The 56840-nt window shown below is 73.2% G+C and carries 50 protein-coding genes, 6 pseudogenes and 1 riboswitch (2 of these 57 only partly in view); of the genes and pseudogenes, 20 read left to right on the forward strand and 36 right to left on the reverse strand.

Features of this window, described 5'->3' with window-relative positions; genetic code table 11:
- The 3 genes in view from VT52_RS06635 to VT52_RS06645 are tightly spaced (each overlapping or abutting the next) and all read right to left on the reverse strand, a layout consistent with a single transcriptional unit that may run on beyond the window.
- Positions 1-316, reverse strand: partial view of a V-type ATPase 116kDa subunit family protein gene (locus VT52_RS06635; RefSeq protein ID WP_240509659.1) — the 5' portion only. Its footprint begins 1121 nt before the window's first position; 316 of the gene's 1437 nt are visible here — the first part of the coding sequence; the start codon lies at positions 314-316; its stop codon lies off the left edge, out of view.
- Entirely contained in the window at positions 303-1235 is a 933-nt protein-coding gene (locus VT52_RS06640; RefSeq protein ID WP_046420307.1) for a hypothetical protein, read from the reverse strand. The genes VT52_RS06635 and VT52_RS06640 overlap by 14 nt, the downstream gene beginning before the upstream one ends.
- Positions 1232-1669, reverse strand: a complete 438-nt coding sequence (locus VT52_RS06645; protein WP_240509660.1) for a hypothetical protein — start codon at positions 1667-1669, stop codon at positions 1232-1234. The genes VT52_RS06640 and VT52_RS06645 overlap by 4 nt, the downstream gene beginning before the upstream one ends.
- 166 nt (positions 1670-1835) lie before the next feature.
- On the opposite strand from VT52_RS06645, the gene VT52_RS06650 reads away from it, so the two are divergent.
- Positions 1836-2702: a CBS domain-containing protein gene (locus VT52_RS06650; RefSeq protein ID WP_046420304.1), complete on the forward strand. Its 867-nt coding sequence runs from the start codon at positions 1836-1838 to the stop codon at positions 2700-2702.
- Positions 2703-2761: 59 nt separating this feature from the next.
- Positions 2762-3658: a universal stress protein gene (locus VT52_RS06655; RefSeq protein ID WP_046420303.1), complete on the forward strand. Its 897-nt coding sequence runs from the start codon at positions 2762-2764 to the stop codon at positions 3656-3658.
- Between the two features lie 34 nt (positions 3659-3692).
- Here the strand turns inward: VT52_RS06655 and VT52_RS06660 are convergent, their stop codons facing one another.
- Positions 3693-4247, reverse strand: coding sequence for an Rv1733c family protein (locus tag VT52_RS06660; protein ID WP_046420301.1), 555 nt, complete (start codon positions 4245-4247; stop codon positions 3693-3695).
- A 343-nt stretch (positions 4248-4590) separates the two neighbouring features.
- On the reverse strand, positions 4591-5496 hold the full coding sequence (locus tag VT52_RS06665) for a GNAT family N-acetyltransferase (protein WP_046420298.1): 906 nt from the start codon (positions 5494-5496) through the stop codon (positions 4591-4593).
- 117 nt (positions 5497-5613) lie between these two features.
- Here VT52_RS06665 and VT52_RS06670 point away from each other — a divergent pair, with 117 nt between their 5' ends.
- Complete coding sequence (locus VT52_RS06670; protein WP_046420297.1) at positions 5614-6333, forward strand: adenosylcobinamide amidohydrolase; 720 nt, start codon at positions 5614-5616, stop codon at positions 6331-6333.
- A 120-nt stretch (positions 6334-6453) separates the two neighbouring features.
- On the forward strand, positions 6454-6930 hold the full coding sequence (locus VT52_RS06675) for a DUF4232 domain-containing protein (protein WP_046420295.1): 477 nt from the start codon (positions 6454-6456) through the stop codon (positions 6928-6930).
- 59 nt (positions 6931-6989) lie between these two features.
- Here the strand turns inward: VT52_RS06675 and VT52_RS37825 are convergent.
- The 3 genes and pseudogenes from VT52_RS37825 to VT52_RS06685 all read right to left on the reverse strand — a co-directional run bounded on the left by VT52_RS37825 (position 6990) and on the right by VT52_RS06685 (position 9682).
- A pseudogene (locus tag VT52_RS37825) lies at positions 6990-7087 on the reverse strand.
- Between the two features lie 195 nt (positions 7088-7282).
- Positions 7283-8788, reverse strand: a complete 1506-nt coding sequence (locus tag VT52_RS06680) for an aldehyde dehydrogenase (NADP(+)) (protein WP_046420292.1) — start codon at positions 8786-8788, stop codon at positions 7283-7285.
- Between the two features lie 72 nt (positions 8789-8860).
- Complete coding sequence (locus VT52_RS06685; RefSeq protein ID WP_046420291.1) at positions 8861-9682, reverse strand: NAD-dependent epimerase/dehydratase family protein; 822 nt, start codon at positions 9680-9682, stop codon at positions 8861-8863.
- A gap of 162 nt (positions 9683-9844) precedes the next feature.
- On the opposite strand from VT52_RS06685, the gene VT52_RS06690 reads away from it, so the two are divergent.
- Together VT52_RS06690 and VT52_RS06695 are read left to right on the forward strand one after the other, a co-directional pair.
- Entirely contained in the window at positions 9845-10765 is a 921-nt protein-coding gene (locus VT52_RS06690; protein WP_046420289.1) for a 5-dehydro-4-deoxyglucarate dehydratase, read from the forward strand.
- Complete coding sequence (locus VT52_RS06695) at positions 10762-12030, forward strand: glucarate dehydratase family protein (protein ID WP_046420286.1); 1269 nt, start codon at positions 10762-10764, stop codon at positions 12028-12030. Before VT52_RS06690 ends, VT52_RS06695 begins: the two co-directional genes overlap by 4 nt.
- Positions 12031-12062: 32 nt before the next feature.
- On the opposite strand, the gene VT52_RS06700 is transcribed toward VT52_RS06695, so the two are convergent.
- Complete coding sequence (locus VT52_RS06700; protein ID WP_079174878.1) at positions 12063-12854, reverse strand: IclR family transcriptional regulator; 792 nt, start codon at positions 12852-12854, stop codon at positions 12063-12065.
- 198 nt (positions 12855-13052) lie between these two features.
- On the opposite strand from VT52_RS06700, the gene VT52_RS37485 reads away from it, so the two are divergent.
- Together VT52_RS37485 and VT52_RS06705 are read left to right on the forward strand one after the other, a co-directional pair.
- Positions 13053-13367: a hypothetical protein gene (locus VT52_RS37485; RefSeq protein WP_143070843.1), complete on the forward strand. Its 315-nt coding sequence runs from the start codon at positions 13053-13055 to the stop codon at positions 13365-13367.
- Positions 13340-13942 carry a chloramphenicol phosphotransferase CPT family protein gene (locus VT52_RS06705; RefSeq protein ID WP_206306448.1) on the forward strand — a complete coding sequence of 201 codons (603 nt, stop codon included), beginning with the start codon at positions 13340-13342 and terminating at the stop codon, positions 13940-13942. Before VT52_RS37485 ends, VT52_RS06705 begins: the two co-directional genes overlap by 28 nt.
- A gap of 98 nt (positions 13943-14040) precedes the next feature.
- Here VT52_RS06705 and VT52_RS06710 read toward each other — a convergent pair whose 3' ends face one another.
- The 11 genes and pseudogenes from VT52_RS06710 to VT52_RS39655 form a co-directional block, all read right to left on the reverse strand.
- Positions 14041-14226, reverse strand: coding sequence for a hypothetical protein (locus tag VT52_RS06710; protein WP_046420281.1), 186 nt, complete (start codon positions 14224-14226; stop codon positions 14041-14043).
- A gap of 93 nt (positions 14227-14319) precedes the next feature.
- Positions 14320-14853 carry a chloramphenicol phosphotransferase CPT gene (gene cpt, locus VT52_RS06715; protein WP_046420279.1) on the reverse strand — a complete coding sequence of 178 codons (534 nt, stop codon included), beginning with the start codon at positions 14851-14853 and terminating at the stop codon, positions 14320-14322.
- Positions 14854-14935: 82 nt separating this feature from the next.
- Positions 14936-15032 (reverse strand): annotated as a pseudogene (locus VT52_RS37830).
- Between the two features lie 249 nt (positions 15033-15281).
- Positions 15282-16700: an NAD(P)/FAD-dependent oxidoreductase gene (locus tag VT52_RS06720; RefSeq protein ID WP_046420277.1), complete on the reverse strand. Its 1419-nt coding sequence runs from the start codon at positions 16698-16700 to the stop codon at positions 15282-15284.
- Entirely contained in the window at positions 16697-17884 is a 1188-nt protein-coding gene (locus tag VT52_RS06725) for an MAB_1171c family putative transporter (protein ID WP_046420275.1), read from the reverse strand. Before VT52_RS06725 ends, VT52_RS06720 begins: the two co-directional genes overlap by 4 nt.
- A 21-nt stretch (positions 17885-17905) precedes the next feature.
- Positions 17906-18505: a hypothetical protein gene (locus VT52_RS06730; protein ID WP_053055486.1), complete on the reverse strand. Its 600-nt coding sequence runs from the start codon at positions 18503-18505 to the stop codon at positions 17906-17908.
- Positions 18502-19116 carry a hypothetical protein gene (locus VT52_RS06735; RefSeq protein WP_046420272.1) on the reverse strand — a complete coding sequence of 205 codons (615 nt, stop codon included), beginning with the start codon at positions 19114-19116 and terminating at the stop codon, positions 18502-18504. The genes VT52_RS06730 and VT52_RS06735 overlap by 4 nt, the downstream gene beginning before the upstream one ends.
- Before the next feature lie 286 nt (positions 19117-19402).
- Positions 19403-19500, reverse strand: a pseudogene (locus tag VT52_RS37835).
- A gap of 99 nt (positions 19501-19599) precedes the next feature.
- A complete protein-coding gene (locus tag VT52_RS06740; protein WP_420856262.1) occupies positions 19600-21066 on the reverse strand; it encodes an oxygenase MpaB family protein in 1467 nt (488 codons plus the stop codon).
- A complete protein-coding gene (gene uppS / locus VT52_RS06745) occupies positions 21063-21746 on the reverse strand; it encodes a polyprenyl diphosphate synthase (RefSeq protein WP_046420270.1) in 684 nt (227 codons plus the stop codon). The genes VT52_RS06740 and uppS overlap by 4 nt, the downstream gene beginning before the upstream one ends.
- Positions 21747-22182: 436 nt before the next feature.
- Positions 22183-22698: an arabinofuranosidase catalytic domain-containing protein gene (locus tag VT52_RS39655; protein ID WP_420856263.1), complete on the reverse strand. Its 516-nt coding sequence runs from the start codon at positions 22696-22698 to the stop codon at positions 22183-22185.
- An 87-nt stretch (positions 22699-22785) separates the two neighbouring features.
- Between VT52_RS39655 and VT52_RS06755 the strand changes: the two genes are divergently transcribed.
- From VT52_RS06755 to VT52_RS06775, 5 genes are all read left to right on the forward strand, one after another.
- Positions 22786-27042: a HAMP domain-containing protein gene (locus VT52_RS06755; protein ID WP_046420265.1), complete on the forward strand. Its 4257-nt coding sequence runs from the start codon at positions 22786-22788 to the stop codon at positions 27040-27042.
- Between the two features lie 56 nt (positions 27043-27098).
- Positions 27099-29543 carry a SpoIIE family protein phosphatase gene (locus tag VT52_RS06760; RefSeq protein ID WP_420856264.1) on the forward strand — a complete coding sequence of 815 codons (2445 nt, stop codon included), beginning with the start codon at positions 27099-27101 and terminating at the stop codon, positions 29541-29543.
- Positions 29544-29644: 101 nt separating this feature from the next.
- Positions 29645-30601 (forward strand): GlxA family transcriptional regulator, encoded by a 957-nt coding sequence (locus tag VT52_RS06765; protein WP_046420262.1) that lies wholly within the window; start codon positions 29645-29647, stop codon positions 30599-30601.
- A 108-nt stretch (positions 30602-30709) separates the two neighbouring features.
- Entirely contained in the window at positions 30710-31708 is a 999-nt protein-coding gene (gene gap / locus VT52_RS06770; protein WP_046420261.1) for a type I glyceraldehyde-3-phosphate dehydrogenase, read from the forward strand.
- A 941-nt stretch (positions 31709-32649) separates the two neighbouring features.
- Complete coding sequence (locus tag VT52_RS06775) at positions 32650-33237, forward strand: hypothetical protein (RefSeq protein ID WP_046420259.1); 588 nt, start codon at positions 32650-32652, stop codon at positions 33235-33237.
- 50 nt (positions 33238-33287) lie between these two features.
- Here VT52_RS06775 and VT52_RS06780 read toward each other — a convergent pair whose 3' ends face one another.
- Positions 33288-33491: a cold-shock protein gene (locus VT52_RS06780; protein WP_037661210.1), complete on the reverse strand. Its 204-nt coding sequence runs from the start codon at positions 33489-33491 to the stop codon at positions 33288-33290.
- Between the two features lie 272 nt (positions 33492-33763).
- Between VT52_RS06780 and VT52_RS06785 the strand changes: the two genes are divergently transcribed.
- Positions 33764-33991 (forward strand): DUF5133 domain-containing protein, encoded by a 228-nt coding sequence (locus tag VT52_RS06785; protein ID WP_046420256.1) that lies wholly within the window; start codon positions 33764-33766, stop codon positions 33989-33991.
- A 65-nt stretch (positions 33992-34056) separates the two neighbouring features.
- Here VT52_RS06785 and VT52_RS06790 read toward each other — a convergent pair whose 3' ends face one another.
- The 4 genes from VT52_RS06790 to VT52_RS06805 all read right to left on the reverse strand — a co-directional run bounded on the left by VT52_RS06790 (position 34057) and on the right by VT52_RS06805 (position 36621).
- Complete coding sequence (locus tag VT52_RS06790; RefSeq protein ID WP_046420254.1) at positions 34057-34944, reverse strand: NAD-dependent protein deacetylase; 888 nt, start codon at positions 34942-34944, stop codon at positions 34057-34059.
- Complete coding sequence (locus VT52_RS06795) at positions 34836-35555, reverse strand: PhzF family phenazine biosynthesis protein (RefSeq protein ID WP_053055485.1); 720 nt, start codon at positions 35553-35555, stop codon at positions 34836-34838. Before VT52_RS06795 ends, VT52_RS06790 begins: the two co-directional genes overlap by 109 nt.
- A 115-nt stretch (positions 35556-35670) precedes the next feature.
- Positions 35671-36141, reverse strand: coding sequence for a flavodoxin family protein (locus VT52_RS06800; RefSeq protein WP_046420252.1), 471 nt, complete (start codon positions 36139-36141; stop codon positions 35671-35673).
- A 138-nt stretch (positions 36142-36279) separates the two neighbouring features.
- Positions 36280-36621: an ArsR/SmtB family transcription factor gene (locus tag VT52_RS06805; RefSeq protein WP_046420250.1), complete on the reverse strand. Its 342-nt coding sequence runs from the start codon at positions 36619-36621 to the stop codon at positions 36280-36282.
- A gap of 100 nt (positions 36622-36721) precedes the next feature.
- Here VT52_RS06805 and VT52_RS06810 point away from each other — a divergent pair, with 100 nt between their 5' ends.
- Entirely contained in the window at positions 36722-37705 is a 984-nt protein-coding gene (locus VT52_RS06810) for a quinone oxidoreductase family protein (RefSeq protein WP_046420248.1), read from the forward strand.
- Here VT52_RS06810 and VT52_RS38420 read toward each other — a convergent pair.
- The 5 genes and pseudogenes from VT52_RS38420 to VT52_RS06830 form a co-directional block, all read right to left on the reverse strand.
- Positions 37656-38414 carry a thioesterase domain-containing protein gene (locus tag VT52_RS38420; RefSeq protein WP_240509662.1) on the reverse strand — a complete coding sequence of 253 codons (759 nt, stop codon included), beginning with the start codon at positions 38412-38414 and terminating at the stop codon, positions 37656-37658. The two genes, VT52_RS06810 and VT52_RS38420, sit on opposite strands and share 50 nt — an antisense overlap.
- A pseudogene (locus VT52_RS35335) lies at positions 38348-40947 on the reverse strand (type I polyketide synthase); the annotation flags it as partial. The pseudogene VT52_RS35335 and the gene VT52_RS38420, both read right to left, overlap by 67 nt.
- A 3-nt stretch (positions 40948-40950) precedes the next feature.
- A pseudogene (locus VT52_RS39660) lies at positions 40951-41631 on the reverse strand (AMP-binding protein); the annotation flags it as partial.
- On the reverse strand, positions 41594-41947 hold the full coding sequence (locus VT52_RS06825) for a hypothetical protein (RefSeq protein ID WP_206306449.1): 354 nt from the start codon (positions 41945-41947) through the stop codon (positions 41594-41596). The pseudogene VT52_RS39660 and the gene VT52_RS06825, both read right to left, overlap by 38 nt.
- 246 nt (positions 41948-42193) lie before the next feature.
- Positions 42194-42653, reverse strand: a pseudogene (locus tag VT52_RS06830) (pyridoxamine 5'-phosphate oxidase family protein).
- A 138-nt stretch (positions 42654-42791) separates the two neighbouring features.
- Here VT52_RS06830 and VT52_RS06835 point away from each other — a divergent pair.
- Positions 42792-43379 carry a GNAT family N-acetyltransferase gene (locus VT52_RS06835; protein WP_046420246.1) on the forward strand — a complete coding sequence of 196 codons (588 nt, stop codon included), beginning with the start codon at positions 42792-42794 and terminating at the stop codon, positions 43377-43379.
- Positions 43380-43608: 229 nt separating this feature from the next.
- On the opposite strand, the gene VT52_RS06840 is transcribed toward VT52_RS06835, so the two are convergent.
- From VT52_RS06840 to VT52_RS06865, 5 genes are all read right to left on the reverse strand, one after another.
- Positions 43609-45087, reverse strand: a complete 1479-nt coding sequence (locus VT52_RS06840; RefSeq protein WP_046420243.1) for an NUDIX domain-containing protein — start codon at positions 45085-45087, stop codon at positions 43609-43611.
- A gap of 102 nt (positions 45088-45189) precedes the next feature.
- A complete protein-coding gene (locus VT52_RS06845) occupies positions 45190-47052 on the reverse strand; it encodes an ABC transporter ATP-binding protein (RefSeq protein ID WP_046420328.1) in 1863 nt (620 codons plus the stop codon).
- 871 nt (positions 47053-47923) lie between these two features.
- Positions 47924-48280, reverse strand: a complete 357-nt coding sequence (locus tag VT52_RS39535; RefSeq protein ID WP_053055483.1) for a TetR/AcrR family transcriptional regulator — start codon at positions 48278-48280, stop codon at positions 47924-47926.
- 19 nt (positions 48281-48299) lie between these two features.
- Positions 48300-49553, reverse strand: a complete 1254-nt coding sequence (locus VT52_RS06860) for a PP2C family protein-serine/threonine phosphatase (RefSeq protein ID WP_046420239.1) — start codon at positions 49551-49553, stop codon at positions 48300-48302.
- A gap of 158 nt (positions 49554-49711) precedes the next feature.
- On the reverse strand, positions 49712-50386 hold the full coding sequence (locus tag VT52_RS06865; protein ID WP_206306454.1) for a TetR/AcrR family transcriptional regulator: 675 nt from the start codon (positions 50384-50386) through the stop codon (positions 49712-49714).
- 137 nt (positions 50387-50523) lie between these two features.
- Here VT52_RS06865 and VT52_RS06870 point away from each other — a divergent pair, with 137 nt between their 5' ends.
- The 3 genes from VT52_RS06870 to VT52_RS06880 all read left to right on the forward strand — a co-directional run bounded on the left by VT52_RS06870 (position 50524) and on the right by VT52_RS06880 (position 54340).
- The gene (locus VT52_RS06870) at positions 50524-51789 is read left to right on the forward strand and encodes an FAD-dependent oxidoreductase (RefSeq protein ID WP_046420238.1); all 1266 of its coding nucleotides are present in this window, start codon (positions 50524-50526) and stop codon (positions 51787-51789) included.
- A gap of 293 nt (positions 51790-52082) precedes the next feature.
- The gene (locus tag VT52_RS06875) at positions 52083-53213 is read left to right on the forward strand and encodes an SPFH domain-containing protein (RefSeq protein WP_240509663.1); all 1131 of its coding nucleotides are present in this window, start codon (positions 52083-52085) and stop codon (positions 53211-53213) included.
- A gap of 47 nt (positions 53214-53260) precedes the next feature.
- Positions 53261-54340 carry a TFIIB-type zinc ribbon-containing protein gene (locus VT52_RS06880; RefSeq protein ID WP_046420233.1) on the forward strand — a complete coding sequence of 360 codons (1080 nt, stop codon included), beginning with the start codon at positions 53261-53263 and terminating at the stop codon, positions 54338-54340.
- Between the two features lie 121 nt (positions 54341-54461).
- On the opposite strand, the gene VT52_RS06885 is transcribed toward VT52_RS06880, so the two are convergent.
- Positions 54462-55604, reverse strand: a complete 1143-nt coding sequence (locus VT52_RS06885; RefSeq protein ID WP_240509664.1) for a ferritin-like domain-containing protein — start codon at positions 55602-55604, stop codon at positions 54462-54464.
- A 288-nt stretch (positions 55605-55892) separates the two neighbouring features.
- Positions 55893-56095, forward strand: a riboswitch (cobalamin riboswitch).
- A gap of 28 nt (positions 56096-56123) precedes the next feature.
- Here VT52_RS06885 and nicT point away from each other — a divergent pair.
- Positions 56124-56840 carry the 5' portion of a Nickel transporter NicT gene (nicT, locus tag VT52_RS06890; protein WP_046420231.1) on the forward strand. 375 nt of this gene lie beyond the right edge of the window, so 717 of the gene's 1092 nt are visible here — the first part of the coding sequence; its start codon is at positions 56124-56126; the stop codon falls past the right edge of the window.

Raw genomic sequence — 56840 nt, forward strand, 5'->3', positions numbered from 1 at the left:
GCACGGCGGCCGCCGCCCGCTCCTCCAACTGGGCCTCGCCCGCCAGCAGACCCACGCGGCCCTGCCGTTCGAGCAGATCGAGGTCGGGCACGGCATCCGCCAGGACGGCCGGGGCGGCGCTCTGCGGGCCCGTCCCGCGCCCCCGCACGTGCTGGAGCCGCGCCGCCGCCGCTCCCGGAACGGACTCCTCGGCACGGTCCAGTTCCACACAGCCCTCCTCGGCGATCCGCACCAGCGCGGCGCGCAGCGCGGCCCGTGGCACGACCACCGCCACGCGGCGCATCCGGACCGGTGTCATCGCCTCAGACCAGGGCATCGAACGCCTCCCGCGCCCTGTCGCCGCGCGCCGCCGACTCCAGCGCGGCCCGCACCCGCCAGGCGTCCGCGGACAGCACGGCCACCGCTCCGACGACCACCCCGGGCCCCGCACGGCCCTCCCGCAGCAGCGCCGCACCCTCCGTCCCCACCATGTGCCACCAGCGGACCTCGGCGCGCCACAGCTCCTCCGGTTCCCCGGCCTCCGCCAGCACCCATCGGAGCGACGAGGGCAGCCGGTCACGGAACTCCTCGTAGGAGGCGGCGGCCGGCGCCCGGGATCCCAGCAGCCGTGCCGCGTCGCGCCCCGCCGGCTCGGGCAGCGAGCGGCCGTGCACGAACCGCTCCCGCGCCAGCAGCAGCGCCGCGCGCGCCCGCGCCCAGCGCCGCGCGTCCGGTACGGCGGCGTCCGTGCGCCGGGCGGCGGCCATCCGCATGCCCGTGACCACGGCCCACGGCGTGTCACCGCCCGGGTCGCCCCAGGGCGAGGCGGTGAGCGCGGCCCGCAGCCCCGCGGGCGTCCCCGTGTGCCGCTCCAGGCTCCGCCAGGCGGTCTCCAGCGCCCCCAGCCGGTACGGCTCCGGGGCCGGCGAGACGAGGCCGTCCCGGGCGAGCAGCCGGGAGACCACGTTGGCGATCTCGAACCCGGCGGCCAGCGGCACCAGCAACCGGGCACCGCCCGGCGGCAGCCAGCCGGCCAGCACCCGCAGCTGCCACAGCACCGTGGCGGCCACCGCCCGCTGCGCCCCGGGCAGGTCCACCGCGGTCCGCGTGTACCGCGCGTACGGCGTCGACGCCAGGCTCCGCAGGGCGTCGTCCAGGGTCGGGCCGCGCGCGATCTCCCGGCTCCCGGCCGGTCCCGGACACCGGCCGACGAGTGCCTTGGCCCGCACCCCGGCGGCGACCCAGCCCGCGCTCACGGAGCTTCCCGGGAACCGCCCGCCGGGCGCAGCGCGTCGGCCACCGCGAGGTCCACCAGGGACGGCATGCGCTCCCCGGCCCGCACACGGATCGCCGAGGCGTCGCGCTCCCCGGCGGCACGCAGCGCCTCGGCCTCCCGCCGGGCCTCCCGCAGGACCGGCTCGGCCGCCGCCGCGCGCACCGCGGGCGCCCGCTCCCGGGCGGCGGCCACCACGCGCTCGGCCGCACGGGCGGCGTCCCGGCGCAGGGCCTCGGCGGCCTCCCGTGCGGCGTCCCGGATCCGCGCCGCCTCCTCCTGGACGTCCGTCAGCCGGGCGAGCGCGGGCCCCAGTTCCGCCGCGCGCTCCGCCGTACGGTCGGCGGGCACGCCCGCGGCGGACGCGCCCGGCGTACCCGTCGGACGGAACCGCTCCAGGAAGTCCCGCAGGCTCATGGGCGGCCTCCTGCCGGTCGGCTGTCCCTCCAGTCTCACCGGTCTCGCCGCGCCCCGCACCGGATAGGACCGCGGGGCCGCCCCACCAGGGCCGTTCGGCTCTTGGCAGGGACGGGACGCGCGCGAGACTGGGACGGTAGGCAGCCGACGGACCGAGGAGGCCGCCGTGGACGCGCACGAGAACCTCTCCGCACTGACCGAGGCCCGCCGGGAGGCGGCCGGCCGCCGCTGGAGCCCCGGTGAAACGGCCCGACAGGAGGTGCTGCTGCGCTACCTGGGCGCCGTCGCCGCGGCCGCGGCCCGTCACGGCGCCGGCGCGGAGCGGCCCTCCACCGCGGCACGACCGGCACCCCCGCCCCCGTCCTCGTCCCCGCCCCCGTCATCCGAATCCGGACAGCTCGTGGTGCGCGAGGTGATGGACGTGCCGGCCGCGCACATCCGCGCCGACCTGATGTACCGCGACATCGCCCGGGTGCTGGCGCGCGAGCGGGCGGGTGCCCTGCCGGTGGTCGACGACGAGGACCATGTGGTGGGCGTCGTCTCGGAGTCCGATCTGCTGGCCAAGGTCGCCTTCGAGGCGTCCGGTCATCGGCCCGGCCCCGTCGGCAGGCTGCGCGAGCGCCGGCTGCACGGCAAGGCCCGCGGCGAGACCGCCGCCGACCTGATGACCAGCCCCGCGATCACCGTGCTGCCGGGAGCGACCGTCGCCGAGGCCGCGTGGCTCGCCGCGCTGTCCCGGCTCAAGCGGATGCCCGTCACCGACCGGGAGGGCCGGCTGGTCGGCGTCGTCCGCAGGGACGCCCTGCTCCAGGCGCTGATCAGGGACGACGCCGGTATCCGGGCCGAGGTCGAGGCCACCGTCGCGGCGACCTGCCCGCCGGCCGACCGGGACGCCGTGCAGGTGGCCGTGCACGACGGCATCGTGGAACTGACCGGACGGATGTCCGCGGCGACCGCACGGCGGCTGCTCGCGGAGATCGAGCGGATCGCCGACGTGGTCGAGGTGAAGAACCTCCTCACCCCCGGCACCTGACCCCGGTCGCCCCGCGGCATCACGCCGGTGCCCGAAGACCCGTCCCGGAGGCGCGGACCATGTCCCGAACCGTCACCGCAGGCATCGACGACTCGCCCGAGAGCCGGGCCGCGGCCGAGTGGGCGGCCCGCGAGGCACGACTGCGCGGCCTGCCCCTGAAGATCGTGTACGTCCAGGAGCCCACGCCCAGGATGGCGGCCCGGACGCCGCTGTTCGACCTCGACAGCTACCGGCGCTGGGCCGAGCGGATGGCCGAGGAGGCCGCCGCCGGCCTCCGGACCCGCCATCCGGACCTCGACGTGAGCACCGCGCAGCTCACGGGGACCGTGGCCGACGTGCTGTGCGAGGCCGCGGGCGACGCCGAACTGCTCGTGCTGGGCTCGCGGGGCCTCGGCCGGCTCGGCGGGTTCCTGGTCGGCTCGGTGAGCCTCGCCGTCGTGGCCCGCGCGGAGCGCCCGGTGGTGCTGGTGCGGGCGGGGGAGGAGACCGGCGACGAACGGCGGACGGACCCGGCGGGCGCACCGCACGGCGCGGGAGCCGTCGTCCTCGGCCTCGACGTCGACGAACCGGCCGACCCCCTGCTGGAATTCGCCTTCGACGCCGCCGCCCTGCACGGGGCCCCGCTGCGCGCCGTCCACGTCTGGCCCGAGCCGCCGACCTCCTTCTACCGCTTCTACGGCGACGCCGAACTCTACGACGACCTACAGCGCGGGCAGGCCGTCCTGCTGACCAAGGTGCTGCGCCCCTGGCGGCAGAAGTACCCGGACGTCGAGGTGATCGAGGCGAGCCGCTGCGGCAGCGCCGCACAGGTCCTCGTCGACCACTCCCACGGCGCCCGCCTCGTGGCCGTCGGCCGCCGCATCCGCACCCACTCCTTCGGCCTCCACCTCGGCCACGTCCTGCACTCCGCCCTGCATCACATCGCCGCCCCGGTCGCGGTCGTCCCGCACAGCTGACGGCCGGCCCCGCACCGGGGTGATCGAACGCCGCTCACCGGGGCCCCACCAGATCCCACTCCCGGTCCCACAGGGCCAGCCGGCGCCGGTCCAGCCGGGCCCGCGCGAAGGCGCCCGCGCCCAGCACCGGCGCCGCGGCGGCCACCGCGGCGCCCGCGGCGAGGAGACCCGCCTCGACGTGCCCCTCGGCGCGGTCCGTGGGCGCCGTCGTGACGAGCCGTCCCCGGTCGTCCTGCCACAGGTGCACGGTCGTGCCCCGGGGCAGGCCCGGGTCCACCAGCGTGTCCCCGGTACGGGACGTACCGTCCGGAGCCACCCAGCGCACCGTGTCCCGCACCCGGCCGTCCGGCGACCACCGCGCGGTGACGCCCTGTGGCGCGTCGGTTGTCAGGACCGCCCGTACGGGATGCCGCACAGCGCGCTGCTGCGCGAACCGGTGTTCGGCGGCATGGAATGCCAGCGGTGCGACGACCGCGCCGACGAGCACCACGACCGCCCAGACGGCCAGCATCATCCACGCCTCCAGGACGTCCTCGCGCCGTCGCAGCGGATTGCTCCGCCACCGCCACAGATGCCGTTTGCCGCTCATCACGGAGACCTCCGCCTCGTGCCGGATCCGTCGCCTTCGACGGTGCCTCGGCGGGGGACCGCGCCACAGGGGCCGAGGGACCTCCGGGGCGGGCCGCCCGGGTCCGGATCCGGCGGCGGGTGGGGCCATGAGTCCCTTCCGGTGGGGTCCTGGGGTCCTGGGGTCCTGGGGTCCTGGGATCTCGGGGTCGTGGGTCACATGGGCACGACGTACGACCTCCGGCGTGCCACGCACCGTGGACGCGCAGCCCTGGACGACGGTGACGGCGCCGCGAGGGGACCTGGGACCGTCCGCCCCCGAAGGCCCCGACCGCGTGCGGGCGGCCCGACGCGATGAGGAACCGTCAGGGCAGCCGGATCGAACGTTCCTCGTCCACGATCCGGTAACCCGCGCTGGTGTAGAGGTTCATGGCCACCTCGTTGCCGCCCCACACCGAGAACATCAGGACCGATCCGCCGGCCGCGAAGGCGGCCCGTTCGCCGACCGCCATCGCGGCCCGACCGTACCCGTGGCCCCGGTGTTCCTCGTGGATGTGCAGCGAGTACCCGTAGGTGACCCCCGGCAGGTATCCGTGCCTCAGCCAGGCGGTGCCGATCGGCTCGCCCGCCGCCTCCAGCACCAGGAGCGCCGTGTCGGGCGTCGCCGGACCCTCGGGAAGGAGCGCGGCGAAGTCCTCGTCCGACTTGCGTTCGGCCTCCTCGCGGCCCAGGGCCCCCGACCGGACGATGTCGCCGACGTAGGAGGCCTTTTCGAGGGGGAGCCAGTCGGAATACTGAGCCGGTGTCATCGGCCGCGCGGTGACACCGGCCACCGGCTCCGGCGGGGCGTCCACGTGCCGCGCCCTGACCTGCCCGTCGACGCGGTACCCGGCGAACACCTCGCCCATGGCGGGCTCGGTGGACCGCACGTTCACCCGGCGAGCGCCCCGCTCCGCGCACCACCCCTGTGCCCACTCCCGGGCGGCCTCCTCGTGTCCCCGGCCGGTGTACCCCGCGTCCACGTACAGATCCCCGACGCGCCCCGCGAGCCCCCCGCTCCGCTCGGCCACACTCACGGCCACCCAGCCCACCCGGACCCCGGCGTCCATGATCCCGACGACCGTCCAGTCCCCGGCCGTGGCACGCCCCTTCGTCACGTACTCCGCCGCCGCCTCCGTGCCGAGCCCGGCCGCGCGGTACGCGGCGACGAGCCGTCGCTCGAAGTCCTGCCGCCACACCGTGCCGTCGTCGAGAACGCTGAATTCTGTCACCCGGTCACACTAGTCAGATTGCCGGGAACCCGGACGGGCGATTTCAGGCATGGAGGAAGAACTGGAGAACGCCCTCGGTAAGATCATCAGGTTCGCCACGCCGAGGAGTCCCGCTCAGTGACCGTCGCCCCACCGTCCCGCGCCGCCGGCGGTGTTCTTCCGTTGCGGACGCTGACCCGCGTCGAGTGCGACGAGCAGCTGTCGGCCCTGCTGTGGCGGGCGGGGGCCGGCTGGCGGATGATCAGCAGCGCCGTTCTCGGCGGGGGCATCGGTGAACGCTCCTGGGTCCTCAACGCCCAGGTCTCGCACGGCTACAGCCGCACCGACCCCGCCGCCCACCTCGCGGACCTCGCCCGTGACGCCGGGACGCGGGGTCCGGGCGTCGGCCTGATGACGGCCGCCGACGTCCTGCGGCACGGTCGCGCGCACGAAGACGGAGTCGAAGCGGTGGTGACCGCGGGCCTCGGCGTCCACGGCTGGGCCGCCACCCCCGCCCCGGGAACGGCCCTGCCGCCCGCCCCCGGCACCATCAACATCATCGTCGCCGTCCCCGTCGCCCTGACCGACGCCGCCCTGGTCAACGCCGCCACCACCGCCACCGAGGCCAAGGTCCAGGCACTTCTGGACTCCGGCTACGACTGCTCCGGCACCCCCACGGACGCGGTGTGCGTCGCCGCCCGAGTCCCCCGCCCCGGCGAACAACCGGAGTCCTTCGCCGGCCCCCGGTCCCTGTGGGGTGCCCGGCTGGCCCGCGCGGTGCATTCCGCGGTGTGTGCCGCCGTGGAGCCGGTTCGGGGTGGGTCCCCCGAGCCGGGGCGGCAGTCGCACCGCGGCTGAGGGAGGAACTCCGGCCCGTCGGGCAGGACGCCGTGCGAACCCTGGGCGGAGACCGCCGCCCTCTGGATCGCACACCCGCGGGCGGTCGCCGGAGCCGATCCGGACAACGCATTCGCCGCCGTGGCCGCACTGGCGCTGGCGGTCACCGCGGGCGGGGGAATCGCGGCGGCCGCACCCGCGAAGGCCGAGAGCTTCGCCCCCTCGGCCTGCCGTCCGGCCAACCACATGGCGAGGATCACCGCGGCGCCCGCCAGTTCGGGGCACAGCCACTACCGCGTGACGCTGACCGCCCCGCGCGGGTACGAGTCCTGCGTGCTGGCCGGTTCGCCCACCGGCGTGCGGTTCTTCGAGCACGGCAGGCGGACCGGTGCCGCCGCCGGGCACTACGGTGACCAGAGGACGAAGGTGACCTTCGGTCCGGGCCACCCGGTGCACTTCGACATCCAGGTCCCGGACATGCGCTGCGGCACGCCTTCGAACGAGGCGTCGTTCACGCTCCGGGCCCCGGGCGGTGAGATCCCCGGCACGTCCTTCGCCGAGGGCAGGTTCTCCGTCGCCTCCGGCACCCTGATCGGCCCGGTCCAGCGCGGCGCCTGACCGGTACCGACGGACAGCCGGAGTGTCCCGCGGCAGCACGGCCGCGGGACACTCCGGTGTGGCGGAGAGGGCAGGATTTGAACCTGCGTGGACCCTTGCGGATCCGACCTCGAGACACGCTCGTCGGTCCCCGATCAGCCACTCCGGGCACCTCTCCTCGCTCCCGGCTCCCGGTCTCCCGGGCCCCGTTCACGGGAAGAAGAGTGGCAGACCCGGCTGACGAGGGACCGACGCGGAACTGACACGCACGGCGCGCGGGCGGGCCCTCTCCGCTCGCCCGCCCGCGTGCGCGGGGAGATTCTCCGAGCCGTTCCCGGCGCCGCGGCAGTCGGCCGTCCGCCGGCCGGGCGGATCAGCCCGTCCGGCGGGGGATGCCCAGTGGGTTGGCGTCCTGGAGCTCCGGCGGGAGGAGACCGTCGGGCCAGTCCTGGTAGGCGATCGGGACCAGCCAGCGGTCGATGGCGGCGGCGCCGACCGAGGTGTGCAGCGGGGCCGTTGTGGAGGGCCAGGGACCGCCGTGGTGCATGGCCCGGCAGACGGCGACACCGGTCGGCCAGCCGTTGTGCACGAGACGGCCCACGCGGTGCCGCAGGGCCGCCGCCACCCGTGCGGCCGCCGCGGCGTCGCCGGCCGTGGCGTGCACCGAGCCGGTCAGGCTGCCCGGCAATGACACCAGGACCTCGGTCAGCGATTCCAGGTCCGGGTACGTCACCACGAGTCCGGCGGGGCCGAAGCACTCCTCGGCCAGGGTCTCCAGCCGGTCCGCGAAGGACTTCAGGGACAGCCGCCATACCCGCGGCGCCACCGCGAACGAGTCGCCGCCCGCGCCTCCGGCGGCCAGCGGGACGAGATCCGTGCTCTCGTCGAGTTCCGCGACCCTGGCCCGGTACCCGTCCCGGATACGAGACGTCAGCATCGCACCGGCCGTGGCCGCGCCGACCGTGGCCGCGAGGGCGTCCACCAGCGCGTCGTCCTCGGGGACGAACAGCAGACCCGGGTTGGTGCAGAACTGGCCGGTGCCCAGGGTGAGCGACCGCGCGTACCCCTCCGCGATCTCCCGGGCGCGTTCGGCCGCGGCGCCCGGCAGAACCACCACCGGGTTGACGCTGCCGAGTTCGCCGTAGAAAGGGATCGGCTCGGGACGGGCGGCGGCCAGGTCGTACAGGGCCCGGCCGCCGGACTGCGAGCCGGTGAAGCCGGCGGCCTTGACGGCCGGGTGCCTCACCAGCGCCGCGCCGGCCTCGAAACCGGTGACGAGGCCGAGGACACCCTCGGGCGCGCCCGCCGCGCGCAGCGCCCCGGCGACGATGCGCGCGACCGCGGCCGAGGTCGCCGGGTGGCCCTCGTGCGCCTTGACGACCACCGGGCAGCCGGCCGCGAGCGCCGAGGCCGTGTCGCCGCCCGCCACGGAGAAGGCGAAGGGGAAGTTGGAGGCGCTGAACACCGCCACCGGGCCGATCGCCTGCCGCATCCGGCGGATGTCGGGACGCCCGGCGGCCGGGTCGGCCGGGGTGAGCACGGCCCGCACGTGAGTGCCGTCGCGCAGCACCTCGGCGAAGAGGCGGAGCTGGCCGCCGGTGCGGCCCACCTCACCGGTCAGCCGGGCCCCGCCGAGCGCGGTCTCCGCGTCGGCGACGGCGACCAGTTCGTCGCGGGCCGCGTCCAGCGCGTCGGCGGCGGCGTCCAGGGCCGCGGCCCGGCCGGCGGCGGGCACCGCGGACCAGACGGGGAACGCGCGGGCGGCGGCGCGCGCCGCGGCGTCCACGTCCCGCGCGGTGGACACGGCGACCGGATCGCCGACGGGCTCACCGGTACGCGGGCTGATGCCCCGCAGCGGGGCGGACGTGGTGTCGGTCATCGATGCGGACCTCCGGGTCGAACGGGGCGGGCGGGCGAACTCGTGCGGAAGGACATGGTGTTGTGGCCGGCCTCAGCCGTCCGCGCCGGTGCCGTCCGCGCCGTCGTCCGCGTCCAGCGAAGGCGAGCAGAAGGCTCCGCCCAGGTAGATCTCGTCCAACGGGTCGTGCCGGCCTTCGAGTTCCCCGGCGAAGCGCTCGGCATCGTCCTGGGGCTCGTATCCCAGCGCGCGGGCCTCGGCCAGCGAGAACCAGCGGCGGGTGTTGTCCGAGACGCCCCACACCACACGGAATCCGGGCGAGGGCGCGGCGATCACCGCCTCCATCAGGCGGGCACAGTCGCCGGGGGAGAGCCAGGTGGCCAACTGGCGTGTGGCGATGGGGCGTTCGAAGCAGCCGCCGATGCGGACGCAGACCACGTCCAGGCCGTAACGGTCGTGGTAGAGACTGCCCAGGGCCTCCGCGGCCACCTTGCTCACGCCGTAGTAGGTGTCGGGGCGGGGGAAGAGGTAGTCGGGCGCCTCGTCCTCGCCGCGGGGGTGGAACCCCACCGCGTGGCTGCTGCTGGCGATGATCACCCGCGGCACTCCGGCCCGGCGGGCCGCTTCGAGGACCGCGCGGGTGCCGTTGATGTTGATGTCGAGGATCTCGTCCCACGGCCCCTCGACGCTGAGCCCGCCGAGATGGATCACGGCGTCGACACCGGTGAGGGCCTCGCGCATGGCCGGCAGGTCCGTCACCGACAGCCGTACGGTCTCCACGTCCTCGCCCTCGGCCGCCCCGGGCACCGGTGCCACGTCGAGCAGCCGCAGAGTCCGGCCCGCGCGGGCCAGCCGGGGCCGGAGCAGGCTGCCGACCCCTCCGGCGGCTCCGGTGATCGCGATGCGCTGGCTCACTCGCCTCATCTCCTTCGTGACGGCTCCGGGCCGGCCCCATGGCGGCCCGGAGCGTCCATGGGCGTCTTGACCGTACTCCGGAGCGAGTCTTACAGTTCGAAGGCAAGTTCGCAAATGTGGAGCCTGTCTGTATATGTAGACGACGAGGAGTGTGGCGTGCCCATGTTCGACGGCGTGCTGTTCTTTCCGGTGACGCCCTTCGCGGCGTCCGGACGGGTCGACCGGGAGGTGCTCGCCGAGCATCTGCGCCGCGGCCTGGCCGCCGGCCCCGGCGGGGTCTTCGTCGCCTGCGGTACGGGCGAGTTCCACGCGCTGAGCCTTGACGAGTACGGCGAGGCGGTGCGCACCGCGGTCGAGACCGTCGCCGGGCGCGTCCCGGTGTACGCCGGTACCGGCGGCCCGCTGCCACTGGCCCGCCAGTACGCGCGCGTCGCCCAGGACGCGGGCGCCGACGGCCTGCTCCTGCTGCCGCCCTACCTGGTCCAGGCCCCGCCGGCCGGACTCGCCGCGTACGCGCGCGAGGTCGCGGACTCCAGCGACCTGCCGCTCGTCGTCTACAACCGCTCCAACGCCCGCTTCGACGCCGCCACCGTCGCCGAACTGGCCCGCCACGACAAGGTGGTCGGCTTCAAGGACGGCGTCGGCGACCTCGACCTGCTCTCCCGGGTCGTGACCGCCGTACGGCACGAACTCGCGGGCACCGGGAAGGAGTTCCAGTTCTTCAACGGCATGCCCACCGCCGAGGTGACCGTCCCGGCCTACCGCGGTATCGGCGTCACCCTGTACTCGTCCGCCGTCTTCTGTTTCGCCCCCGAGATCTCCAACGCGTTCCACCGGGCGGCCGCCACGGGTGACACGGCCCGAGCGGAGATGCTGCGGAGGGAGTTCTTCCATCCGCTCGTGGCACTGCGCGATCTGGTCCCGGGCTACGCCGTCTCGCTGGTCAAGGCCGGCGTGCGGCAACAGGGCCTGGACGTGGGCGGAGTGCGACCCCCGCTGGTCGACCCGGCCCCCGAACACCTCGACGCGCTGCGCCGGATCACCGACGCGGGCCTGGCCCTGGTGGAGGACTCCGCCCGATGAGCGACGCGATCCACATCACCCACGTCACCGTCACCCCCGTCGCCTTCCGCGACCCGGCCCTGCTCAACGCGGTCGGTGTGCACGAGCCGTACGCGCTGCGTGCCGTCCTGGAGGTGTGCACCGACCAGGGGATCACCGGCCTCGGTGAGACCTACGCCGACGCGGGCCATCTGCGCCGGCTGCGCCAGGCCGCCGACGCCCTGGTGGGCCTGGACGTCCACCACCTGGGCCGGATGCACGCGGCGGTCGCGGCCGCGCTCGGCGGGGACACCGGCAGCGACGGCCACGGCCTCACCGGCATGATCACCAGCAACAGCACGGTGGACCGGGTCTTCTCGCCGTTCGAGGTCGCCTGCCTGGACATCCAGGGCAAGGCGGCGGGGCGGCCGGTCTCCGACCTGCTCGGCGGCGCCGTCCGGGACCGAGTGCCCTTCAGCGCCTACCTGTTCTACAAATGGGCGGCGCATCCCGGCGACGAACCCGACTCCTGGGGCGAGGCGCTCGGCCCCGAGGGCATCGTCGCGCAGGCCCGACGCATGATCGACGACTACGGATTCACGGCCGTCAAGCTCAAGGGCGGCGTCTTCCGGCCCGAGGAGGAGATCGAGGCGGTCCGCGCCCTGCGTGAGGCGTTCCCCGGCCGGCCGCTGCGGCTCGACCCGAACGCCGCCTGGACGGTGGAGACTTCGCTGATGGTCGCCCGCGAGCTCGACGGCGTCCTCGAATACCTGGAGGACCCCACGCCGGGGCAGGAGGGGATGGCCCGGGTCGCCCGCGAGGCGTCCATGCCGCTCGCCACGAACATGTGCGTGGTCGCGTTCGACGAACTCAAGCCCGCCGTGTCCCTGGACGCGGTCCAGGTCGTACTGTCCGACCACCACTACTGGGGCGGCCTGCGGCGCTCGAAGCTGCTCGCCGGGATCTGCGACACGTTCGAGCTGGGCCTGTCCATGCACTCCAACTCGCATCTCGGCATCAGCCTCGCCGCGATGACCCATCTGGCGGCGGCCACACCGAACCTGACGTACGCCTGCGACACCCACTGGCCGTGGAAGACCGAGGAGGTCGTCGCACCGGGCGCCCTGGAGTTCCGCGAAGGCTCCGTCGCCGTACCCACCGCCCCCGGCCTCGGCGTCGAACTCGACCGCGACGCCCTGGCCCGCCTGCACGAGCAGTACGTCTCCTGCGGCCTGCGGGACCGCGACGACACCGGCTACATGCGGCGGATCGATCCGTCGTACGAGAGGAAGGTCCCGCGCTGGTGAGGCCCGCCGGCCGGTAGCCGACGGGACGGACCTCAGCGGATGCCGTCGCGGCGGAGGGTCCCCGCCAGTGCCGATGCGTGCCGGGTCACCGCCTCCGCAACCCGTTCGACCTCCTGGTCCGTGGCGTGGTCCAGCGGGATGGAGCAGCTGATCGCGTCGGTCGCCGGGATGCGGTACGGCACCGCCGCGGCGACGCAGCACAGTCCGGGCGTGTTCTGCTCGCTCTCCAGCGCCCAGCCTCGGGCACGGGTCTGCTCCAGTTCCTCGCGCAGCGCCGGGCGCCGGGTGACCGTGTGCGGGGTGAGCGCCTCCAGGGGCTGCTCGGGCAGCAGCGCGTCCACCTCCTGAGCGGTCAGCTCGGCGAGCAGCGCCTTGCCCAGGGCCGTCGCGTGCGCCGGGAGCTGCCGGCCCACGCGCGAGGTCAGCCGGCGGGAGTCCGTGGCCTCGCGGGTGGCGAGGTAGATGACGTTCGAGCCGTCCAGCCGCGCGTAGTGGGTGGTGTAGCCGACGTCCGCGCGCAACTGCTCGATCCGGCGCACCGCGTGCGGCAGCGCCGGGTCCCGGTCCAGGTACGCCGTGCCGCACAGCAGGGCCCGCGGGCCGATGCCGAAGCCCGCCGCATCCCCGCCCTCCTCGGCCTCGATCCACTTCAGCGCCACCAGGGTGCGCAGCAGTGCGTACAGGCTGGAGCGCGGGTAGCCGGTGAGCTCCTGGAGCCGGCTCAAGGTGAGCCGCTCCGGCGAGGCCGACAGCACCTCCATGATCTGGACGGTGCGCTCCGCCGACTTCACCGGCCCGCGGCCGGCCTCACCCGTTCCGGTCATACTTGCCACCCCGTTCGCGGGTCTCGCCCGGTGTTCTCTCCCCGTCGCGACACGAAAACCTCCGAGACATCGACCGCCCCTGTACGCAGGCTGACGCGCACGCTGAAAAGTATGGATGAGAACTGAGTCTACATGTGTAGACAACTTGGTCAAATCACGATTACCTCCGCCGGTCGGCCCTCGTCCCCGCACGGCGGTGTGCGGAACCCGGCCCGGCGCTACATGGTCATGGTCTCCTCGGACGCCAACCCCAACCCCAACCCCAACCCCAGCGCCGACGCCATCGCCATCGCCTCGGTGGTCGTCCGGGACATCATTCCGGCCGTCGCCCGCCGCGGCCGGGCGCTCGGCGCCAGGTGCGGCTCCCCGGCCGCGCAGGGCCCCACCCCGCCTCTGATCCCCGCGACCGACCGACCGGCGCCGAGGTCCGTCGGCCCCGCGTGCGAAGATGACCGGACCGCATTGGTCACGACGAGGGAGCCCGCGTGGTCGGAACCGCTCGGCCTGGACTGATCATCTTCCTGAACGGGACGTCGAGTTCAGGCAAGTCCAGCATCGCCGGAGAACTGCTGGAAGTTCTGGACGAGCCGTGCTTCCACCTGCCGGTGGACGCCTTCCACGCGATGCGTACGCGCCGGGAGATCGATCCGGACGAGCTGCCCGCCGTTCTCAGGCGCACCTGGGCGGGATTCCACCGCGCGGTCGCCGGCATGGCCGCGGCCGGCAACAACGTCGTGGTCGATCATGTGCTCAGCGAGGAATGGCGCCTGCTGGACTGCCTGGAACTCTTCACCGCCAAGGACGTCGTCCTCGTCGGCGTGCACTGCGCTCTGGACGAACTCCACCGGCGTGAGCGGGCGCGCGGCGACCGCCCGGAGGGTCTGGCGGCGCGCCAGTTCGAACTCGTCCACGCACACGGCCTGTACGACATCGAATGCGACACCACCACGACCGGCCCCCGGGACTGCGCCCGGCAGATCAGCGCCTTCCTGCCCCGACGCCCGACCCCGACGGCGTTCGAACAACTCCGTGCGAAACTGCGCCCCGACCTGACGACCCCCGCTCCGGAGGCCGCTGGGCCCTCCTGACACGGCCTGGCTTTCCGTGGCGGCGGGCGCACGCCCTGTCCCGTGGCGGCGGGCGCACGCCCTGTCTCACGCATCCCACCGCTCCCCGCGACAGCGCACTACATGTTGCCGGGGCCGCTCGTGGGGATCTGCGGTGCCGTCGGGATGTAGTGCTGGGCCAGGTTGGCGTCACGGTTGTGCGCGCCGCGGTGTTCGGCCTCGCGGGCCTCGTACTCCTTGACGTCCCGGCGGCCGGAGACGGTGTCCTGAATACGGGTCATGGCACGGGCGAGCAGGCTCTTCATCGGTGTTCCCCCAGGTGAACGTGGTCTTGGCAGGCATTCTGCACCGTTTCCCCGCCGCACGCGCGCGTTCTGAGCCGAACTTGAGCCGGCGAGTCACCCGACCCGTGCCGCGATGGTTCGGGCGCACTCCATCGCCTCCGTGTGCGTGGTGTCGACCTCCAGGTCGTACGTCACGCCCCGGTGGACCACGTCCGCCTGGGAGGCCGCCATCCCCACGGCCCGGTCGCCCCGCGCGAGTTCACGGTCCGCGGCGACCGCGGCCTCGCACCGGACGCCGACCCACAGCACCCGCAGCCCGGCAAGGGCCCGGTGCCAGCGCTGCTGCGAGTACGGCCCGCCGAGGAAGACCTCATCGACGACGATCCGCGCCCCCGCGCGCGCCATCGCGGCGATCCCCTCGATCCAGGCCGCCTCCAGCGCCCGGAAGTCGGGCCCGACGCCGACCTGTCCGTCCGCGGCGAACTCGATGCCGCCGTCCGACGCCCACATGGACGCGGGCAGCGCCCGCACCATCGTGTCGGCCCCGAGCGCCAGCCACGGGTCCGGCAGGATCGCCTGGAGGCACCGGATGATGCCGGACTTCCCCGAGCTGGAACCGCCGTTGACCACGATCACCTGAGTCGTCACCGCGCCAGGGTAGAGGTGTCCGGGCGATGCGGGAAACGTCTTTCCGCCGGGCCCGGGGCGTGCCTCGCCCGCTTGCCGGACTTGGCGGAGAGGGCAGGATTTGAACCTGCGTGGGCCCGAAGGCCCGACCATGAGGCGTGGCTCGGTGGTCCCCGATAAGCCGCTCCGGGCACCTCTCCTCGTTCCCGGCTCCGGGTGGCGCCCCGAACCGTTCACATGAGAGAGAGTGACACGTCCCCCTGACGCGCGGCTGACGCGGCGCCGACCGACACGGCTCCGGCCGCGTCGACCGCCCGGCGGCGTGGGAGCCCGCGCCGCGCTCGGGGACACGGGGCGCGTACACCCGGGACGAGGCCGACCTGGCACACCCGCCGAGCCTGGCGCCGCCGCCCGGGACACACCTGTTTCCTCGCGCCGCCCCCGATCCGCTACCGCTCGCGCGCGCCGTCGAGGAGCCTCAGCTCCTCCGGCGTGAACTGGGGTCCCGCCAACTGCGGCCGAAGCGGTCCCACCAGAGCGGAGAGCAGCACACCGGGCCGGACCAGGGACGCGGGCGGAGCCTGCAGGGTCAGCACGTCGGTCAGGGCCGTGGCCGTGCGGAAGGAACCGGTCGCCGTGCGGGAGAGACGGCTGACGTACCGATGGAGCAGCCGGTCGGCGAAGTGCGGGTTCCTGCCGGTGGTCGTGGAGAAGTGGATGTCCTGCCCGACGGTCAGCGCCCACGCGGCGTCGACCGGCCGCGCGATGGCCCGCTGGGCACGCCGTGAGAGACCCGGGACCAGCCCGCCGCGGGCGAGATCGCGCAGCGCCAGGGCGCCCCGCGCGACCACCGAAAGGCCCTGACCGTACACGGGGTTGAAGGCGGCCACGGAGTCGCCCAGCGCCACCAGCCCCTCGGGCCAGGACCCGAGCCGCTCGTAGCGGTAGCGCCGGTTGGCCGTGCTGTGCGTGACGCTGACATCGGTGAGCGGCTCGGCGAGCCGGAGGAGATCGGCGATGACCGGGTGCCGTAGCGTGCGCGCGAAGGGCTCGAATGCCGCCGGGTCCCGGGTGGGCTGTCCGCCGGGGGCGCCCATCAGGCTGACGTGCCAGCGGTCCCCCTCGATCGGCAGGATGCCACCGGCGCTCGCGGGTCCGGGCAGGCGCGGGTCGGCGTTCACGCTGATCACCGGCCAGCCGCGGGTGGGGACGGGAGCGCGGTACATCCGGCTCGCGTAGACCAGACCGGAGTCGACGCGGTCCTCGGCGACCCCGCGGATCCCCAGCTCGGCGAGCCAGCGGGGCATCCGGGAGGCCCGGCCGGACGCGTCGATCACCAGGTCGGCACGGAGTTCGGTCTCGCGTTCGCCCGCACCGTCGGCCGAGGTCCGGACGCGCACTCCGGTGACCCGCCGTCCGTCGCCGAGCAGCCCGACCACCCTGGCGCGCGTACGGACGTTGACATGGGGCTCCTCGAGCACCCGTCGGCGGATCACGTGGTCCGTCAGGTCCCGGCTCGCGGTCATCAGCCGGTGCGTGGCGCGATGCCAGCGCCGGTACCAGCCCTCCGGCGAGTAGATGACCATGTTGGTGGTCACCGGTATGCGGTGGGCTCCCGCGGCCGCCAGCTGGTCGATCACGCCGGGCAGCAACTCCTCCAGCGCGTCCACGCCACCGGACTGGAGGAGGTGGATGTGCACGGCCTGGGGGACGCCGGCGCGCGGCTCGGGCCCCTCGGGGAGATCGCGGGACTCGATGATCTCCACCGATCCGGCCTGGTCCTTGACGGCGGCCGCGGCGAGCATGCCGGCGATGCTGCCCCCGATGACGACGGCGCGGGCGGGGCGGTGCCGGACGGCTTCACTCATGGTCGGCTGCTTTCTGCGGGGAAACGGTGGTGTGCGCGGAAGTCCTGGACGACGGGGGAGGCGAGCGCGAGGGACAGCGGGACCAGATCCTTGGCACGCCAGGCCGCCGCGCCGGGCGCGTCCGGCATGCGGTCGGGGTGGGCGTGCTGCCGCTCCAGGGCGACCACGATCATGGCCGCGTCGGCGCTCGCGGCGGCCGCCGCCTCGTCCGGGCAGCGGCTCAGCGCCGTCCGGTGGGCCGCGTCGCGGACGGCCGGATCACAGTAGGGGGCGAGCGCGAGGATGGCGTCGTACAGCGCCGTCTTCCGGCTCATCAGCAGCATGGCCGGGGGAGTGCGCCACCAGGGCAGTGAGGAACGGATCGCGCCGGGGGTCGGCACGTCACGCAGCAGCCGCCACATCGGCGCCAGCCGGCGCAGCTGCCGTACCACCCGCACGGTCCCTGCCACGCGGGGCCCGACCAGTGGCAACGCGTATCCCACGGCGCCGATGACCGCGGACAGGGCGGCGCACCGCGGGGACACCTGGGAGATGAGGAAGTCCAGGTCGTGGCCGGTCCAGCGGGCGCCCACCGCCACGAGGCGGGTGACGTCGTAGCCCACGTGGAGCAGGTAGGCGGCCACCAGCAGGCGCAGGCCGGCCCGCAGCGAACCGTGCACCTCTTTGGACCAGCGCCGGCACATGACGACGTTGGCGATGGCCGCCACGCCGTGGGCCAGGAGATACGTGACGATCATCTCCCGGATCCAGGGCGTGCGGGCGTAGTATGAGTCGAAGAGCGTGACCTGCTCCACCGGGGCGTCGCCGGCCAGGAAGAGGACCACGACGGTGAGTACGGCCAGGCTGTAGGCCGCGACGCACCAGCGCGCGGCGCGCCGGGTCCGCTCCGGCGGCGCGGGGCGCCAGTGGATGATCAGCAGGAGGCTCGCGCCGGAGTACGCGGTGAGCGCCGCGTAGACGACCAGGGCCGCGCAGTTCGTGACGCCGGTGGCCCGGTTGAGCTCGACGATGGACCGCGGAGCGGCGAGGAGCATGACGCACCCGCCGGCGAACAACTGCGTGAACGCCGACCACAGCAGGGGGTCGCGCCGTCGGCGGGCCAGCGGGGGCAGCTTCAGGGCACAGACGAGGAACAGCGCGGCGCCACCGACGTAGTAGACGGGATTGCCGGGTCCTGATGCCACTGTCCTGCTTCTCTCGTGGGGTCAGACCTGCCGGAACCGGTGGGCCATCGACGCCCCGATCCGTCCGCTGACATGGTGGGGATCGACGGGGGAGCCTGTCAGCCGCAGGGCCGCCTGGAGACCGGTGGCGAGCCGCAGACCGAAGTGTTCGGCCTCGATCTCCTCGTCCGCCTCGCGGCTGTCCGAGCGCGCGGCGTAGTGCAGGGCCGCGTCCGTACGGTCGGTGAGCGGGGCGTCCGGCTCGTCGGCCGCGGAGACGACGGCCACGAACGCGGCGAGGCCGGCCGCCCCCTCGTTCCCCGACGCGCGGGCGGCGTGTTCGTGCGCGTCGCCGCGGTGCCCGTGGAACATGTGCCATGCCTCGTGGCCGATGATCACCAGCTGGTGCTCGGGATCGGTGTTCTCCTCGTAGACGATCAGATCGTGGCTCGTCCGGTCCACCCACAGACCGCTGGCGGTCACCGGCGGGAAGGCCGCCTCGCGCAGCCGCACCGTGCGCCCTCGTACCGTGGTCAGGGCCCGGCCGAGGAGTGGGATCACGTCCGCTTCGCCGGCCGGCGTCGGCAGACTCCCGATGAGCCGGGCGCTGAGCCGCCGCATCGCCCTCGCGGCCGCGCTCACCGGTCCCCCTCCTGGTCGTCGAGTTCCAGCAGGGCCTTCAGGGTCGCGTTGAGCACGTTCCAGCGCTCCTCCGGCAGGTCCCGTGCCTGCCGCAGCGCGAAGCCGCGCACATCGTCCCGGCCCGCCGAGGCCGACGCCACGACCGCCCGTCCCTCGGGCGCGGACCGCGCGGCGAGCAGGGACCGCAGCTCCCGGTTGAGGGCTTCGTCGGCGGGCGCGGTGAAGAACGCCTCACCCCACTCGACCCCGAAGAAGTCGACCAGGCCGTGCAGCAGCTCCACACTGGGCACCTTGTCGCCCGCGCAGACCTGTCGTGCCCAGAACGCGGAGACCCCCAACCGCGCGGAAATGGCGCCCGCGAGGTCCGACATCCGCTGACCCGTGCGGGCCCGTCGGCCGTCCGCGAGTGCCTTGATCCGCGACCGGACCCGCTCGTTGACCGTCTCGGCGGGCGGCTGCCCGCCCCGCAGCAGTGCGCCCACGACGTCCTCGGGCAACGCGGTCCTGACCGCCAGCCTCCTGGCGTCGAGGAACTCCGACCGTTCGAGGCCCTCCTGCCGGATCAGCGCGTCAAGACGCCGAAGGGTCTCGGGCAGCGGCGTCGACTCCACCGATGTGCTCCCAGCTCGCGGGACTGCTGCAATCCTCCTGGCACCCTATGCGCAACCGGCATGGGTTCAATGATCGTTTATTGGCCAAAGAACGATCGCTGACGGAGTAGGCGCGAGATCGGTGCCCGACGGCGCCGCGTCGGTGGCGGGGGCCGTCATTACCTGTGAGGTAATCGCGCGGCCGGACCGGGTGCGGCAAGGTGGAGTCATCGGGTTCCGGGCCGGCGCACTCCGGTCCGGAAGCCGATCCGACGTGTACGGGGCGGTCACCGAGCGGTGGGGCAGGTGGCGGAGAGGGCAGGATTTGAACCTGCGTGGGCCCCGGGAGGCCCGACCTCGAGACTTGCTCGTCGGTCCCCGATAAACCACTCCGGGCACCTCTCCTCGTTCCCGGCGGCGGGTGTTCCTCCCTTCGCCGTTCACATGGAAGAGAGTGGCGGAGGGCGCTGACACGGGGCTGACACCCGCTGCCGGGGCGGCGGTTCAGGCGTCGGCGAGGAGGGGGTCGTAGGGGGTGGAGAGCCGGCGGCCGGACATGAAGGACAGGAAGTCCCGCACGAACGCGCCGCGGGTGTAGACGGTGTCGGTGCGGGTCTCGGGGTCGCCGGCGGTGTCGCGGTGGAACGCCGTGCGGAACAGGGCGCGGTACTCGGCCTCGTCGATGCGTCCGTTGCCGTCCTCGTCGGCTGCGTCGAAGAGGACCTCGGCGGTCCTGATCAACGCGGGACCGGCCAGGGCGGGTGCCGCCGCGGCGTACTCCTGGGCGCTGACACGGCCGTCTCCGTCGGTGTCGAGAGCCGTCTGGAGCTCGCGCCACCAGTCGGCGAAGGCGTCGTAGAGCCGGGTCTCCGCGGGTTCGTCCAGATCGAGACGGCCGCACAACTCGCGTGCCATGGCGGCGAGGTCGGGCCAGGTGAGGTACCCGTCGCCGGTCTGGTCGAGCACGTCGCGGAAGAACTCCTCCGCGCTGCGCCGCCCCGACGGCGGGGGCGCGGGGGCGGCTGGGAAGGACGTGGGGGCGACGAGGCGGAGCAGGGCCCCGGCCCGTCGCATCCGCTCCTGCAGGGCCGTGACGGTCCTTGCCCGGGGATCGTCGCTGCCGGGGGAGAGGGCCAGCAGGTCGGCGACGTTCTGGGCCCGGAGCCAGCCCTCGGGCAGGAAGCGGGCCAGGTCGGCGGTCAGGTAGGCGCCCTGCATCAGGGCTCCCGCACCGAGCAGTTCCGGCAGCCCGGCCCGGCGCCGGAAGGATTCGGGGAGGGAGGCCACCGTGATCGCCCCGATGGCCGGACCGACGACGGCTCGGCCGAGCGCCCACAGGGTGGGAAAGCCGTGGAGCAGCGGGGGAGCGGGCAGGTGGTCGAAGAGCTTGTAGAGGATGATGCGCATGGCCTCGGTGTTCTCCAGCTCCTCCTCCACCATGCGGTCGTAGTAGGACCAGAACTCAGGCAGACTGTCCGGCAGTTGACCGGCCTCGTCACCGAAGGCCGCGTGGTACGCCCGGAACTCGCCGTACAACTGCTCCACGGCGCTCGGGGGCAGGGGCCGGCCGCTCATCCGGCACATGGTGACGGCGCTTTCGAACAGCGTCGCGACCACCCAGGCCCGTACGCCGGGGTCCGTCGCGTCGTACGGCCGGTCGTTCGCGTCCCTTCCCCTCAGCCTGGTGTGCAGGCGGTTGAGCCGCGCGGCCTCCTTGGCCCGCACCTGGTCGTCGGCGCCGAACATGCGCTGGAGGCTCAGGAAGGTGTTGCGCAGCCGGCGCCAGGGGTGGGTGACGAAGGTCGAGTTGTCGATCAGCGCGGCGCCGATCTGCGGGTGCGCGGCTTCCAGTACGGTCGCCCGGATCATGGCCGGTGCCCAGCGCGGGTCGTCGAAGAGCTCGTGGAACTGCGATCCCGGCCCGAACAAGGGCGGTCGCGCGCTGCCGTCGCCTGTGTCGCTCACGGTCACGGTGCTCCGTTCTGTTTCGGCGGGACGCCGCCGAAACGGCGCTCGCGCTGCTGATAGGTGTGCAGGCATTCAAGGAAGTGGGGTGCGCGGAAGTCGGGCCACAGCACGGGTGGGAAGACCCACTCGGCGTAGGCGACCTGCCAGAGCATGAAGTTGGAGATGCGCTGTTCCCCCGAGGTACGGATGACCAGGTCGACGTCCGGTGTGTCGGGGAAGGGCAGATGAGCGGCGAAGCTCTCCTCGGTCACGTCCTCGGCCGGCACCCCGCCGCGGATCAGCGACCGTGCCGCCGCGACGATGTCCCGGCGGCCTCCGTGGTCGAAGGCGACGGTCAGGGTCATGCGCCGGCTCTCGCCGGTCAGGGTCGTCAGGTCGGCGAAGTCCTGGGCCAGTGCCGGGGGGATGCGCGGGTGCGTCACACCGAGGAAGCGGCAACGGATGCCCCGCGCCCGCAGCAGCGGGGCGTGCTTGCGCACCGCGCGGCGTACCAGTTCCATGAGGAAGGCGACTTCGTCGTCGGGCCGGCGCCAGTTCTCCGTCGAGAACGCGTACAGGCTCAGCCACTCCACCCCGGCCGACCGCGCCGCCTCGATGACGTCGATCACCGTACGCTCCGCGGCCCGGTGCCCTGCCGTACGCGGCAACGACCGCTGCGCGGCCCACCGGCCGTTCCCGTCCATCACGCACGCGACATGCCGGGGAACCGGGCGCTTGCCGGAGCCCCCGGAAAAGGAGCCCGAGCCCTCGACGGCCGACCGAGACGTCATACCTTCCCCCCACCACACGCGACGGCGACCGCCCGCCGCTCAGGGGCCGGCCCCACCCGGTACGCGTCCGCCCCGACGCGTGCGTACGAGCCGATCACCACATGGCATGCAGATTGCCACCCCGCGACGGCGCGCGGCGCCCCGGCGGGGGAGATTCACCCATGGCGCGGGCGTTCGAGCAGGGACCGGTCGGCGAACGGCCGGAGACGAGGACCGCCGCACCATCAGGGCGTCGGTGACGCCCCGGTGAGGGTCGTCCACTGCCGGACGGCCTCCTGGCGGGAGCCGACCGCCGTCCCCGCGGCCATCGCCTCCGCGTCCGCCCCCGGGCAGGGTGCCCCCGGGCGGGTCAGGAGGAGGAGCGGCCACTCGGCGCCGGCGCCGGGGCACGTTGCACGGGGATCGCGCTCCGTCCCGGGGCGTGCTGCCGGTGCTGGTCCGCGCCGTTGGTGCCGCTGTCGTCCGCGGCGACGTCGACGCACTCGCCGCCCGGCCCGGTGACCGTGCCCTGGGGTCCGTTGGGCACGTCCGTCTCGCCGAAGTGGCCGACCGAGACCACGTTCGACCGGACGGCGTTCTCGGCGGCGTCGCTCGGGTAGCCGGCGACCATCACGCCCGCGGAGAAGGTCCCCCCGGACCGCCCGGGGCGGCGCCGGCCGGGCGGGCCAGGACGTGGCGGACGTTTCGCCCTCGGTGTCCGCCGTGCGCGTCCCCCCGGTCCGGACAGCGCTCGGACCCGCTCGGCCGCCGACCGATCCCATGACCGTCCGGGGCCGTCGACGGCTTTTGTGCGAGGCCGGGGGACTGGGTTAACCTGCGGCGTATTTTCCCCTCCTGTAAATCTGTGAACTGGGGAAATGCACACATGAACCGCCGGGTCAGGCCGCGTGCCCGGCGCTGGTTCCGAGCCCTCCCATGCCGAGGGCTCCTTTTGGTGCGGAATGAGGCGCGCATGACCGGCAAGGCGACCGGGACGACCGACGCGGTACCGGGCGACGAGGAACTGAGAAGACTGCTCGCGGGGTTGACGGCCGTCCGTGACGGGGACTTCGGAACCCGGCTGCCGGACGACTCCCCGGGCCTCATGGGCGACATCGCCACCGTCTTCAACGGCATGATCGACCAGCTGTCCGTGTTCACCTCCGAAGTCACCCGCGTGGCCCGCGAGGTGGGCACCGAGGGCACCCTCGGCGGTCAGGCGCAGGTGCCGGGGGTCTCGGGCACCTGGGCCGACCTGACCGACTCGGTCAACGCGATGGCGGGCAACCTCACCACCCAGGTCCGCGACATCGCCCAGGTGGCCACCGCGGTCGCCAAGGGCGACCTGTCGCAGAAGATCGACGTTCCCGCGCGGGGCGAGATCCTTCAGCTGAAGGAGACCGTCAACACGATGGTCGACCAGCTCTCCGCCTTCGCCGACGAGGTCACCCGGGTCGCCCGCGAGGTCGGCACCGAGGGCCGGCTCGGCGGCCAGGCGCAGGTCCCGGGCGTCGCCGGCGTCTGGCGCGACCTCACGGATTCGGTCAACTTCATGGCCGGGAACCTGACCGCGCAGGTGCGCAACGTCGCCCAGGTGACGACGGCCGTGGCGCAGGGCGATCTGTCGCAGAAGATCACGGTGGACGCGCGGGGCGAGATCCTGGAGCTGAAGAGCACCATCAACACGATGGTGGATCAGCTGTCGGCGTTCGCGGACGAGGTGACGCGCGTGGCCCGTGAGGTGGGCACCGAGGGCCGGCTCGGCGGCCAGGCGGACGTCAAGGGTGTGAAGGGCACCTGGCGCGACCTCACGGATTCGGTCAACTTCATGGCCGGGAACCTGACCGCGCAGGTGCGCAACGTCGCCCAGGTGGCCACGGCCGTGGCGCAGGGCGATCTGTCGCAGAAGATCACGGTGGACGCGCGGGGCGAGATCCTGGAGCTGAAGAGCACCATCAACACGATGGTGGATCAGCTGTCGGCGTTCGCGGACGAGGTGACGCGCGTGGCCCGTGAGGTGGGCACCGAAGGCCGGCTCGGCGGCCAGGCGCAGGTGCGCGGGGTGGCCGGCACCTGGAAGGACCTCACCGACAACGTCAATGTGATGGCCTCCAACCTCACCGGGCAGGTCCGCTCCATCACCCAGGTCGCCACGGCCGTCGCCAAGGGCGACCTCTCGCAGAAGATCATGGTGGAGGCCAAGGGCGAGGTGGCCGCGCTCGCCGACGTCATCAACACCATGGTCGACACCCTGTCGGCGTTCGCGGACGAGGTGACGCGCGTGGCCCGCGAGGTGGGCACCGAGGGCCGGCTGGGCGGCCAGGCTCACGTGCCCAACGTGGCCGGCACCTGGAAGGACCTCACCGACAACGTCAACTCCATGGCCAACAACCTCACCGGCCAGGTGCGCAACATCGCGCTGGTGACCACGGCCGTGGCCAAGGGCGACCTGTCGAAGAAGATCGACGTCGACGCGCGCGGCGAGATCCTCGAACTGAAGACGACCATCAACACGATGGTGGATCAGCTGTCGGCGTTCGCGGACGAGGTGACGCGCGTGGCCCGTGAGGTGGGCACCGAGGGCCGGCTCGGCGGCCAGGCCGAGGTCGAGGGCGTCTCCGGAACCTGGAAGCGGCTCACCGAGAACGTCAACGAACTCGCCGGGAACCTCACCCGGCAGGTCCGCGCCATCGCGGACGTCGCCAGTGCCGTCGCCGAGGGCGACCTGACCCGCTCGATCACCGTCGACGCCTCCGGCGAGGTCGCCGACCTCAAGGACAACATCAACTCCATGGTGGAGTCCCTGCGCGAGACCACCCGGGCCAACCAGGAACAGGACTGGCTCAAGACCAACCTCGCCCGGCTCTCCGGCCTCATGCAGGGCCACCGCGACCTGCGCGTGGTGGCCGAGCTGATCATGGACGAGCTGGTGCCCCAGGTGTCCGCCCAGTACGGTGCCTTCTACCTCGCCGAGGACGCCGCCTCGGGCCCCGAACTGCGGCTCGTCGGCGACTACGGCCGCCCCGACGAGGACGAGCGCCCCGAGCGGATCCCCTTCGGCCGCTCCCTGGTCGGACAGGCCGCGCGCAGCCGCCGTACCATCGCGGTCGACGAGCTGCCGCCCCGGTACGTCACCATCTCCTCCGGGCTCGGGCAGATCGAGCCCACCGCCCTGTTGCTGCTGCCCATCCTCTTCGAGGAGCAGGTGCTCGGCGTCATCGAACTGGCCTCCGTCACCCGGTTCACCACCGTGCAGAGGGACTTCCTCCAGCAGCTCGTGGACACCATCGGCGTCAACGTCAACACGATCGTCGCCAACGCCCGCACCGACGAACTGCTGGAGGAGTCCCAGCGCCTCACCAGCGAACTCCAGTCCCGCTCCGCCGAGTTGCAGGCCCAGCAGGAGGAACTCCAGCGCTCCAACGCCGAACTGGAGGAGAAGGCCTCGCTGCTCGCCGAGCAGAACCGCGACATCGAGGGGAAGAACCTCCAGATCGAGCAGGCCCGACAGGAACTGGAGGCACGCGCCCAGCAGTTGTCGCTCGCCTCCAAGTACAAGTCCGAGTTCCTCGCCAACATGAGCCACGAGCTGCGCACCCCGCTCAACAGCCTGCTCATCCTCGCCCAGTTGCTCGCCCAGAACCCCTCCCGCAACCTCACCCCGAAGCAGGTCGAGTACGCGGGCATCATCCACTCGGCCGGCTCCGACCTGCTCCAGCTGATCAACGACATCCTCGACCTGTCCAAGGTCGAGGCCGGCAAGATGGACGTCACCCCGGAGCGGGTCCCGCTGCGCCAGCTCATCGAGTACGTCGAGGCCACCTTCCGGCCGATGACCTCCCAGAAGAGCCTCGGCTTCACGGTCACCACGTCGGCCGGCGCGCCCGCCGACCTTCTCACCGACGACTCCCGGCTCCGCCAGATCCTGCGCAACCTGCTGTCCAACGCGGTGAAGTTCACCGAACAGGGCGGGGTCGAACTGCGCGTCGAACCCGCCGCCGACGACGAGGTGCCCCGTGCCGTGGTCCGCGGCGGCGCCGTGGTCGCCTTCCGGGTGAAGGACACCGGCATCGGCATCCCCGAGCAGCAGCTGGAGAGCATCTTCGGCGCGTTCCAGCAGGCGGACGGCACCACCAGCCGCAAGTACGGCGGCACCGGGCTCGGCCTGTCCATCACCCGGGAGATCGCCCATCTGCTCGGCGGCGCCGTCACCGTGGACAGCACACCGGGCAAGGGCAGCACCTTCACGCTGTTCCTGCCCGTGGCCCGGCCCGACTTCGACGAACACCTGCGCGGCGTCCGCGGCACCGCCGAACCGGCCGCACAGGAGCACCCGGACGCCACCGCCGCGCACGAGCTCAAGGCGGCACCGCCCCTCGCCTCCGCCAAGCGGCAGCGCGCCCGCAGGCTGCTCGTCGTGGAGGAACGTCCGCGCGGCCTGCTGACCCTGGTCGCCGAGAGCGTCGTGGGTGACCTCGACCACGGTCACTGCGACGGCATCCCCGTCGACATCATCACCGCGGTCGGCGCCCAGGAGGCCGCCGGCTCCCTCGCCGCCGAACCCTGCCACTGCGTCGTCGTGGAACTGGGCGCCCCCGACGGGGAGTCGGCCCGGTTCCTGGCGGCGCTGCACGGCGACTCCGCCCTCGCCGGTGTCCCCGTGCTGGTGCACAACGGCTCCCACCGCGCCGAGTACCCGCAGGCGGAGCCGGGCGGGTCGCTGGAGTACCTCTCCAGTCTGGACGAACTGCGGGAGCGGATCGCCCTCCACCTGTCCGCCGAGGAACCCGGCGAGGTGCTCACCTTCGTCCGCGGCGAGGAACTCCAGCACACCCCGGACCTGGTCGACGACCACACCCGCGGCCGTACCGTTCTCGTCGTCGACGACGACGCGCGCAACCTCTTCGCGCTCAGCGGCATCCTCGAACTGCACGGCTTCCGCGTCCTGCACGCGGAGAACGGCCGCAAGGGCATCGAGACGCTGCTGAACAACCCGGACGTCGAACTGGTCCTGATGGACGTGATGATGCCCGAGATGGACGGTTACGCAGCCACCGCCGAGATCCGGGGCATGCCCCGGTACGCGGACCTGCCGGTGATCGCGGTCACCGCGAAGGCGATGCAGGGCGACCGGGAGAAGAGCCTCGCCTCCGGCGCCAGCGACTACGTGACGAAACCCGTGGACACCCGCGACCTCATCGCCTGCGTCCGGCGTTGGCTGCCCGCATGAAACCGGACGACGACATCGCGCAACCGTCCTTCCGCAGGCCGAGGAGTACCCGTCCGGTGACCATCCAGCCGCCCGCCGACCCCGTTACGCCGCCCGACACGCCGAGCGGTGTGCCGGCCCAGCCCGCCCCGCTGCCGCCGGTGGACGCCCCGGTGGCGGCCGACGTGCCGGCGGACTCCCCGGTGGGCAGGCTCGCCGCCACCGTGGAGCGGTTGCGCCGCGAGGTGCGGACCGCGCAGGCGGAGGCCGAGGGCCGGGCGCTGATCGAACTGGCCAAGGGCATCCTGGTCGAGCGCCTGGGCTGCGGCCCCGCCCAGGCCGCCCGGCAGCTCGCCGAACTGACCGAACAGGCGCAGGTGACACCGCTGGAACTCGCGGTGGACGTCATCAACCAGGCCGCCAGGGACCGGGTCGCCGAGGTGACCGAGGCGTTCCTCTCCACGACCGCCGACCTCGGCGGCCCCGACGAGGACTCCGCCGCCGTACGGCTGCGCGCCGCCGAGAGCGGGGTGCTGGCCGCCCACGACACCGAGGCGATGGCCGCCTCCCTGCTCGAACACGCCCTGCGCCCGCTCGGCGCCGTCGCCGTGGCCATCTGGGCGGCCGGCTCGGACGGCTCGCTGACCCTCGCGGGCAGCGCGGGCTTCACCTCCGCCGAGGCGGCCCGCTGGTGCTACGTCCCGCCGGACGTGGCCACGGTGGCCCGCCGGGGCCTGACCGAACCCGGCGGCCAGTGGCTGCCCTCGCTCGCCGGGTCCGGGCTGCCCACCATCGGCAGGCGCGACTACACGGAAGGCGCCCGGATCGCCGTGCCCGCCGGTGCGGGCGGCCGCATCCACGGCGTCCTGGAGATCGCCTGGCCCAGACCCGAGGAGCCGCTGCCGCGCCCGGTGCTGCGTCAGGTCGAGACACTCGCCGAACTGTGCGCGCACACCCTGGACGACTTCGTCCCCTCCGCGGTGCCCCGCCCGGAATCCCGGGTCATGCCGGACGTCGCGGAGCTGATGGACCTCGCGGACGGACTGCACGACCCGGCCCTGGTGCTCGTGCCGCACCTCGACGGCGCGGGCCGGCTCGTCGACTTCCGCATCCAGCACGTCAACAGCCGCTTCCTCGACCCGGCGGGCCGGCCGCGGGCCGTCATCGGCGGCGCCCTGCTGCTGGAGGCGTATCCGATGGCGGCCGGCACCAGCGAGCTGTTCCAGCGCGTGGAGCGGGTCTACGCCACCGGCGAGCCGTTCCGCGCCCAGCGCGTGCGGCTCACCGCGCTGGTCGACCAGGTCCCGCTCTCCGCGGTCGCCGACATCAGCATCAGCCGCCACGGCTCCAGCCTGCTGCTCATCTGGCGCATCGAGGACGAGACCGCGCGCCTGGCCAGCCTGCTCCAGCACGCCCAGCGGCTCGGCCGGATCGGCGGCTTCGAGGAGAACCTGCTGACCGGTGAGATCACCTGGAACGGCCAGCTGTTCAGCCTCTACGGCCGCCCGGCCACCAGCTCCCCGGTCGCCCTGGAGGAGCTGCCCGCCTACTCCCACCCGGACGACGCCGTCCAGATCGGGCGGTTCCTGCGCACCCTGCTGCACCACCGCCGGCCGGCCTCCGCGGCGTTCCGGCTGCAGCGGCCCGACGGGGTGTCCCGGCACATGCGCCTGGTCGCGGAACCGGTACTCGACACCGACGGCCAGCTGTTCGGCGTGCGCGGCGCCTACCAGGACATCTCCGCCCAGCACTGGACCGAGGTCGCCCTCGCCGCGACCCGCGACCAGCTCGCCCACACCGAGCAGCAGGCAGCCGAGCGCAACCGGCTCGCCCTCCAGCTCCAGCACGCGATCATGCCCCCCGCCCAGGCACCGCTGCGCGTGCCCAGCATCCAGGTGGCGGTGCGCTACCGGCCGGCCGAGACGGAACATCTGGTCGGCGGCGACTGGTACGACGCCGTGGTGCTCCCCTCGGGTCTCGTCCTGCTGTGCGTCGGCGACGTCGCAGGACACGGCATCGAGGCGGCCACCAGCATGGTCGTCCTGCGCAACGCGCTGCGCGGCCTCGCCGTCACCGGAGCAGGGCCCGCCCAGCTGCTGTCCTGGCTGAACATCGTCGCCCACCATCTGACGGGCGCCGTCACCGCGACCGCCGTGTGCGGGCTGTACGACGGCGAGACCCGCACCCTGCGCTGGGCACGGGCCGGGCATCTGCCCCCCGTCCTGGTCCGCGAGCGGGAGGCCACCCCCCTCCCCATCCTCAGCGGGCTCCTGCTGGGCGCGCTCCCGGAGGCGGTCTACGAGGAGACCGAACTGCGACTGGCCGCCGGCGACACCCTGCTCATGTACACCGACGGCCTGATCGAGCGCCGCGACCGCTCGGTGGAGGAATCCCTCACCCACCTCCTGGACACCGCCCGCACGGGCCCCCGGACCCTGGACCAGCAACTGGACAGACTGCTCACCTACAGCAGGTCGGACACCGACGACGACACGTGCATCGTGGGGATCCGGGTGGACTGAGAACCGCCGGCCGGGGCCCGGGGAACCGGCCCGGAGGAAGCGGTCCACCAGCCGTCGTCACGTGGGGCACGGCGAGGTCACGCCCCACGTAACCTCTTCCTGTGTCCGCCTCCCGCCTGCACCGTGTCGCCGTCCTCGTCCTCGAAGGCGCCAAGCCGCTCGACGTCGGGATTCCCGCGCAGGTGTTCACGACCCGCGCGAGCATGCCGTACGAGGTGCGGGTGTGCGGCGCGGCGTCCGGGCCGGTGGCCGGGGGCGACGGGCTCGCGTACCACGTCGCCCACGGCCTGGACGCGCTCGCGTGGGCCGACATCGTCTTCGTGCCCGGGTACCGGTTCCCGGACCGCGAGGACCCGCCGCGGGCCGTCGTCGACGCCCTGGTCGCCGCCCATGAGCGGGGCGCGCGACTCGCCGCCATCTCGACGGGGGCGTTCGCGCTCGCCGCCACCGGCCTGCTCGACGGCAGGCGCGCCACGACGCACTGGCACTACACACAGGCACTCGCCGCCCGGTACCCGCTCGTCCGGGTCGACGAGAACGTGCTGTTCGTGGACGAGGGCAGCGTGCTCACCTCGGCCGGCGCCGCCTCCGGAATCGACCTGTGCCTGCACATCCTGCGCGGCGACATCGGCGTGGCCGCCTCCAACCACGCGGCCCGGCGCCTGGTCGCCGCGCCGTACCGCAGCGGCGGCCAGGCCCAGTACGTGCCGCGCAGCGTCCCCGAACCGCACGGCGAGCGCTTCGGGGCCACCCGCGAATGGGCGCTGCACCGGCTCGACGAGCCCCTCACCCTCGACTCCCTGGCGCGGCAGGCGGGGGTCTCGCCGCGCACCTTCTCCCGGCGCTTCGTGGAGGAGACCGGCTACACGCCGATGCAGTGGGTGATGCGTGCCCGAATCGACCTGGCCCGCGAACTGCTCGAACGCTCCCAGCGCGGTGTCGAGCAGATCGCCGCGGATGTCGGGCTCGGAACCGGCGCGAACCTGCGCCTGCACTTCCAGCGCATCCTCGGCACCACACCGAGCGACTACCGGCGCACCTTCACCCGGGGCGAGTGAGCCGCCGTGCGCCGAGTGGCGGAATCCTTTTGAACCATGGCGATCCCGCCACTGTCGGGCTCGCGAGCCGCAGGCGAGCCTGGGTGGTGAACGGAAGGGACACCACACATGACTCGCATCGCCATCAACGGGTTCGGCCGCATCGGACGCAATGTGCTGCGCGCGCTGCTAGAACGGGACAGCGCTCTGGAGGTCGTCGCCGTCAACGACCTGACGGAGCCCGCCACCCTCGCCCGGCTGCTCGCCTACGACAGCACGGCCGGCCGGCTCGGGCGGCCGGTGACCGTCGACGGCGACACCCTCGTCGTCGACGGCCGCCGGATCAGGGTGCTGGCCGAGCGCGAACCGGCGCGGCTGCCGTGGGCCGAACTCGGTGTCGATCTCGTCCTGGAGGCCACCGGCCGCTTCACCTCGGCGAAGGCGGCCCGCGCCCACCTCGACGCCGGTGCGCGGAAGGTGCTCGTCAGCGCCCCGTCCGACGGCGCCGACGTCACCCTCGCGTTCGGGGTCAACACCGACGCGTACGACCCGGCGGTGCACACGATCGTCTCGAACGCCTCCTGCACCACCAACGCGCTGGCGCCGCTCGCCGCCGTGCTCGACGAACTCGCCGGTATCGAGCACGGGTTCATGACGACGGTGCACGCCTACACCCAGGAGCAGAACCTTCAGGACGGTCCGCACCGCGACGCCCGTCGCGCCCGTGCCGCCGGCGTCAACATCGTGCCGACCACGACCGGCGCCGCCAAGGCGATCGGCCTGGTGCTGCCGAACCTCGACGGCAAGCTGTCGGGCGACTCGATCCGCGTCCCGGTGCCGGTGGGCTCGATCGTCGAACTCAACACGACCGTCGCCCGCGACGTGACGCGCGACGACGTGCTGGCGGCGTACCGCGCCGCGGCGGAAGGTCCCCTCGCCGGTGTCCTCGAGTACTCGGACGACCCGCTCGTCTCCTCCGACATCACCGGCAACCCCGCCTCCTCGATCTTCGACTCGGCCCTCACCCGCGTCGACGGCCGCCACGTCAAGGTGGTCGCCTGGTACGACAACGAGTGGGGCTTCTCGAACCGTGTGATCGACACCCTCGCCCTCCTCGCCGCCCGCTGACACCGCGCACCGCTCGACCCCCTCGTGACCACCCTGCGGGACCTCGGCGACGACGCCCCGGTCAGGACGGCACGCCTGCTCCAGAGCCTCGTCCACGCCGCGACGACGGCGATGGAGGGGGGGCGACGAGTACCACGCGGTGGCGGAGCGCGCGGTACGGCTCGCGGTGGCGGCGCTCGCGGGAGTCGCCGCCGGCCCCTCGTCGCGTCCGACGCGGGCGCGGCGCCCGGCCTCCTCGTGGCGAACGGCGCCGCTGGAGTCCATCACCCGTTCCGGCACGCCTTCGCCCTGAACTCCGTCACGGAGACGGTGACCGCGGATTCACGGCCGTCTTCCGACACGCTGTCGTAGCGAACCGTTTTTCACCGTCCACGTACAGGGTCGCGCCGTCGATGTGATGCCCGCAGACCATCATGACTCCGAGCGGATGACCGTCGGCGGTCACGGAGATGCCCGCGACGGCATCGACGGGAACGGCGCATCCCGAGGCCGCCGCCAGGGCGGAGCCCACCGTGACGGCGCCTGCCCAGCGCCGGAACGCCGGACCTGAAGTGATCGACCACATGCTCAGTCCCTCCCCGGGGCGCGTGCGGGCCCCTGCTCCCGGCAGGGTACGCACGGCATGGTCGGCGCGACTTCGCCGTGGGGGACATCCCCGGTCACGGCGACCGGCCGCGCACCGCGTACGACGAACGGGACATCGCCGGACCGCGCGAGCGCGGGCCGCGGACGAGCCGGAAGGCCCGGTCGTCGTCCCGTGCCGCGCCCGGCCGGCGGAGCGCGCCGGGCCGCCGCACCGTGCCCCGCCGACCGGTTCCGGCAGCCGTCGTACATCGCCTGGATTGGGGCCGGTCCGGGCGGGAAGGCGCACCGCAGGCCGATGGACCCGCCCGTCGGGGCGGAGACCCGACGGCGAGGGCGGGCGGAAGGGGTGAGCGCGGATGACCGGGCCATCGACGGTGGAGCCGGGGAAAGGGCTCTCGTCGCAGGACCGCGGTGCGGTGCGGGTGCCGCCGATACGGCCCGGCGGGTACGACCCGGCCGACTACGCCGCGATCGTGGTGCGCGGTGCCAGGGAAGCCGGAGTGTCCGCGCTGCTCGTCATGACGGTGCTCCACAACGAGGCGTACAAGCCGCACCATCCGCTGCTGGAACGGCTGTGGCAGTGGTGGAAGCCCGGGGCGTCCTTCGGCGTGGCCAACATGCACCGCGCGACGTTCGAGCGGGTCCGCCGGGCGCACGACCTGCCGGGGCGGTGGCAGGACCTGCGCGACGATCCCGCCTTCGCCGTCCAGGTGGCGGCGCTGCACCTGAAGGACCTCGACCGCGCGCTTCCGCGGCGGCACGTGCGCCGCTACAGCCGCGACGAACTGCTCGCCCTGGGCTACAACACGGGCGAACGCAATATGCGGGCCTTCGCCCGGGGCGTCCCGCCGGGCCCCATGGCACGCTCGTACCTGCGCCGGTTCCGCGCCTACCGGAGCCGCGCGGCCAAGGCCCTGGCCCTCGGGGGCCGCGGCGGCCCGTGAGAGGCGGCCGCCGTGCGGCGGCCGCCCCGGTGTGTCACGGGTACGGCCGGTCAGCCCCGGACGATGTTCTGGGCCTGCGGCCCCTTCTGGCCCTGGCCGATGTCGAAGGTGACCTGCTCGCCCTCGGTGAGCTCGCGGAATCCACCGCCCTGGATCTCGGAATAGTGCGCGAAGACGTCAGCCCCGCCGCCGTCCTGGGCGATGAAGCCGTACCCCTTCTCGGAGTTGAACCATTTCACGGTGCCGCTGGCCATCGATCGATCCTTCGTTCATACCGGAAGCCACCCATGTCCCGGGCCGCTTCGGCTCCCGTGGCAGTAGGAGCCGACATCGTTTCTACCCCGAGCACCGCCGGCTATCCGGCTCATGACACAGCAAGTCGGTGTGGCGTCGTCGCGGAAAGCCCGTTGCGCGCCCCGTTCGGCCGCGCCGGGCAGGTCGCCGGTCCTGACCGGAATGGCGTAACGGAGCCGGGGCACAAGGGCCGGTGTAACTCATGTGATCGGTGGCCACAAGGAGGCTCACGATGCTCATGGCGCATCCCGCCGTGCTGAAGAACCTGATCGAGCAGTACGAGACCCTGCGGGTTCTGCGCGCCGAGGAGGCCGGGGAGGACGTGCGGCGGCGTATGGACGACATCGCCTACACGCTGTGTGTGGCCACCGGCACCGGTGACATCGACGCCGCCCTCGTCGCGGCCCGCCACCGCCTGCCCGGCGCCCGTGTCGAGGACGACTCCCTCCTGTCCGCCTGACGGCGGGGCGGCCCCTGACCGGGACGGGAGCCCGCGTTCGCTCCCGGATCACCGCGAGGTCCGGCTCAGGCGATGCCGAGGCGTTCGGTCAGTTCCGTGAGGGCCTGGCCGAGCGGCAGCGCCGCGTGCGCGTGTGCGAGGTCGTCGCCGCGCGTCGGGCCGAGGTTGATGATGGAGACGGGCTTGCCGTCCTTCGCGGCGCGGCGCACGAACCGCAGGCCCGACAGGACGGCCAGGGACGAGCCGAGGACCAGGAGGGAGCCGGCCGCGTCGATCAGCTCGAAGCAGCGCCGGGTGCGCGGCGCGGGCACGTTCTCGCCGAAGAACACCACGTACGGTTTGAGCACGCCCCCGCACCGTCCGCACGGCACGACGCGAAACGCGCGCACGATGCCCTCGGGGAGCTCGACGTCGCCGTCGGGGTTGACCCGGAGCCCGGCGGCGTCCTGCGCGGCCAGGAGCTCCGCATTGGCGGCGAGCAGCCGTGCGTCGAGTTCGTCGCGCGGGCTGATCGTCCCGCAGCCGAGGCACACGACCCGGTCCAGACTGCCGTGCAGGGCGACGGCGTCCGTCGTCCCGGCCGCCTGGTGCAGTCCGTCCACGTTCTGCGTGATCACCGCATCGACGTACCCGCGGGCGCGCAGCGCCTGTACGGCGTGGTGTCCGGCATTGGGCCGGGCCCCGGCGACGGCGCGGCGACCGACGTAGCCGCGCGCCCAGTAGCGGCGCCGGTTCTCCTCGTCCGCGACGAAGTCCTGGTAGGTCATGGGGGAGTGCCGTCGGTGCCGCCCGCTCGCGCCCCGGTAGTCGGGGATACCGGACTCGGTGGAGATTCCGGCCCCGGTCAGCACAGCCACCCCGCCGGCGGCCAGTTGCCCGGCGATCTCGTCCATCCCCCCGGCGGGACGTATACCGGTGTCGGGTACGGGGCCGACGATCGGACGCATGCGCATGCCAGCAGCTTAGGACGCCGCCGGGCGTGTCGCGCCCCCGTGGGGCAGGGCGTCCGGCCTGGACCCCTCTTCGAGGCCGGCGCCTCGAAGACGCCGTGGCCGCCGCCCGGCGGGAAGGGGTTGCGGGCATGGAAGACGGTGTCCGACTCGCGGTGCACGAGGGCGATGGTCGTCCAGCCCCGGCGCGCCATCAGGGCGCCGAGAGCCGGCATGTCGTAGTCGAGGTCGGCGTCGCGGAGGTCGGCCGTACGAGGTTCGACGCTGACCGGATTGGCCGCCACCGAGCCGTCCGGGGCGGTCGTGGTGGTCACGGGGACGGGTCCCGCCCGGGTGTGCAGCAGCAGGCGGCCGACACCGTGCCGGGAGGCGTGCGCGACGGCCGTCGCGATGGTGGCGTGGCCCCAGAACGACACCTCGGCCCGCGGGCTGAAGCACCGGATGCCGAGCGAGCCGTCGGGGCGCGCCACGGCGAACGCCGTCTCCGGGCAGCCGACTTCGGCGGCGGTGGCGGCCATCGTCGCCTCGTCGGCGCCGGCCGCGTCCAGCACCACGCCCGCCGGGTTCCCGCCCAGGGGGTCGCTGCTGAAGGCCACGTAGCGCAGGAGGTCCATCGGCCGACGGCAGACGCTCCGTCACCGGGCGGTCGAAGCCGCGGCCGGGCGGCGCGGTCTACCTGGTGCCGGGCGTCGACCGGGTGCCGGTGGTACGCCTCTCGGACGGCATTCGTCAGGACAACGGCCCCCGCCCGTCCCTCAGTCGAGCGGCGAACGCCCGCGCGGCAGCGAGGTCACCGGCGTCGGGCCGCCGCTTGTTGATGCCGCCGACGAGTCTGAAGGGTGTCCATGTGTCGAAGGCCCGGCACGAGAAGCTCCCGTCCACGGCGAAGCCCTTGTCTTCGAGGAGCCGGACCAGGGGCCGGGTGAAAGGCATCAGCGGGATCTCGGGGAGCCCGCTGGTGGCGAACACGAACGCCCGGCCCCGCCCGCCGGGAAGTGCCCTGACGAAGTCGGTCAGGCGGGGGTGGAGCCTGCCGCGGAAGACGCCCGAGCCGAATCCCACGAGGTCGGCGCCGACCAGCTCCGCGACGTCGGCTCGCCCGGGGGGGACGACCTCCGCGCCCAGCACCTGGGCCATGCTGTCGGCGACCCGGCGCGTGTTGCCGTGCGACACGGAGGCGCACACGATGACGGTCTTCATCCTCACGATCCTTTCTCCGGCTTTCGCGGCCAGGACCGGCGCGACGGCATCGGATGTGACACCTGCCGAGCGTGACGGTGACCACACCACGGGGACGGCGGCGGGCCCCTGGTCACGGATCTCGGTGCCGGGCCCGGCCTACCGGGCCCCCGGTGAGCGCTCGTACGCGCCGAGGACGGCCGTGAGCATGCCCGGGAAGCGCTCGTCGAGTTCGGCGGCGCGCAGCGTGGTGAGCCGCCGGTTCGCCTCCTCGCGCTGATGGATGAGGCCGGCCTCGCGCAGCACCTTGAAGTGGTGGCTGAGGGTGGAGGGGGCGACGTCCACGGGGAAGGTGCCGCAGGCGCGTTCGGGCTCGGTGCTGAGCGTGCGCACGATGGTCATCCGGGTGGGGTCGGAGAGCGCGTGCAGCACGTCGAACAGGTCGATCTCCTCGGGTGCGGGGTGTTCGAGGACCGCTCGGCGGCGGCTGGTGCGGGACATGGGCGAACTCCATGTTCGACAATCATCGAATAAGTGTGGTGTCATGTTCGTCGTTCGTCGTTCGACGTTCGTAGAACATCGTACTAGGGGGTGTACCGGTATGCGCGCGCTGGTCATGACCGCACCGGGCGGGTCGGAGAACTCGGAGATCCAGGAGATCGCGGAGCCGCGGCCGGGAGCGGGTCAGGTGGCCGTGACGGTTGCCTACGCGGGCCTCAACTTCGTGGACGTGATGGCCCGTCGGGGAGACCCGGGCTATGTTCCGGAGTGGCCGTACCTGCCCGGCAAGGAGGTGGCGGGCACGGTCCGCGCGATCGGTGCGGGGGTCACCGGCCTGGCCGTCGGCGACCCGGTGGTGGCCGCCCCCGTGGGCGGGGGACTGGCGCGGGTGGCCGTCGCCGAGGCGGCCCTCACGGTCCCGGTCCCGCCCGGAGTCGACCTGCGCCAGGCCGCCGCCGCCCCTCTGGGGCTCGCCACGGCCATGCTGCTGCTCACCGACGCGGGCCGCTTCACCGCGGGGGACACCGTGCTCGTGCACTCGGCCTCCGGCGGGGTCGGCGGTGCGCTCGCCCGGCTGGTGCCCGCGCTGGGCGGCGGCCGCCTTCTCGGCACGGTGGGCCGTCCCGAGAAGGCGCGGGAGGCGCTCAAGGCGGGTTACGACGCCGTCTTCCCCCGGGGCGCGGCATCGCGCGAGGCGGTCCGCGACGCCACGGACGGCAAGGGCGTCGACCTGGTCCTCGATCCGCTGGGCACCGAGGCCTTGGAATTCGACCTCGATGTCGCCGCGCCCGGCGGGCGGATCGTGCTCTTCGGCAACGCGGGCGGCGGCACCGTCGACGCCCTCCCGCCGGCGGGCAGGCTGCTCGCCGGGAACCTCACCCTCACCGGCTTCAGCCACAGGGGCCTGGCGGCGGCCGCTCCGGACAGGGTCGCGCGGGCGATCGGCCGGGTGCTGGAACTGCTCGCCGACGGCCGCCTCGGCCTGCCCGTCACCGAGGTCCCCGGACTCGACGGAGCGGCGGCCGCGCACGATCTCATGGCGAGGGGCGCGGGGCTCGGGAAGTACGTGGTCCGGGTGGGGTGAGCGGGGCCGCGCGGTTCCGCCGTCCGCCGAGGGCCGCTGCCCGGGGCGCGGGGGGAGCGGGGGGACCGCCACGCTCCACGGCCTCCAGCCACCGGTGGACGGCGGCCGCGGTGGTACGCGCGTGCTCCTCCAGCATGGTGAAGTGGTCCCCGGGCACGGTGATTTCGGCGTGCGGCAGACTCCAGGCCGGGGCGGGTTCGGCGCCGGGCAGGCAGTCCTGGGCGCGCACGTACAGGGTGGGACAGGCGAGCGGGGCGGGCCGCCAGCCGTCGAACAGCTCGAAGTACCCGGCCATCGCGGTGAGCCGGGCGGGGTCGGCGGAGGCGAAGGACGCCGCCCGGCGCAGCATGTCCGACGTCATCGCGGAGAGCGACTGCTCCCGGTCGCCGTGGCCCGGGGGATAGGTGTCCAGCAGGACCACGGCGGCCGGGCCCGCGCCCTCGGACTCCAGACGCTCGGCCACGGCGTGGGCCACCCAGCCTCCGGCCGACCGTCCCAGCAGCACCAGGGGGCCTTCGGCGGCGGCCGCGCGAACGGCCGTGGCCTGGGCGGTGACCAGGGCGTCCAGCGTGGCGGGCAGGGGCTCCCCGGTCTCGAACCCCGGGTGCCGTACCGCGTGCCGAGCGACTCGCCGTTCCCCGTACCGGGCGCGGCGAACATGACGTCCCGCAGGGGCGCCGGCAGCAGCGGATCGAGCAGGGCACAGCACTCGTCCAGCGAGCGGGCGAAGGCCGGGTGCAGATCCCGCGACGCGTACAGCTCGCGGCCCATGCCGACGCGCTGGCTGCCCTGGCCGGTGAACAGCAGGGCCGGCCGGCTGCGGTCCCGGGACGTTCCCCCGCGCACCGCGGACCGGCCGTCTCCCGCCGCCAACGCCGCCAGGGAGTCGAGCAGTTCGAGACGGCCCCGGGCCACCACCACGGACCGGTGCTCGAAGGCCGCGCGCGTGGTCGTGAGCGAATACCCCAGGTCCACCAGGGACGCGTCGGGGGCGGCGACCACATGGTCGTACAGCCGTCGTGCCTGGGCTCGCAGCGCGGGTGCGTTCCTGGCCGACAGTGGAAAGGCCACCGCGGGCCGTCCGGCGGGTGCCGGACCTTCCCCCGGCCGCACGCCAGGCGACGCGTCCTCCTCGTGCGCTTCTCCCGCCACGCCACCCGGCGGCTCTTCCAGCACCACATGGGCGTTGGTGCCGCTGATGCCGAACGACGACACCCCCACCCGGCGCGGACGGTCCGTCGCAGGCCACTCCATCGCCCGTGCCAGCAGCGCGATCTGCTCCGAGGACCAGTCGACGCGGGGGGTCGGCTCCTCCGCGTGCAGCGGCGCGGCAGCACGCCGTGCCGCATCGCCTGCACCATCTTGATCACCCCGGCCACTCCGGCGGCGGCCTGGGTGTGACCGATGTTCGACTTCACCGAGCCCAGCAGCAGCGGACGCCGCCGTGTGCCGCGCCCGTACGTCGCGAAGAACGCCTCCGCCTCGATGACGTCCCCCAGCCGGGTGCCGGTGCCGTGCGCCTCCACCGCGTCGATGTCCCCGGGGGCCAGCCCCGCGTCCGCCAGCGCCTGTCGGATCACCCGCTGCTGCGCCGGTCCGTGCGGTGCGGTCAGCCCGTTGCTCGCGCCGTCCTGGTTCACCGCCGAGCCGCGCACCACCGCCAGCACCGGAAGTCCGGCGCGGCGCGCCTCGGACAACCTGCTGAGCAGCAGCATTCCGGCACCCTCGGCCCACCCCGTGCCGTCGGCCGACGCGCCGAACGCCTTGCAGCGGCCGTCCGGTGCCAGCGCCCGCTGGCGGCTGAACTCCACGAAGGACGAGGGTCCCGACATCACCGTGGCGCCCCCGGCCAACGCGAAGGCGCACTCACCCCGGCCGATCGCCTGGGCCGCCAGGTGCAGGGCCACCAGGGACGAGGAACACGCCGTGTCCACGGTGAGAGCCGGGCCCTTTAGACCGAAGGTGTACGCGATACGGCCCGAGGCGACGCTCCCGGCGTTGCCGAGGCCGAGGTACCCCTCGACCTGCTCGGGGGTCCTGGCCAGCCGGCGGGCGTAGTCGCTGTACATCAGCCCGACGTACACCCCGGTCGCCGAGCCGCGCAGACTCGCGGGGACCAGACCGGCGTACTCGAAGGCCTCCCACGCCACTTCGAGCAGCAGCCGGTGCTGCGGGTCCATGGCCGGCGCCTCGCGGGGGGAGATGCCGAAGAAGCCGGGGTCGAACCGGTCCACTCCGGACAGGAAGCCGCCCTCGCGTACGTACGTCCGTCCGGGCCGGCCGGGGTCCGGGTCGTACAACTCCCGGGTGTCCCAGCCCCGGTCGGTGGGGAAGGGGCCGATGGCGTCCCTCCCGTCGGCGACCAGCCGCCACAGTTCCTCCGGAGAGGCCACCCCTCCGGGATAGCGGCACGCCATCCCGACGATCACCACGGGATCGCCGTCCGGCCGGGCCGCGTCCCGCTGTACGGGCATGGCGCCGGCCGGCCCGGCGGCGGTGCGTTCGCCGAGGTGGGCGGCGAGCGCCGCGACCGTGGGGAAGCCGAAGGCGACGGCCTCGGAGAGCGGCAGCCCGGTCACCGCTGACAGCCGCTCCCGCAGGACCGTCGCCGTCAGCGAGTCCATCCCCAGGTCCCGCAGCGCCGTGCTCGGCTCCGCCTCCCGGGGCGTGCAACCGAGTACGCCCGCCACCTCCCTCCGTACGAGGGCCGGCAGGTCCTGCGACGGTGCGCGACGCCCCTCGGCGGGCTCGGCCGCCTCCGAGACCAATGCCCGCGCGGGCAGGCCGGCCAGGTCCCGCCGCAGGATCTTCCCGGAGACGGTACGGGGAATCTCCGCCACCTCGAACAACTCGACCGGCACCTTGGTACCGGACAGCCGGGCACGGCAGCCGGCGAGGACGCGTCCCCTGCTCATCCCGTCGCCACCGGGTTCGGCGACCAGATAGCCGACCGGCACCTCGCCGAAGACGGGGTGCGGGCGTCCGGCCACGGCGGCGTCCGCCACCCCCGGCAGCCGCCGCAGCACCGCCTCCACCTCCGAGGGATGGATGTTCACCCCGCCCCGGATGATCAGATCACTCGCCCGGCCGGTGATCACCAGTTCACCGGAGCTGTCGATCCTGCCCAGGTCGCCCGTGCGGAACCAGCCCTCGCGCAGCACCTGTGCGGTGGCCTCGGGGCGGCCGTGGTAACCGGCCATGATCCCGGGCCCGTCGACCCACAGTTCGCCCTCGCCGGTGTCCCGCCCGTCGGCACCCCCGCCGACCCGGACCCGCGTCCCGGGCAGCACCCGCCCGCACGCCCCGTCCGCCGTCGCCCCGCCCGGACCCGCCATGGTGACCGGGCCCGCCTCCGTGCTGCCGTAGTGCTCCAGATAGGGGGCACGGCACACCGCCTCGAAGGACTCGCGGAACCCGGGCCCCGCAGCGGCACCACCACTGATGCAGCCGCGCAACGCGGGGGCGCCGAGACCGGCCCCGTCCGGCTCGTCCCGGACCGCGTCGAGCAGCGCGCGGTACGTGGTGGGGACCCCGCCGAGCAAGGTGAACGAGGTTTCCGCGCCGCGCAGTTCACCGAGCACACCCGCCACCGAGAACCGGGGCAGCAGCACCGCGCTGGCCCCCACGGCGGTCACTCCGAGGAGGCACACGATCTGGCTCATCGCATGATGGAGGGGCAACGGCCAGAGCACACGGTCCTGTTCGGACAGGCCGAGGACGCCGACGAGCCCCGTCGCGACCGGCGAGAGACGGCTGCGCTGCGTGGACAGGACACCCTTGGGTACGCCGGAGGAGCCCGAGTTGCCCCGCCGGGACCACCGCTGCGGGCGGAAGACGCCCGCACCCCGACGAACCGGCCGGCAGACCGGCCCGGTCGGGGCCGGGAGGTCAGGAGAAGACGACGGACCGCATGAGGAGGCGGTCACCCGCTCCCGCGCCGGGAGGCAGGGCGTAGTAGACGTCGCCCTCGCAGTCGGGGCGGAGGAAGACGATGGCGGTGGCGTCCGTGCGGTTCTTGGGGGCCCTGCTGAACGATCCCGGCTCGGATCCGGGTCCGCGCAGATTGACGCACCGGCCGCCGGCCGGGTCGTTCAGGAAGCCGACGGCCTCGTAACCCTCCTCGGTGGTGTACGAGTAGCGGAACTGGCCGGTTGCCGCGGAGGCTGAACCAGGCACGGCCAGCAGCAGGACGAAGGCGCTGCAGGCGGCGCCGAGGGCCGCCGTGAGGGAGCGAACAGACACTGGGATCTCTCTTTCGGGTGCCGATACGGTCAGTGCCAGCGATGCCCCGAAAACATCGAGATAGCCGCTTTGTCCCTCGAATGGGTTGCATATTCGGGAGTGCCGCTTCCGGCCGGAAAGAGCCGTATCCCGTGCGGTCCGCGGCTGCCGCAACTCGCCGAGCGGTGACGCGGGTTCACCCCGCCGTCACCAGGAACCCGCCGTCGGCCGAACTCACGCCGAGGGGCATGCGGTTGTGATCCGCCGTCATCGCAGCCACCTTCCGTCGCGCATGACGACCCTTCCGCGCAGCTCCGGTTCGCCACGCCAGGCGCGCACGGTCCTCGGGACCACGCGTACATACACGAAGGACCCCTCCTCCGCGCGTGGATCCCACCCGAACTTGTCGGTGAACGCCCGCGCCGCACCGTCCGGCACCGCCTCGTCGGGGAAGCACTCCGCCTCGCCCTGGAGGAGCACCACGTCGAAGGTGTCCGGCAGCGACAGGCGTACGCGCGGCTCCGCACGGACGTTCCGCGCGGTCACGGAAGCGGCGCCGGTGCACATCCACACCGCTCGCCCGTCCCACAGGAACCACAGTGGCACCTGATGCGGGCCGTGATCGGGGTGAGCCGTCGACACCCACACATCCCGCTCGGAGACGAGCCGGTCCAGAGCATCGCGTACGCTCCGCCGTCTGACGGCGAGCGATTCCTGTGGCCTCCATGAGGGTTGACCCTAGCCAGGCGGACGCGAAGCGCGCCTGAGGCGCGGGACCTACTCCCAGCGACCGATGAACCCCTCGGCCACGCGAAGGCCGGCTGATTCCCGGGCAGTTGGTTCGACCACCTGTTAGCGTGCGCCGATGGAAGATCTGGGATCCGTCGCATGGCCGCCCGAACCGATCAGAACCGAGAGGCTGATGCTCCGCGAGCCCGAGAGCCGGGACCGTACGGCGTTCATCGAACTGCTCGCCTCACCGGAGGTGCACACCTACCTCGGCGGGCCCCGCCCACGTGACGAGCTGGAGCGCGAGATACCCGAGGCGCCCGAGCGCCGGCCCGGAAGCTTTGTGGTCGATCTCGACGGTGCGATGATCGGTCTGATCCTGCTCAGGCGGGCAACGGGACACAGCCGCCCGGCCGCTGCGGGGAAGGCCGACCTCGGCTATTTGTTCCTGCCCCGGGCATGGGGACGCGGCTACGCCGCCGAGGCGTGCGCGGCGGCACTCGGCTGGCTCGAAGACGCGCTTCCCGGCGAACCGGTGGTGCTCACCACCCAGTCCGCCAACGTCGGTTCGATGCGCCTCGCGGCGAAGCTGGGGTTCTCCGAGGTGGAGCGGTTCGAGGCCTGGGGCGCCGAGCAGTGGCTCGGCATGCGGTCCACGGTCACGCCGTCCGCTCGAGCCACCGGAATCCTGAGGCCGTCCGCCGGCGGCCCCGGGGGCGATTGACCGGCATCGGCACGGCATCGACGCGGGCCCGGTCGCCGACCGGCTGCTCCGGGCCGCGTTCCGCAACCGGGGGCAGCTCCCCGTGACGGCGGCTCGGACAAGGTGACGTGCCCGGCCCGGCCGGACCCGCGGTGGGTGGACCGGTGCGGGGGCGTGCGGACGGGATCGGGCGGTGGGCTCCGGGCCGTGGTTCATCATGATCCTCCTGCCGCGGAGCCGCGCTCCGCCGTCATGACCAGCCCAGTTCGGAGTAGGCGCGATGCGCGAGAATGCCCTCGATCGCGGTGCGCGCGTAGGGGACCAGCTCGTGCGGGAGCGCCCCGGGCGCCCACCACCGCCACTCCGCGCACCGGTCGGGCTCCAGGACCTCGGGGCTGCCGGACCAGGACCGGGCACGGAAGACGAGCTGGATCCGCGGACGCCCCGTCGACGGGCCGAGGACGTGGACCACGTGGACGAGTTCGACGTCCGCCGGGTCGATGAGCAGCCCGGCCTCCTCCTGGGCTTCCCGAACCAGGCAGCTGACCGCGGCCTCCCGCTCGCAGTGCCCGGCCAGGAAGTGCCATGTGTTGCCGGCGAACGCCGCATCGGGGTGCCGCAGCCCGAGCAGGATCCGGCCGTGCTCGTCCTGGAGGTAGAGGTGGACGCCGACGATGTGGAGCTCGGTCCCCGCCGGTGCGCCATGACGTGTGCGAGGGCCACTGCCCTGCGGGCGGTCCGGCGCGGGGTGTTCGGCGGCGTGGCGCCGGATCATCTCGTCCAGGTTGGGGCTCAGCCGCAGCCGGTCGAGCGTGTCGACGGTGAACCACTGAAGGAGGACACCTTCGCGCAGGTCCACGGAGTCGGGGTGGCCGCTCCAGCGGCCCTCGTAGATCCGGGTCGGCACGACGAGGCCGTCGACGCCGGTCGTCGTGTCCACCGTGTACGGCGTCAGACCGGTCGGTTCCAGCCCCGGGGTCTCCTCGGCGAGTTCGCGTCGCAGGGTCTCCTCCAGACAGGAGTCGCCGGGCTCGCGGCCGCCGCCCAGGAGGGCGAGGGTCCACGGCTCCCAGATGTGCTCCCGTTGGTCCCGCAGGTGAAGCAGGTAGCGACCGCAGCCGTCGTGGATCAGGGCGGAGGCGTTGACCGGCTCGGGCTGGCCGTCGAGGCCCTGGGCCTCGGCGTCCAGGAGCTTGGCGCGCAGCGTCGGTGAGCTGACGTCGGTGAGGGCCTGCCACTTCGCGCAGGCGGCTTCCGCGTCCCGCAACGCGAGCGGTGGCGCCGTGTCCTCCGTGAGGTAGAAGGCGAAGCGGAAGTCGTAGTGCTGGTGGGCGGGTTCGCCCTCGGCCGGGGCGGTCTCGAAGCCGTGGACGGCGATATCGGCCGGCGTGCCGAGGAACAGCGGGGTCATGCACAGGTCCCCGGGTCGGAGCCCGGTCTCCTCGTACACCCCGCGCAGCGCGGCAGCCGGCAGAGTCCTGTCGTCCCCGACGCGGCCGCCCGGAGCGACGAGTGTGTTCGACGGTCCGTGACCGATGTGCAGCACATGCCGGTCACGGTCGATGACCGCCGCGCTGCATGTGATGTGTCCGGGCAGCGCCGAGCGGCTCGTCGGCTCGGCGGGACCGTCGAGCAGCGCCAGCAGCCCTGCCAGGGCGCCCCGTTCGTCCGGGTGCCGGGCCAGGTAGGCCTCGATGGTCGTGCGGATGTGGGAGCGGGAGGGCGGCATGTCATCACCTCGGGGGAACGCGCGGCGGGAGGTGGGCAGGGCGGTCAGGGCCGTCGCCGCGGGTCAGGGCGGCGGTATGCCCGGAAGCGGCGCCGGCATGGCTCACGAGCGTGTCCCGGTCTGTTCGCCGGCCGCCTCGGAGGTGACCTGGTAGGAGAGCAACTGCTGGAACATGCCGGTCTGCCGGGACAGTTCCTGGTAGGTGCCCTCCTGCACGATCCGCCCCTCGTCGAGGACGACGATCCGATCGGCCACGGCCACATTGGTGATCCGGTGCGTCACCAGCAGCACCACGCGATCTTGGGCCAGACCTCGCAGACGCTGGAAAATGCGGTGTTCGGCGCGGGGATCGAGGTTCGCCGTCGGTTCATCGAGGACCAGCTGTCCGGCCTCCCGGAAGAACGCCCTGGCCAGCGCGATGCGCTGCCACTGGCCGCCGCTGAGTTCCTCGCCGTTGAGCCACTCGCGCGCGAGCAGGGTGTCCAGACCGGAGGCGAGCCGGTCGACCACCTCGTCGGCGCCGGCGGCCTCGCACGCCTCCCGCACCGCCGCGTCACCACGCGCCGTGGGCTGCCCCAGGTTCACGTTCTCGCGCACGGTCAGCGGCCAGTGCGCGTAGTCCTGGGGCACCAGGGCCACCTGCCGCCACAGCGCCTGAGGGTCGGCCTCCCCGACGGGCTTCCCGTCCCACAGCACCTCCCCGGTGGTGGGCAGGTTCAGGCCGCTGATCAGCCTGGAGAGCGTCGACTTTCCCGATCCGTTGAATCCGACCAGGGCGGTGACCTCCCCGCGGCGCAAGGTCAGCGAGACGTCGGACAGGGCATCGTGCTCCTTGCCCGCGTAGCGGTGGGTGACGGACTTGACCTCGATCGTCCTCGGCGCTTCGGGGCGACGCGGGCCCCGGCGCATCCGGAAACCGCCCGCCCGCTCCAGGAAGTCGCTCCAGTCGTCCATGTACAGGCCCGTGCGCACCGCCCGCGCGCCGATCGCCACCAGGCCGCGGACCGACTGGCCGACCATCTGGAGTGCGAAGACCGCCGTCCCCGCGTGGCCGACGCTGATCCGCCCGTCGGCCAGCAGCAGGACGACCGCCACCCATACGACGGCCGAGCCCAGGCCACCGCACAACGCTCCGACGAGGGACATACGGGCGCCCTTGTCGGCCGCGCTCCGGTCCTCGCGGTTGATCCGGGCGACGGTCTCCCGGTAACGGCCGGACAGGAACGGGGCCATGGTGCCGGCGCGGATCTGGTCGGCGGCGTCCCTGTTGTAGATGTGCCAGCGCAGCACCGACAGCATGCGCAGGTCGCCGTTGCTGCGCAGGTTCGCCAGGTACCGCACCCGCGCGGCACTGATCTGGGCCACGGCCTGCGGCAGGCTCGCGGCGATCAGGAGCGGCAGGAGCAGCCGGTTCACCCCGGCCAGCACCAGTGCTCCGGCGACGAACGAGGCCGCCGAGGCGATCAGGTCCTGCCCCTCGTCGATCAGGTCCCCGGTGACCTGCGCTCCACGGTCGGCCGCCTCCCGAGCGCGGTTGAACTCGGGGTCGTCGTAGGCGCACAGCTCGACCGCCGCGCAGCCGAGGAGCAGTTGCTGCTCGGCCTCGCGCGACATCAGCGGGCCCAGCCGGGAGGACAGCCAGCTGACGGTGATGCCCAGCAGGGCGCGCATGCCGGCGGCACCGGCCAGCAGGGCGACGGACGGCCATGCCTGAAGCAGTCGGTGGTAGACGTCGTCACTGGTGAGGAGCGCGGTGAGGGTGCCGCTGATGGCGACCAGGCCGAGGGCCTGCATGACACCGGCGGTGGCCTGGCACAGCAGGAGGCCGACGGTCGCCGGCCGGTCCACCTGCCAGGCCAGGGCCAATGAGCGGCGCACCAGCTGCGGCAGCCGCCGGGCCATGTCACGCAGCCGGATCGCACGGCCGGCCGCTTCACGACTGCCGGTCAGGTCGACGTACCGCATCCGCGGCTCGCCGCCGGACCTCGGCGGCGGCGCGGTGTCCTGCTCCCCGGTGCCGTCGGGGGGCGCGGCGGACTGCGCCGTCGGGGCGGTGCGCGGTTCGGGCACGAGGCCGGCCGGCTCACCGGTGGTTCCGCTCATGCCGCCCACCTCGTATCCGGACACGCCGCCCGCACGGAGCCGGCGGCGAGCGGGGCGGGCGTGGCGGGCACGGGCGGAAGGGCGGTCCGAGGATGGGGCAGGCGGTCCATGGCGGCCTCCGGAGTCGCGGACGGGGCACCGGGATCAACGACCTGGGCCCCTGTCTCGAACACACGTCTTTCGGACGTGGTGGAAATCCCGGTGCCAGGCGAATACGCGTTCGTGCCGGATACACCGACCCTTGTCCGGGCGGGCCGGTCGTCGAACTCCGCGGTGGCCGAAACGCCGAGGGTCGTCACGCGGGCTGCCGCACGGGCCCCGCCTGATCACCGGATGGGCTCGCGGGTCCCGGCCCCGGACTCGATGTGATGCGTCACTGTTCCGCGGTCGGACGCGGCCCGCCGCGGACAGCCCTTAGACTCGGCGCCCGTACCAGTCATGATCACTACGGGAAGGGACCCCATGTTCCAGGACGCTCCGATCTACCACCAGCTTGTCGCGGAGCGTGGCGATGTACCTGCGCGAGTGCGGGACGCGGCGACGAGCATATTGCGTGAACTCGAACACGTGATGGGGGCGACGGCCCTGCCCGCCCTATCGACGAGTCCGCTGCCGATGCGTCAGCCAGACGCCGCCGCGCGAGCCGCGCTTCAGCTGCCCAGGCCGTAGACCGCCGTCGGGCCGGGGGTGTTACCGGGCGGATTCCCGGGTGTCGCGTGCACGGGAACCGTGATCACGGGGCGGTCGCGGCGTCCGCCGCGGGGCCGAAGTGCCCTGGGAACGCCCCCTGTCCGACCGGATGCCCCCTCCGCTCGGGGTCCTCCAGCGCCCCCGAGCAGACGTGCAGTTGCAGGCGCAGCGGATCACCGCCCGACACCGGGTTCTCGTGTCGCCGCCGCAGTTCGGGGAACGTGGGGGAGCCGTCCGCGCGACGGCGCAGGGCGGCCTCGGTCTCGCGGAAGGCGCGCTCGGCCGCCGCCAGGAACAGGGCCCGCTCGCTGGGGAACAGGCGGAACAGGTAGCCCTGCGAAATTCCGGCGCCCTGCGCGATCGCCGTCGTCGACGCGTCGTCCTGTCCGTCGACTGTCAATCGCCCGGGTGGATGCGCCTCAGAGCCGCACGATGACGAGGGCGACGTCGTCGCTGCCGCCGCCGGCCACGCCGAGGCGGGCCAGGATGGCGTCGGCCATCTGTTCGGGCCCGAGGCGGCTGCACTCGGACAGGACGCCGGTGAGGCGGTTCAGGCCGGTGTCGATGTCCTCGTCGCGGCGTTCGATGAGTCCGTCGGTGTACAGCACGAGCGTGTTGCCCTGCTTGTAGTGGAGGCTGGCCTGCGGGCGGGGTACATGCTGCGGCCGGGCGCCCAGTGGTGGGTCCGTCGCCTGGTCCAGGAACTCGGTGCGGCCGTCGGCGTGCACCAGGATCGGGGGCGGGTGTCCGGCGCTGCTGTAGGTGATCAGCCGGCTCCGCCGGTCGACGATGACCTCGACCGCGGTCGTGCCCAGCGCGTCCTCGATCGACCGGGCGTACAGGCCCAGCACCTCCAGGGCCTGCGCGGGGCGCACGAGGGCGCGAACGGCCGCTGACAGTGCGCTGCGCAGCATGCCCATGACCGCGGCGGCCCGCAGGCCGTGGCCGATGACGTCGCCGACGGCCAGCGCCAGCTGGTCCGGGGGGATGTCGACCACGTCGTACCAGTCGCCGCACACGTTCAGCGAACCGACCGCCGGCTGGTAGCGCACCGCCACGTCCTGGTAGTGGTGAGCCAGGTCGGGGGTGTGCAGCATGGCCTCCTGCAAGGTGACGGCGACCTCGCGCTCGCGGGTGTGGGCCCGCCGCAGTTCCTCGTTCAGCCGCTGGAGTTCCCGCGTCCGCGCATACAGTTCCGCCTCCAGCGACTCGGCCGCCTCCAGCTTCTTGTCCACCCGGACGCCTGCGGGGCGGGTGGCCTGGTGGGCCTTGACGAACGCGGTGACGTCCTCGCCCCGGTGGATGATCCACGCCACCTGCCCGTCCGGTCCGAGGACGGGGGTGTTCACCAGGAACCACCAGCGTTCCTCGAACATGCCGGGCCGGTGCGGGACGGGGATGTCGTACTTCTGGAGCGGCATCGTGTCCGGCTTCCGGGTGGCCAGCACCCGGTGCAGGGAGGCGTTCACCTTCCGCACCCCGTCGGCCTCCGGATCATCCGGGTTGTCCGGGAACGCCTGGAAGATGTGCCGGCCGACCAGGTCGTCCCGTGCGCGGCCGGTGGTTTCCAGGTAGGCGGCGTTGACGTCCACGATCACCAGGCCCGGGTCCAGCACCAGACACGGGGTGGGGACGGCGGCGAACAGGGCCGTGTGATCCACTTGTGCCGCCATCTCGCCGCTCCTCGTCCCCGCTGCAGCCGGTGCCCTGACCCCAACCTAGGCCGCGCCTGCCGCGCCCGCCCGGCCTGCCGCGCCCGCCCGGCTGCCGTGGGCGCCGACCGGTTGAACGCCGTACGGCGCCGGCCGGTGCCGCTGCCCCCGGGCAGGTGTCAGGGCCGCTGTTCCGTGGTTCCTGCCGTCCGCCCGTCCTCCTCCTCGCCGCCCGCACTCCTTCCGGGTGCGCCGGTGCGTCCCGCGGTCGCCGGCACGGCGTCGGCGCGGGTGCCGGTCCAGCCGTTGCCGAGCAGGTCGAAGACCCGGTCGAGGGCGATGCCGGGGTCGCGGGAACCGCGGACCAGGACGGGCGCCTCCAGGGCGAAGTGGGCCAGGGCCCGGCAGCCCGGGTCGTCCGCGGGCAGTCCGGCGTCGTCGGCGATCGCCGCGGCCAGGGTGTGTTCGTGCCGCAGCCACATCCGGCGGGCGTACTCGCGCAGGGCCGGAGTGGTGTCGATCAGGCGCAGGAAGTCGTCGAACCGGGGGTCGGCGTGGACCCGCCGGGAGTGTTCGCCGAGCAGGAGCCGGTGCAGGGCCTGCGGGACCGACTGGCCGGCGGGGCGTTCGCGCACCGCCGCGACCAGCGCCGCCTCACGGTCCGCGTCCTGGTCGAAGACGAGCGCCTCCTTGCCGTCGGGGAAGTGCTTGAACAGTGTCGTCACCGAGACGTCGGCCGCGTCGGCGATCTCGCGCACCCCGACGTCGTCGTAGCCCCGCTCGGAGAACAGTCGCAGCGCCGCGTCGGCGAGGGCCTGGCGGGTGGCTGCCTTCTTGCGCTCTCGGCGCCCCATCTCGGTCACCAGGCCACCTTATCGCGATCGTGAAGCGAGTTAGAAAGTTGAGCTGTTACGCTTTTTTAGCGGTTGCACTCAGACGGGTGCTGTCGCGACTCGTTCGCGATCCCGCGCCACCCGAGGGGAAGGTCCCGATGACGAACAGCGCACGCCCGAACAGCGCACGCCCCGGCAGCACACCCCGGATCTGTGTGATCGGCGGCGGGCCCGCCGGGCTGACCTGTGCCCGCGTCCTGCAAGGACACGGCATCGAGGTCACGGTGTACGACGCCGACGACGCCGTGGACTCCCGCGACCCCGGCGGCACGCTCGATCTGCACGCCGACTCCGGCCAGATCGCCCTCGAGGACGCCGGGCTGCTCGACGCCTTCATGTCATGGGCCCGGCCCCAGGGGCAGGCCAAGACCCGCCGTGACGAGCACGGCACGGTTCTGGCGGAGTTCGTCCCCGGCCCCGGCGACGAGGCCGCGCCGGAGATCGACCGCGGCCGGCTGCGCCGGATGCTCTTCGACCACCTGCGGCCCGGCACCGTCCGCTGGGGCCACCGGCTGGTCCGCGTGCACCCGCTCGGCACCGGCGGACACCGCCTGGAGTTCGCGGACGGCAGCACCGTGGAGGCCGACCTGGTGATCGGCGCCGACGGGGCGTGGTCGAAGGTACGTCCCCTGGTCAGCGACGCCACCCCACGGCACCTCGGGGTCTGCTTCCTGGACGCCCGGTTCGACGAGGCCGACTCCCGCCATCCCGAGATCGCCGGGATCGTCGGCGCCGGCCACATGTTCTCCAAGGACGACGACGGCCGCGCGGTGATCCTCCAGCGCAACGGCGACGGCGTGGTACGCGGCTACATCGCCTTCCGTGCCGCACCGGACTGGCATGTCGCGGCCGGCGTGGACCTCACCGACCGGGAGAGCGTCCGCTCCCACCTCGTGCGGGAGTTCGGCCACTGGTCGGCGGCCATGCGAGCGTTGATCGTCCGCAACGACGGCGACTACGTCCCGCGTTCCTTCCGGGCGCTGCCCGCGCCGCTCACCTGGGAGCACGTCCCCGGCGTCACACTGATCGGGGACGCGGCCCACCTGATGGCGCCCTTCGGCGGTCACGGGGCCAACCTCGCGATGCTGGACGGCGCGGAACTCGCCCACGCCGTCAGCCGGGCGGTCGGCCCCGAAGCGGCGGTCACCCTCCACGAGGCGGTCGCGCAGCACGAGTCGGACATGTTCGTCCGCTCCGGCGGACTGGCCGCGAGCTCCAACGACGCCCTGGTGCGGTTCTTCGCCACCACCGACGAGCCGGACCTGCCGCCGGACCACGAGCAGGAGCACCGGGACCACCTCACCCGGGCGCGGGCATACCGGCAGGAGCGCGCCCGCAGGAGGGGGGAGCGGGCCGGGGCCTGAGCCGCCGCGTCCGATCCGGCCCGCGGGCGCGCTCCTGCCGGTGAGGTGGTCCGCGCTCGACCTTCCCGGCGTCCGGCGGGGGCCGGAACCCCCGTTCACCTGCGCCGAGGACGGCGGTGTGCTCATGGCCGCCGTCGGCCCGCGGCCGCCCCGCCCGCGACCATTCGGACCGCAGCGGGCATACTGTCGGCTGACCGCTTCGATCCGTCGATCGTCGTGCGGTCACCGACCCGGGACCGGCCGGGGAGCGGGGCTTCCGGAAACGCGAGGAGTGGGGGGTTGTCGTGGGGCTGATGGACCGTATCCGCGGTGAGTTCATCGACATCATCGAGTGGACCGACGACGGCCGGGACACCATCGTGTGGCGCTTTCCGCGCCACGGCAACGAGATCAAGATGGGCGCGCGGCTCGTGGTGCGCGAGTCGCAGGTGGCCGTCTTCGTCAACGAGGGCCGGCTGGCCGACGTCTACCAGCCCGGCACGTACACCCTCTCGACCCAGAACATGCCGGTCCTGTCCACGCTGAAGGGCTGGAAGTACGGCTTCGAGTCGCCGTTCAAGGCCGAGGTCTACTTCGTCACCACCCGGCAGTTCACCGACTTCAAGTGGGGCACCCAGAACCCGGTGATCCTGCGCGACGCCGAGTTCGGCATGGTCCGGGTCCGTGCCTTCGGCACCTTCGCGGCGAAGGTGGTGGACGCCGCCGCGCTGCTGCGCGAACTGGTCGGCACCGACCCGCAGTTCCGCACCGAGGAGGTCGGCGAGCACCTGCGGCAGCTGATCGTCTCCAAGCTGGGTTCCGCGCTGGGCTCGTCCGGCGTGCCGCTGCTGGACCTCGCCGCCCGGCAGGACGGCATCGGGCGGCAGCTGGCCGACGCGCTGACCCAGGAACTGACCTCCACCGGCATCGCCATCCCGCGGTTCTACATCGAGAACATCAGCGTCCCGCCGGAGATCGAGGCGGCGATCGACACCCGTTCCCGGATGGCCATCACCGGCAACCTGGACGACTACGCCAAGCTCCAGGCGGCCGACGCGATCCCGCTCGCCGCCGCCAACCCCGGCACCGGCGGTGACGCCCTCGGGCTGGGCGTGGGCATGGCGCTGGGCCAGCGCGTCGTACAGAGCATGTCCGGCACGGCGGCTTCCTCGGCCGCGGCGACACCGGAACCGCCGCGGCCCGCCCCCGCCGCGGACGTCCCGCCGCCGCTGCCCACCGCGCCGCGCTGGTTCCTCGCGGTCGCCGGACGGCAGCAGGGCCCCTACGACGAGAGCGCGCTGGCCGGGCAGGTCGCGGCGGGCAACCTGAACCGCACCACGCTGGTCTGGCGCAGCGGGCAGGCCGCCTGGCAACCCGCCGACCAGGTACCGGAGTTGGCGTCGCTGCTCGCCGACGTCCCGCCGCCGCTGCCCCCGCAGGGCTGAGATCCGCCGTCCGCAGCCTCAGGCAACAGGCCACAAGGAGTAGTGAGTTGACGGATCAGGACGTCGCGCCGGCGCCCGACCGGGCGTTCCAGTGCGAGGCGTGCGGCGGAGTGAGCGAGTACGCGCCCGGCACCTATGCGCTGCGCTGCCCGTACTGCAAGCACGAGCAGGACATCACGCCGGTACCGCGGCAGGTCACCGAGCACCCCATCGAGGAACTGGCTGCGCTGCGGCAGGTATCCGCGCCGAGCCGGGTGAAGGTGTACACCTGCCCCGGCTGCCACGCGGTGACCGAGAGCGACACCCTCAGCGACAAGTGCCAGTTCTGCGCCACCCCGCTGGTCGCGGACGCCTCCGGCACCGAGCGCGTGGTACCCGAGGCGGTACTGCCCTTCGGGGTGAGCCGCGAGCAGGCCCGGGACGCGCTGGCCAAGTGGACGAAGTCCCGCTGGTTCGCGCCCGACGAGCTGAAGAAGGTCACCGAGGCCGAGACCTTCCGGGGCAGCTACCTGCCGCACTGGACGTACGACGCGCAGACCGTCACCGAGTACTCCGGCGAGCGCGGCGAGCACTACTGGGTGGAGGAGGAGGACTCCGAGGGCAACACCCGGCAGGTGCGGCACACCCGCTGGCACCACGCCTCCGGGACCGTCGACCGGTTCTTCGACGATGTGCTGGTGCCCGGCAGCAGCCAGGTGCCGGAGAAGGAACTGGACAAGCTCGCGCCCTGGCCGCTGGAGGAGACGGTTCCCTACCAGGAGGAGTACCTGGCCGGCTTCCGTACCGTCCGGTTCGACGTCGAGCCGGAGACCGGCCTGGAGTCGGCGAAGGCCCGGATGGCACCGGTGATCCGGGCCGACTGCAAGCGGGACATCGGCGGCGACGAGCAGCGGGTGCACTCGATGTCCACCGCCTACAGCGGCCTGACCTACAAGCTGGTGCTGCTGCCCGTCTGGTTCCTGACCTACCTCCACGCCGGCAGGGCGTGGCCGGTCATGGTCAACGCCCGCACCGGCGAGGTCATCGGCGAACGGCCGTACAGCGCCGCGAAGATCACCCTTGCGGCGGTGGGCGGCGCGCTGCTGATCGCGCTGGTGGTGCTGCTCGTGGTGATGCTGCGCCACTGAGGCGGCGTGCGCGGGCGCCGGGGCCCGGGAGCGGGCCCCGGCGCGACGGCGAGTACCGCAGCCGCAGTCGTAGCCGCAGACACCGACGGCGCCGCGGTGGCGGAGAACCGGTCGGCTGGTATCACCCGCGGGGACGGAACTGGGGGCCGTAGGTCTTCTCGGCGCCGGTGACGGGGATCTCCATCAGCTCCACGGCGGGAGTCTCCAGCCTGCGCATACGACGCACGGCGGTCGTCAGGCTGTGGTGGTCGCCTTCTCCCCACGCCGTTTCGAGCGCTTCCAGAACCGTCGTGTAGGTGCTGTCGAAGTCGTCCAGGAGCCGCCGGGCCCCGGCGGGCGGCCGGGCCCAGCCGCCCGCCGGGACGACGGACATGGGCCGCGTGTCGGGGAAGGGGACCGGCGCTCCGGTGAACTGCCACTTGCCGTCGGTCTCCCGCAACTGCCGCCCGTGGTAGACCTCGGCGAAGGCGTAGTAGTGCGCCATGTGCCCGTCCCCCAGGTCGTCGGCGGGGGAGACCGAGGTGCCTTCGCCCTGGTCCTTGATGATCTCGATCGAGCGCTCGACGTCCTCGAGCGTTCTGACGGGTCTGAGGGTGTCCTCGCCGATGCGTTCGTGCATCTGCCGGTCGACGGAGAGTTCCGGTGCCACCGCCTGGAACGCCTTGAGCAGTTCGTCGTAGAAGTGGCCGATGCTGAGGGGGTCACGCGCGCTGTCGGTCAGCGGTGCCGCGGGCGCCTCGATGGCCATCATCACGTCCCGGACGAGCGCCTTGGTCAAGCCCGACAGGTACACGTCCACCCCTGGATGCACGCCGCCGGGCAACGGGCCCGGGTAGACCGGCGCCGACCCCTTGATCCGGGGCCGTCCCCCCAGCCCGACCAGCAGATTGCAGACGATGCCCAGGTGGTACATCTCGTCGGAGACGATGCGCCGGATCAGCCGGGCGGCGTCACACTTGCGGTTCCTGATGGACCACCAGCCGCAGAGGTAGGGCGGGATGGTGGAGAACTCGATCTCCACGGCCGCCTGAAGGGCCGATCTGAGCCAGTCGACACCGCGGTGCTTCTCGGGGACGGCGACCAGCCGGGCCACCACCCCGCGCCGCGTCGGGGCGTGCCGTTCGGGCTTCGCACGTCTGCGGCCGGGAGTGCACGCGGCCACCGAGGCGGGTGTGCCCGCCGCCAGCGCGGCCGACGCCAGGAGGCTACGACGCCGAACAGGAAATCCGGCCGACTCCTCGGGAAATCCGGTCGTCTTCGTCACCGCCGCCTCCGTATCCGCCGGTGCTCCCGGCATCGCCTCGACCCAGGTGCGCGAAGCTAGCAGCCCCGTCCGCTCTCTCCGCGGAGTCGGCGGTGCCCGGCGCGGCTTCTCACGCCATCGGTCCAGGACCGGGAACCGAGTGGCGGCCGGCGACGACTGCATGGGGATCGGCACACCACCCGCGGGCCGGGGCGACCGGGCTCCCGGGTGCGTCCCGGCCGGATCGCCCGATGTGTGATCTTGGATACCTGAACGACCGCGCGGTTGTGCGGAAACGGGTGGTCAGCTCTACGGTGGGCGGGCCGTGGTGTTCGGGAAGACCGGTGAAAGCCCTTCGCGGGGCTCAGACCGGAGCGGCCCTCGCCACTGTGATCGGGGAGTGTTCGTCCCAGTTGTGCACGGTCACTGTCCGCCGCCCGGCGGACGGGAAGGCCGGGACGGACACGCGCGCACCCGTAAGCCAGGAGACCGGCCACGGCACTTCACGAACTGATCCACGAGGTGCTGGAGCGTGACCCTATGACCCTGCCCGCAGAGTCCACCCGTTTTCACTGGCGGCGCGAGGACACCGTCCGTACCGCAGGGCTGCTGGCGGTGATCGCCGCCCTGCACGTCGCCGCGTTCGGCGTCCTGTTCCTGCTGGTCGTGCCCGGCCACTACGAGATCGGTTCCAAGGCGTTCGGGATCGGCCTCGGGGTGACCGCGTACACCCTGGGCATGCGGCACGCGTTCGACGCCGATCACATCGCCGCGATCGACAACACCACCCGCAAGCTGATGGCCGACGGCAAGCGGCCGGTGTCGGTCGGCTTCTGGTTCGCGCTCGGCCACTCCAGTGTGGTGGTCGTCATGGCGGCCCTGGTCGCGGGCGGCGCGCAGCTCGCCGGCATCCTGCTCGACGACGGCTCCCGCACCCACCAGGCACTCGGCGTCGTCGGCACCACCGTCTCCGGGACCTTCCTCTACCTCATCGCGGCTCTCAACCTCGTGGCGCTCACCGGCATCCTGCGAGTCTTCCGGGCGATGCGAGCGGGTACGTACGACGAGGCCGCGCTGGAACAGCACCTGGACTCCCGGGGGTTCATGAACCGGTTCCTCGGCCGCTTCACCAGGTCGATCACCCGCCCCGGCCAGATGTTCCCGCTGGGCTTCCTGTTCGGGCTGGGCTTCGACACCGCGACCGAGGTCACCCTGATGGTGATGGCGGGCAGCGGTGCGGCGGCCGGGCTTCCGTGG

It is taken from the genome of Streptomyces malaysiense, assembly GCF_000980885.2.
Taxonomy (GTDB): Bacteria; Actinomycetota; Actinomycetes; order Streptomycetales; family Streptomycetaceae; genus Streptomyces; species Streptomyces malaysiense.

Excerpts from the sequence above, each read along its gene's own strand:
- VT52_RS06660 (WP_046420301.1), bottom strand. The coding sequence starts at position 4,247 with ATGAGCGGCAAACGGCATCTGTGGCGGTGGCGGAGCAATCCGCTGCGA.
- VT52_RS06865 (WP_206306454.1), bottom strand. The coding sequence starts at position 50,386 with ATGGGGCGCCGAGAGCGCAAGAAGGCAGCCACCCGCCAGGCCCTCGCC.
- VT52_RS06775 (WP_046420259.1), top strand. The coding sequence starts at position 32,650 with ATGACCGGGCCATCGACGGTGGAGCCGGGGAAAGGGCTCTCGTCGCAG.
- VT52_RS06690 (WP_046420289.1), top strand. The coding sequence starts at position 9,845 with ATGTTCGACGGCGTGCTGTTCTTTCCGGTGACGCCCTTCGCGGCGTCC.
- VT52_RS06680 (WP_046420292.1), bottom strand. The coding sequence starts at position 8,788 with ATGACCGACACCACGTCCGCCCCGCTGCGGGGCATCAGCCCGCGTACC.
- gap (WP_046420261.1), top strand. The coding sequence starts at position 30,710 with ATGACTCGCATCGCCATCAACGGGTTCGGCCGCATCGGACGCAATGTG.
- VT52_RS06645 (WP_240509660.1), bottom strand. The coding sequence starts at position 1,669 with ATGAGCCTGCGGGACTTCCTGGAGCGGTTCCGTCCGACGGGTACGCCG.
- uppS (WP_046420270.1), bottom strand. The coding sequence starts at position 21,746 with ATGGACGGGAACGGCCGGTGGGCCGCGCAGCGGTCGTTGCCGCGTACG.
- VT52_RS06655 (WP_046420303.1), top strand. The coding sequence starts at position 2,762 with ATGTCCCGAACCGTCACCGCAGGCATCGACGACTCGCCCGAGAGCCGG.
- VT52_RS06785 (WP_046420256.1), top strand. The coding sequence starts at position 33,764 with ATGCTCATGGCGCATCCCGCCGTGCTGAAGAACCTGATCGAGCAGTAC.
- VT52_RS06755 (WP_046420265.1), top strand. The coding sequence starts at position 22,786 with ATGACCGGCAAGGCGACCGGGACGACCGACGCGGTACCGGGCGACGAG.
- VT52_RS06805 (WP_046420250.1), bottom strand. The coding sequence starts at position 36,621 with ATGTCCCGCACCAGCCGCCGCCGAGCGGTCCTCGAACACCCCGCACCC.
- VT52_RS06720 (WP_046420277.1), bottom strand. The coding sequence starts at position 16,700 with ATGAGTGAAGCCGTCCGGCACCGCCCCGCCCGCGCCGTCGTCATCGGG.
- VT52_RS06700 (WP_079174878.1), bottom strand. The coding sequence starts at position 12,854 with ATGACCGGAACGGGTGAGGCCGGCCGCGGGCCGGTGAAGTCGGCGGAG.
- VT52_RS06875 (WP_240509663.1), top strand. The coding sequence starts at position 52,083 with ATGGACCGTATCCGCGGTGAGTTCATCGACATCATCGAGTGGACCGAC.
- VT52_RS06810 (WP_046420248.1), top strand. The coding sequence starts at position 36,722 with ATGCGCGCGCTGGTCATGACCGCACCGGGCGGGTCGGAGAACTCGGAG.
- VT52_RS06710 (WP_046420281.1), bottom strand. The coding sequence starts at position 14,226 with ATGAAGAGCCTGCTCGCCCGTGCCATGACCCGTATTCAGGACACCGTC.
- VT52_RS06845 (WP_046420328.1), bottom strand. The coding sequence starts at position 47,052 with ATGCGGTACGTCGACCTGACCGGCAGTCGTGAAGCGGCCGGCCGTGCG.
- VT52_RS06840 (WP_046420243.1), bottom strand. The coding sequence starts at position 45,087 with ATGCCGCCCTCCCGCTCCCACATCCGCACGACCATCGAGGCCTACCTG.
- VT52_RS06835 (WP_046420246.1), top strand. The coding sequence starts at position 42,792 with ATGGAAGATCTGGGATCCGTCGCATGGCCGCCCGAACCGATCAGAACC.
- VT52_RS06860 (WP_046420239.1), bottom strand. The coding sequence starts at position 49,553 with ATGGCGGCACAAGTGGATCACACGGCCCTGTTCGCCGCCGTCCCCACC.
- VT52_RS06695 (WP_046420286.1), top strand. The coding sequence starts at position 10,762 with ATGAGCGACGCGATCCACATCACCCACGTCACCGTCACCCCCGTCGCC.
- VT52_RS06800 (WP_046420252.1), bottom strand. The coding sequence starts at position 36,141 with ATGAAGACCGTCATCGTGTGCGCCTCCGTGTCGCACGGCAACACGCGC.
- VT52_RS06780 (WP_037661210.1), bottom strand. The coding sequence starts at position 33,491 with ATGGCCAGCGGCACCGTGAAATGGTTCAACTCCGAGAAGGGGTACGGC.
- VT52_RS06790 (WP_046420254.1), bottom strand. The coding sequence starts at position 34,944 with ATGCGCATGCGTCCGATCGTCGGCCCCGTACCCGACACCGGTATACGT.
- VT52_RS06870 (WP_046420238.1), top strand. The coding sequence starts at position 50,524 with ATGACGAACAGCGCACGCCCGAACAGCGCACGCCCCGGCAGCACACCC.
- VT52_RS06795 (WP_053055485.1), bottom strand. The coding sequence starts at position 35,555 with ATGGACCTCCTGCGCTACGTGGCCTTCAGCAGCGACCCCCTGGGCGGG.